Origin of the sequence: Streptomyces sp. NPDC020299 (assembly GCF_044387825.1) — a bacterium.
Classification (GTDB): Bacteria; Actinomycetota; Actinomycetes; order Streptomycetales; family Streptomycetaceae; genus Streptomyces.
The window spans coordinates 135,519-191,047 of record NZ_JBIRWL010000017.1 but is presented as its reverse complement, the minus strand read 5'-3'; the positions used below and the strand labels follow the sequence as shown (position 1 = coordinate 191,047).

The window sequence follows — 55,529 nt, the reverse complement described above, 5'->3', positions numbered from 1 at the left end:
GGCAGGATGGACAGCGCGAGCGGGGTGATCAGGGCGCCGCCGATGCCCATGAACGCGCGGGCGGCGATCACCCAGTTCACGTCCCCCGCCATCGTGCCGACCAGCGAGCCCGCGAGGAAGACGCCGAGGCCGGCGATCAGCATCCGGCGACGGCCGAAGCGGTCGCCGAGCAGTCCGGCGGGGAGCATCAGCGCCGCGAAGACGATGACGTACGCGTCCGCCATCCACTGCTGTTGGCCGGTGGTGGCGCCGAGCTGCTCCGCCATGCTCGGCAGCGCCACGTTGAGGATCGTCATGTCGAAGCCGAGCACCAGCATGCTCGCGACCAGGGCCCCGAGGGCCCACCAGCGGCGGGGGTCGCGCCGCGTCTCTTCGGTGTTCGTGACAGTAGCCATGAAATGAGAGTAGCTTTCAAATTATGGTTGCCGTCAATACCTAGTGAGTGTCAGGGCATAAAAATGGCCACGGCTCTCGCGAGCCGTGGCCTTGGTGTGGCGCGGGGGGTCAGCCGTGGGTGTAGGCGACCAGGGAGATGCCGACGTAGTGGACGACGAAGGCGGCGAGGGTCAGGGAGTGGAACACCTCGTGGAAGCCGAACCAGCGCGGTGACGGGTTGGGCCGCTTGATTCCGTAGATCACGCCGCCCGCGCTGTAGAGCAGGCCGCCGACGATCACCAGGACCAGGACGGCGATGCCCCCGGTGTGCAGGAAGTCGGGCAGGAAGAAGACGGCCGCCCAGCCCATCGCGATGTAGCAGGGGGTGTAGAGCCAGCGCGGGGCGCCGACCCAGAAGACACGGAAGACGATGCCCGCGGCAGCGGCCGCCCAGACGCTCCAGAGCAGCCACTGCCCCTTGCCGCCCGGCAGGAGCAGCAGCGTCAGCGGGGTGTAGGTGCCCGCGATGATCAGGAAGATGTTGGCGTGGTCGAGTCTGCGCAGGATGCCGTCCATGCGCGGGCTCCAGTCGCCCCGGTGGTACAGCGCGCTGACCCCGAACAGCAGGCAGGCGGTCAGTACGTAGATCCCGCAGGCGATCCGGCCGCGGGTGGAATCGGCGAGAGCGGTGAGTACCAGGCCCGCGATGAGCACGGCCGGAAACATACCCAGATGCAGCCAGCCGCGAAGCTTGGGCTTGACCGGGTGCGGCAGGGAGAGCGCGACGGGACCGCGGCCGGCGGCCGGCATGTCCGTGGGCGCGTCGGGGACGGACGCAGTCATGACCGGCATCGTATCTACGGAACCGTAAGTTACGGATGAGTCCCGGTCGATGACCGCCGGAGAGTGTCCATCCTCTCACGGGCGGCCAGGGGTCGCAGCGCAAAAAATCCCCCAGGCGAACTCAACGTGCACGCAAAGGATCCCGGAGTTATCCCGGAAGGGTGCGGCTAACCGTGGCGTTCCTCACGTCGCTCACTTGTGAGGCACTCTGGACAGATGCGCAGTAGCATCGGATGATCAAATGAGTGCGGTCGGCACCGGATGAGCGGCTACGAAGCGTCCGGGCCGCAGCCCCCACGGGGCCCAGAAGAAAAAAATCCCTCATTTAGGAGCAATCGTGGCGCGCGACATCGCGGCTCCCCCCGTCATCCCCACCAACCACCAGGAACTGATCTCGTGGGTGAACGAGATCGCCGAACTGACGCAGCCGGACAACGTGGTCTGGTGTGACGGATCCGAGGCCGAGTACCAGCGACTGAGCGAGGAGCTCGTCGCCAAGGGGACCTTCAGGAAACTCGACCCGGTCAAGCGCCCCCACTCCTACTACGCCGCCTCGGACCCGACCGATGTCGCCCGGGTCGAGGACCGGACCTTCATCTGCTCCGAGGAGGAGAAGGACGCGGGTCCGACCAACCACTGGAAGGCGCCCGCGGAGATGCGGGCCATCTTCCAGGGCGAGAATGGCCTGTTCCGCGGCTCGATGCGGGGCCGCACGATGTACGTCGTGCCGTTCTGCATGGGCCCGCTCGGCTCGCCGCTCTCCGCGCTCGGCGTGGAGATCACGGACTCGGCGTACGTCGCCGTCTCGATGCGCACGATGACGCGCATGGGACAGCAGGTCCTGGACGAACTCGGCGACGAGGGCTTCTTCGTCAAGGCCGTGCACACCCTCGGTGCCCCGCTGGAGCCCGGCCAGGAGGACGTGCCCTGGCCCTGCAACTCGACCAAGTACATCTCGCACTTCCCCGAGAGCCGCGAGATCTGGTCCTACGGCTCCGGGTACGGCGGCAACGCCCTGCTGGGCAAGAAGTGCTACGCCCTGCGCATCGCCTCCGTCATGGCGCGCGACGAGGGCTGGCTGGCCGAGCACATGCTGATCCTCAAGCTCACCCCGCCGCAGGGCGAGTCGAAGTACGTCGCCGCGGCCTTCCCCTCCGCCTGCGGCAAGACCAACCTCGCCATGCTGGAGCCGACGATCTCCGGCTGGACCGTGGAGACGATCGGCGACGACATCGCCTGGATGCGGTTCGGCGAGGACGGCCGGCTCTACGCGATCAACCCCGAGGCCGGTTTCTTCGGCGTGGCGCCCGGCACCGGTGAGCACACCAACGCCAACGCGATGAAGACGCTGTGGGGCAACGCGGTCTTCACCAATGTCGCGCTCACCGACGACGACGACATCTGGTGGGAGGGCATGACCGAGGAGCAGCCCGCCCATCTGACGGACTGGAAGGGCAACGACTGGACCCCGGCGTCCGACACTCCGGCCGCTCACCCCAACGCCCGCTTCACCGTCCCGGCCTCGCAGTGCCCGATCATCGCGCCGGAGTGGGAGGACCCGAAGGGCGTGCCGATCTCGGCGATCCTGTTCGGCGGCCGCCGGGCGTCGGCGGTGCCGCTGGTGACGGAGTCCTTCGACTGGAACCACGGCGTCTTCCTCGGCGCCAACGTGGCCTCCGAGAAGACCGCCGCCGCCGAGGGCAAGGTGGGCGAACTGCGCCGCGACCCGTTCGCGATGCTGCCCTTCTGCGGCTACAACATGGGCGACTACATGGCCCACTGGGTCGACGTGGCCAAGGACAAGGACCAGTCCAAGCTGCCGAAGATCTACTACGTCAACTGGTTCCGCAAGAACGACGAGGGCAAGTTCGTCTGGCCCGGCTTCGGTGAGAACAGCCGCGTCCTGAAGTGGATCGTGGAGCGCCTGGACGGCAAGGCGGCCGGCGTCGAGACCCCGATCGGCGTGCTGCCGGCCCGGGGCGCCCTCGACACGGACGGCCTCGACCTCGCCGACTCCGACCTCGACTTCCTGCTCACGGTCGACAAGGAGGTCTGGCGCGACGAGGCGAGCCTGATCCCCGACCACCTCAACACCTTCGGCGACCACACCCCGAAGGAGCTGTGGGACCAGTACCACGCCCTGGTGTCCCGCCTGGGCTGACAATTCGCTCCGCTGGGGGCCGGATTCGCAACAGGAGTGTTGTGGGCCCGGCCCTTCGGCGTGCGCGCGTTGGGTGGGGGTGGCAGTGGGCTTGGGGTTGCTCGCGGTCCGGCACCGCCGGAGACCGCCGCGGTGGCTGAGCGCCGTCGCGGCGGATTCGAAATCGCGGCGGGTTCGAAGTTGCGGCGGGGGGCGAGGTGGCGGGCGGTTCGAAGTTGCGGCGGGGGCGAGGTGGCGGCGATCTCAAAGGGGCGGCGGATGGCCGTGCTCGCGGCAGCCGGCTCGGTGGCGCTCTTGAACCAGCCGCACCCGTTGAACCCACCGCACCCGTTGAACCAGCCGCACCCCTTGATCCGCCGCAACGGAGCTCAGCCACGACGGCGTTGCCCGGCGGTCCGCACGTCGCTCGACCCACGACAGCAGACCCGGCCGCGCATGAACACACCGCCGGCCAGAAGCACCGCCGAAGCCAACGCAGTGCTGTGGCGCCCGGTCCGCGCGTCGCTGCGGGTGCACGCGGACCGGGGCCGTCGAGGGGACCCCGGGGGGGTCAGTGGGCGGCGGTGATCGATTCCTGGGGTGCCGCGTGGGCGTCCATGCGCTCGGCCGCGAGGATCGCCGCCGCCGTGTCGGCGCGGGAGGCCGCGACGACGAGGGCGCGGCCCGCGAGGGCGTGGGCCCGCTGGTGGAGCGCCGACGGCTCACCCGCGGGGGTCGTGGACGCGCGGAGCGGAGCGCGGCCGCCCCGCAGGCGCGACACCTGTGCGGACAGCTGTTCGGCCGCCGCGTCCAGGTCGGTCGAGGGGGCCAGCGCGCGCAGTTCGTCCGTGACGGCTAGGAGCGCCGCGAGGTGCCCGGCGAGCTGGATGTCCAGCTCCTCCTCGCGCGACCGGTGGGGGAAGTTCGAGGTGGTGCCGGCCATCGCGCGGTGGACCGACTTGGTGCGGATCGGCTCGTACATGGGAGATGGCCTCCTGTGCTCTGACAGGAAGCCATCCTAGCTTAGATTTCGTCTAAAGTTGGTTGTAGCCGTCGAGGAAGGTCCCGATCCGGGTCACCGCGTCCCGTAGATCGCCCACCGACGGCAGGGTCACCACCCGGAAATGGTCCGGTTCGGGCCAGTTGAAGCCGGTCCCCTGGACCACCATGATCTTCTCCTGGCGGAGCAGGTCCAGGACCATCCGCCGGTCGTCCTTGATCTTGAAGACCTGCGGATCCAGGCGCGGGAACAGGTACAGCGCCCCCCTGGGTCGTACGCACGTCACGCCCGGGATCTGGGTGAGCAGGTCGTAGGCGACGTCCACCTGCTCCTTCAGCCGCCCGCCCGGCAGCACCAGGTCCTTGATCGACTGCCGCCCGCTGAGGGCGGCCACCACCCCGTGCTGGCCCGGCATGTTCGCGCACAGGCGCATGTTGGCCAGGATGGTCAGGCCCTCGATGTAGGAGTCGGCGTGCGCGCGCGGGCCGGAGATCGACATCCAGCCCACCCGGTAACCGGCCACCCGGTAGGCCTTCGACATGCCGTTGAAGGTGAGGGTCATCAGGTCCGGGGCGACGGCCGCGGTCGGCGTGTGGGTCGCGCCGTCGTAGAGGATCTTGTCGTAGATCTCGTCCGAGCAGACCAGCAGATTGTGGCGGCGGGCGATGTCGGTCAGCCCGCGCAGCACCGTCTCGTCGTACACCGCGCCCGTCGGGTTGTTCGGGTTGATGATGACGATCGCCTTGGTGCGGTCGGTGACCTTGCGCTCCACGTCGGCGAGGTCGGGCATCCAGTCGGACTGCTCGTCGCAGCGGTAGTGGACCGCCGTGCCGCCGGAGAGGGAGACCGCCGCGGTCCACAGGGGGTAGTCCGGCGCCGGTACGAGGACCTCGTCGCCGTCGTCCAGCAGGCCCTGCATCGCCATCACGATCAGCTCGGAGACGCCGTTGCCGATGAAGACGTGCTCGACGTCCGTCTCGATGCCGATGGTCTGGTTGTGCATGACGACCGCGCGGCGGGCGGCCAGCAGGCCCTTGGCGTCGCCGTAGCCGTGGGCCGTGGAGACGTTGCGGAGGACGTCCTCGAGGATCTCGGGCGGGCACTCGAAGCCGAACGCGGCGGGGTTGCCGGTGTTCAGCTTCAGGATGCGGTGTCCCGCCGCCTCCAGCCGCATCGCCTCCTCGAGCACCGGGCCCCGGATCTCGTAACAGACGTTGGCGAGCTTCGTCGACTGGATCACCTGCATGTCTGGGAGCTTACGGCCCGGTAACGCCTGCCGGGTCGTGTTTTCCGACACGTGAGACGGGCGCTTTGCTCCGTTATCGCCGGTAGCTGTCCCAGAAACCCCATGCGTCTCTAGAATCCCGCGCCATGGCGAGCCCTACCGATCCCCGGCCGAACAGCGAGCACCCGCCGCCGCCGAACGTGTACCACCCGTCGGCCCCGGCGGCTCCGGCGTACGAGGAGTACGCCGACCCGGCCGCCGCCCACGGCTGGCAGAACGCGTACGACGAGACGCGCGAGCTGCCGGTGACCCTCGGCGAGGAGCCGCATCAGGGGCCGTACCAGGAGCCGTACCAGGGGCCGCCCCGGGAGTCGTTCCGCGAGGAGCCGCCCGCCGGTGCGCCGTCCGGGCACCGCCGTGCCGCGGGGCCGCGCCCCCGGAGGCGGCCGGCCGTCCGGCGCGGTCGCCGTACGGCGGTCACCGCCGGGGCGGTGGGTGTCGTGTCCCTGGCCGCCGTGATCGCCGGATTGTCGTCCTCGGGTTCGTCGGACGCGCCGCAGGGACGGCAGGGGCGTACGACGGCGACGGCCGGGGACGACACCACGGCACCCGGGAAGCCGGCGTCCCCGTCCGGCTCCTCCGGCTCCTCCGGCGCCGCGACGGCCGCCGCGCCCGAGCCGAGCGGACCGCCCGCGGCGGGGGCGGGGGCCACGGCCACCCGCGGCGCCGGGACCGCCACGCGGTCCGCGAACCCCGGCACCACGTCCGCCGCGCCATCGAGCACCCCGACGACCGCCTCGGCCACTGAGACGCCCACGGCCTCCGCCACGACGGGCACGTCCGGCCCCGGCAACTCCAGAGGGCACGGCCGGGGGAACACCAAGGGCCCCAAGTAGGGCTGTTTCGTGGCGGGTTGACCCTCACGCGACACGCGGCGCATTGCCTGCGGCTTATTGCCGTCCCCCCTCGTTCACATCAGAATGCACATGACAAGACGGGCGAGCGGCCGGAAGATCTCCGGTCGCTCACGTCTGCAGAGGGGACCCCCACATGAACAAGCCTCTCCTTGCCGCGCTCGCGACCCTGGTGATCACCGGGGCGGGCATGGCACCGGCGGCCGCCGCCACGGCCACCACCGAGAGCGCCGCCGCGACCAAGGCCGCGGCACCCACGGTCAAGGCAGTCAACTTCGCCGGCACCGTCTCGCTCAGCAACTGCTCCGGCTCGGTCGTCCGCCTCCCCAACTCCGCGGACAGCGACCCGGCGCTGGTCATGACCAACGGCCACTGCCTGGAGACCGGCTTCCCGGACCCCGGCGAGGTCATCGTCGGCCAGTCCTCCAGCCGCACCTTCGGCCTGCTCAACTCCTCGGCCACCCGGGTCGGCACGCTGCGCGCGAGCAAGGTCGTGTACTCGACGATGACCGACACCGACGTCACGCTCTACCAGCTGACCACCACGTACGCGCAGATCAAGAGCTCGTACGGGATCAGCGCGCTGACGCTCCAGGACACGCACCCGGTGGCCGGCACCGCCATCACGGTCGTCTCCGGCTACTGGAAGCGGACCTACGCCTGCAACGTCGACGGGTTCGTCTACCGCCTCAAGGAGGGCGACTGGACCTGGAAGGACTCGCTCCGCTACACCTCCGCCTGCCAGACCATCGGCGGCACCTCGGGCTCGCCGGTGATCGACAACTCCACCGGCAAGGTCGTCGCCGTCAACAACACCGGGAACGAGGACGGCGAGCGCTGCACCGAGAACAACCCGTGCGAGGTCGACGCCAACGGCACCGTGACGGTCCGCAAGGGCATCAACTACGCCGAGGAGACCTACAACATCCCGGCCTGCTTCACCACCGGCAACAAGCTCGACCTCACCCTCAGCGGCTGCACCCTGCCCAAGCCGTGACAAAGAGGTGACGGGCGGGCGGTCACCGGGGAGTCCGGCGGACCGCCCGTCCCGCCAGCGCATCCGTCCGGCGGCCGTCCTCGATCACGAACCGGCCGTCGACCAGGACGTACGGGATGCCGACGGGCAGCGCGCGCGGCTGCTCGAAGGTCGAACCCGCCGCGACCGTGGCCGGGTCGAACAGGACCAGGTCGGCGCGGTGTCCCTCGCGGACGAGCCCCCGGTCCGGCAGGCGCAGCCGGGCCGCGGGCCGCGCGGTGAGGTGGTGGACGCACTCCTCCAGCGACAGCACGCCCAACTCCCGTACATAGCGGCCGAGGTAGTGCGGAAAGGTGCCGTACGCCCGCGGATGCGGCTTGGCACCCTGGAGGATGCCGTCCGAGCCGCCGGTGTGCGTGCGGTGCCGCATGATCGCCCGGACGTTTTCCTCGTGGCCGACGTGCTGCAGGATCGTCGAGCCCAGCCGGTCCTCGACCAGCAGCCGCCGGACGGCGTCCCAGGGGGCCTCGCCCCGCAGCCGGGCCGACTCCAGGACCGTACGGCCCACATGACCGGCGAGGGCGGGGTCCGCCACGCCGGAGATCTCGATCGTGTCCCACTCGACGGGCACGCCGTGGCAGCCGTCCGAGCCGGTGACCTCCAGATCGTGCCGGATCCGCTCGGCCGTCGGCCCGTCCGCGAGCCGCGCCAGGACCGCCTCCGGGCCGCCCGCGCTCGCCCAGCTCGGCAGCAGCGCGGCCAGGGTCGTGCAGCCGGGCGTGTAGGGGTAGGTGTCGAGGCTGATGTCGGCCCCGGCGGCGAGCGCGTCGTCCAGAAGGGTCAGCAGATCCGCCGCGCGGCCCTTGTTCACGCCGAAGTTCATGGTGGCGTGGGCCAGATGGAGCGGGCAGCCCGCCTTCCGGCTCAGCTCCACCATCTCCGCGTACGCCTCCAGCGCGCCAGCCCCGTACGAGCGGTGGTGCGGGCAGTAGTAGCCGCCGTACGACCCCACCACCCGGCACAGCTCGGTGAGTTCGGCGTCGTCGGCGTACATGCCGGGCGTGTAGGTGAGCCCGGACGACATGCCGACCGCGCCATGCTCCATACCCTGCGCGACCAACTCCCGCATCCGGCCCAGCTCTTGAGGTGTCGCCGGGCGGTCCTCCCAGCCGACGACCAGCGCGCGGACCGTGCCCTGCGGGATCAGATAGGCCGCGTTCACGGCGATGCCCCGGTCCAGCCGGCCCAGGTACTCGCCCACCGAGCGCCAGTCGAAGTCGATGTCGTCGCCGTGCCCGTTCCAGCCGGTGATCGCCCGGCGCACCCCGTCGAGCGTACGGTCGTCGACCGGCGCGTACGACAGCCCGTCCTGGCCGATGACCTCCAGCGTCACGCCCTGCGCGGCCTTCGCGCTGTGGTCGGGGTCGCGCAGCAGGGCCAGGTCGCTGTGCGCGTGCATGTCGATGAAGCCGGGGGAGAGGACCAGGCCCTCCGCGTCCAGCTCCCGCATCGCGCGCGGACGCTGGCAGCCCGCCGCCGCTGCCTCCTTGACGATGGCGGTGATCCTGCCGTCGTCGATCACCACGTCCGCGCGGTACGACGGCGCACCGCTGCCGTCCACGACGTCGGCGTCCCGGATGACGAGGTCTTCCACGTCCGGCCTCCCTTGAAAGCCCTATTGAAAGCTCTATCGAAAGCTCTAGAAGAAGGTGCGGATGTAGTCGACGACCGTGCCGTCCGCCTGGGCCACCGGGATCAGCGGCCACTTGTCGAAGGACGTGCACGGGTGGGACAGCCCCATGCCCAGCCAGTCGCCCACCTCCAGGTCCGCCTCGGCGGTGGTGCCGATCCAGGCGTGCTGGTCGGACAGGGCGGTGACGGAGATGCCCGTGGCGGGCCGCTCGACACCGTCCCGGCGGACCACCTGGGCGAAGGGCAGGTCGAGGTCGTGGGCCGCGTCCCGCTTGCCCGCGTTCACGAAGGCCTGCTCTGCCGAGGGCCGGGACACCACCTGCGCCCACAGCCGGAACGCGGGCTCCAGGGCGCCCTCCTCCGGCACCCGGTTGAAGGGGGTGAGCTTGCGGTAGTGACCGTCGTCGTGCGAGACGTACGCGCCCGAGCGCAGCAGCTTCAGGACGGGCAGGGAGAGTGCCGGGACACCGGCGAAGACCTCGGCCACCGCGTCGAACCAGGCGCTGCCGCCCGCGCTCACCACGATCTCGTCGAGGCCGGCCCCCGCGAACCGCCCCGCCTTGTCGAAGTCGACGGCCAGCGCGACCAGCCGCCGCAGCCAGGCCGCCACCCGCTCCGGATCGGCCCCCGGCACCTCGCCCTCGTAACCGGCCACCCCGACCAGCCGCAGCGTGGGTACGGCGGCCACCGCGTCCGCGACCGCTGCGCACTCCGCCTCCGTACGCACCCCGGTCCGGGCACCCTCCCCGGCGGCCAGCTCGACCACCACGTCCACCGGGCGGGCGGCCCCCTTCAGCGCCGCGTCCATCAGCTCCACGCCGCGCACCGAGTCGACGTAACAGACGAACCGGAAGGACGGGTCGGCGTCCAGCTCGGCGGAGAACCGGCGCAGGGCCACCGCGTCGACCAGCTCATTGGCGAGGAACACCCGCTGGACCCCGAACGCCCGCGCCACCCGCACCTGGTGGGGCATCGCGAGCGTGATGCCCCATGCCCCGTGCTCGATCTGACGCTGGAACAGCTGGGGCGCCATGGACGTCTTGCCGTGCGGTGCGAACGCGAGGCCGTGGCGGGCCGCGTACGTCTCCATGAGCCTCAGGTTGTGCTCCAGGCGCTCCGCGGACAGGGCGAGGACGGGGGTCGCGAAACCGCCGGTGAAGAGATTGCGGCGCTGGGCGGCCAGCTCGCCGACGGTGAGGCCGTCGGCGTCCGGGGGGAGGCCCTTGAAACGGTGGTCGACGCGTTCCCCGGCCAGTCGGGCGAGCGCTTCGGTGCTCATAAGGCCTCCTGAAGTCGGGCGTTGCAATATCTGCAACGCTCGTTGCGTATGTCGCTTACCGCTGTCTAACATCTCGGCCACCCGGGGTCAACGGCGCCCGCCGACCCCGCCCGGACCGAGGAGCTACGACGATCGTGACCATCACCGGACCCCGCAAGGCCCCCGGCGTCGTGGACGTCGTCGCGCTCGGCGAGTCCATGGTCACCTTCCTGCCCACCCGGCCCGGCCGCCTCGCGGACGTACCGTCCTTCGACCGCGCGATCGGCGGCGCCGAGTCCAACGTGGCCTGCGTGCTGGCGTCCGCCGGTCACTCCGTACGGTGGGTCAGCCGGGTCGGCGCGGACGGCTTCGGCGACCACCTCCTCGAGACGATCGGCGGACACGGCGTCGACGTCACCGCAGTCCGCCGCGACCCCGCCAGGCCGACCGGCGTCTACTTCCGCACCGCCGGGGACCGGGGCACCGACGCCCACGAGGTGGCGTACTACCGGTCGGGTTCGGCCGCCTCCGCGATGTCGGCCGACACGCTCGACCTGGCCGCGGTGCGCGCCGGGCGCGTACTGCACCTGTCCGGGATCACCGCGGCGCTCTCCCCGAAGTGCCTGGCGCTGACGCGCGAACTGACCGCCCCTCGCCCAGACCGCCCGCTGATCTCCTTCGACGTCAACCACCGGCCCGGACTGTGGCGCGGCGCCGACGGCCCCCGGGTGTTGCTGGAACTGGCCCGCGCCGCCGACCTCGTCTTCGTCGGCGAGGACGAGGCGGAGGAGGTGTGGGGCATCAAGGGCGGCCCGGCCGCCATCCGCGACGCGCTCCCGGAACCGGAGGTCCTGGTGGTGAAGCAGGGCGCGCACGGGGCGACGGCGCTGCACACGGACGGCACCGCCGCCGTCCCGGCCCGCACCGCCGCCGTCCCGGCCCGCACCGCCTCCGTCCCGGCCCGCACCGCCTCCGTCCCGCCCCGCGCCACCTTCGTCCCGGCCCTCACCGTCGACGTCGTGGCGACCACCGGCGCCGGGGACGCCTTCGCCGCCGGCTTCCTCTCCGCCACCCTGCGCGGACTCCCCGTCCGTGACCGGCTCCGGCACGGCCACCTCATGGCCGCCGCCGCCCTCACCGTCCCCGGCGACCTCGCCACCCCGCCCTCCCGCGACCACGCCGACCGGCTGGCCGCCCTCGACGAGGAGGCGTGGGGGACACTTCGACTCGGCCCCGGCTGGACACACGCCGCCCACTGGGCCGACGAGGAGGGACGCACCCCATGAGCCAGACCGTCGACCGAGCGCTGAGCATCCTGCCGCTGCTCGCCGAGGGCCCCGCCGACCTCGGCCAGGTGGCCGACCGCCTGGGCGTGCACAAATCAACGGCCCTGCGCCTCCTGCGCACCCTCCACGAGCACGGCCTCGTCTACCGCCAGTCCGACCAGCGCTACCGCCTCGGCGCCCGCCTCTTCGCCCTCGCCCAGGAGGCGATGGAGAACCTCGACATCCGCGAGATCGCCCACCCCCACCTGGCCCGGCTGAACGAGAGCTGCGGGCACACCGTCCACCTCGCCGTGTACGAGGAGGGCGAGGTCCTCTACATCGACAAGGTGGAGAGCCGCTACCCCGTGCGCATGTACTCGCGGATCGGCAAGCCCGTGGCCATCACCGTCGCGGCCGTCGCCAAACTGCTCCTCGCCGACCTCCCCGAACCCGAGCGCCGCGCCCTCGCCGACAAGCTCGACTACCCCCTCTACACGGCCCGTTCCACTCCCAATGCCCCCACCTTCCTGCGGGAGTTGGAGAAGGTCCGCGAACAGGGCTGGGCCACCGACCTCGGCGGCCACGAGGAGTCCATCAACTGCGTCGCCGCACCCGTCCGGGGCGCCGACGGCCGGGTGGTCGCCGCCATGTCGGTCTCCGCGCCCAACGTCGTCGTCACCGCCGACGAACTCCTCACCCTGCTCCCGCTGGTGCGCCGTACGGCGGACGCCATCAGCGGCGAGTACTCCGGCAGAACCCCGATCAAGGAAACCAGCTGATGACCGAGAAGATCGCGCTCACTCCCAAGACCCACACCACCCCGCCCGCGAAGTTCTCCCACGGCGTCAGGAAGGGCAACATCCTCCAGGTCGCGGGCCAGGTCGGCTTCCTCCCGGCCGAGGAGGGCAAGCCGCCGACGCCCGCCGGCCCCACCCTGCGCGAGCAGACCCTCCAGACCCTCGCCAACGTCAAGGCGATCCTGGAGGAGGGCGGCGCGAGCTGGGACGACGTGATGATGGTCCGCGTCTACCTCACGGACACCGCCCACTTCGCCGAGATGAACGCGATCTACAACACCTACTTCGAGGAGCAGGGCCTCACCCAGCCGCCCGCCGCGCGCACCACGGTGTACGTCGGACTCCCCGCCGGGCTCCTCATCGAGATCGACGCGTTGGCCGTACTCGGCTGACGCCACCTCGCCTCCCGCACCCTCATAGGCCTCGCGGCGCGACGCCCCACCCCCCATCGCGCCGTGCCGCGATCCACCTGCCCGAAGGCTCCGTCTTCGCATACACGTCAACGACAGCACCCGCGCGCGGAGTGCGCTATAGGACGCAGCCGGATCGTGACCCAGGTGCTTCGGCATCGGCGAGCGGGACACGGTCAACTACACGTCGCTAAGGCGACGGGTTTGCACAACGGGCATCACTGGCTGTGATGCTGCGTTTGCGTCCAGAGCCGCCCCGCTGACGCGGTGCTGGGGCAGGGGCCGTTGACAGGGCCCCGCGTCTCCGCAACTCCCACGCGCGTGCGCGGATGTTGCGGGAGCCGTTCCGGTCCGCGTGCGCAACGACGCCGCAGGATCGGCACGCGAACCATGCCTGCGAGACCCGGTTCGCTCTGTCGATGTACCCGCATTCGGCGCAGGTGCGCGAGGTGTAGGCCGGATCGACATACACCACCGACACCCCCGCCTTGCGGGCCTTGTACGCGATGAACTGCCCCAGCTGGGCGAAGGCCCAGCTGGAGTGGGTGGCCCGCTGGGGCTTTCGAAGCCGTACCCGCTCGCGGATGCCCGTCAGATCCTCCAGGGCGATCCCGCGACCGGTGCGTTCTGCCACGGCCACCACATGCTTCGCGATCTTGTGATTGATGTCCTTCGCCCGCCGCGCCTCCTTGCGCCTGCGCTTCTTCAGCCGGCGTCTGGCGGACGGGGTGTTCTTCCCCTGCAGCTTGGAACGCAGTGTGCGCTCCCGGGCGCGGATGCGGTTGAGCTCTCGTCCGGCCATGACCTCGCCGTCCGAGGTGGTTGCGATATTGACGATGCCGAGGTCAATGCCGAGGAAGTCCACTGGATCCGTGTCCGCCGGTACTGCGGGGACCTCGCAGGTGGCCATCAGGAACCACATACCGTCCCGGCACAGCAGGTCCGACTCGCCCTTGCGGTGCAGCGCAAGCGTGGCCAGTTGTCCGGGGGAGGCGGTGAATGCCACGTCCTTCATCCGGCCGCCAGTCGTCCAGATCGAGACCCGCCGCTCGGCGATCTGCCAGGACAGCATCCGGTCGTCATACGGCTGCGCGCCGTACGCCCGGAAGACGATCGGCTTTCCCACAGCTCTCCGGTACCGCTCCGAGCCGGGCTTGCCCAGATTTCCCGCCCGCAGGTTCGCCTTCAGGGTGGCGTACGCGTCACAGGTCTTCTTGATCACATGCTGCGCGGCCTGTGCTCCCAGCCCCCAGCGTGCCTTGATCTCGCCGTAGGCGTGCTCGCGCAGCGCGAAGTTCCGCATCACGTCCTTCTCGAATGCCACGTCGCTGGCCCAGCTCGCCGCCTCGTTGCAGGCACGCAGGGTCGCCTCAAGTGTCGCCGCCTGCACGGGGGTCGGCAGCAGCTTTACCTGCACCACCAGCTTCATGGCCAGCAAAGCTACACAGACGTACGACAGGCCGCCGTACGTTCACCACGTCTCACCCGACCGGGTGAAGCCGCCCGTGTGCCTTGTTGTGTCCGACTGCCCCGGACACAACACCCAGGCCCAGCCCGGGAAGCGCCCCGACTGGTTTCGGCACAGCAAAGTCGTCCATACTGCCGCCGTGGAGCAGCGCATAGGTTCGAGCAGCCAGCCCCTGGAGGGCGCCGGATTCGACCCGGCCTTCATCCCCGGGCTCACCTCGCCCGCGGCGGAGGAGTCCGAGGACGTCAAGCCCGAGGACGCCAAGTCCGAGCAGGGCGAGGCGGCTACGGAGAAGCCGGCCGACGAGACGGCCCCCGCCGCGCGGGACGAGGACGAGGCGGAGAGAGCGGGGGAGGAAGAGGCAGCGGAAGAGGCCGCCGAGGGCCCCGTCTTCGAGGCCTCCGACCGCCGCGCCAGGATCGTGGCCGACCGGAAGGGCGTCCGCCTCACCCTCGACGAGGAGTCCTGCGAGTTCCGCTGGGACGAGATCGGCGCGGTCGAGACGGAGTCCCCCCGCTTCGGCAAGCGGTACACCATCACGGTGCACACTCCTGACCGCCGCTGGTACCCGATCGAGATCGAGGCGTCGGCCAGGAGCCGCTTCAAGGAGTGGGACGAGCAGATCGACGCGGTGCTGGACGCCTACTTCGAGGAGTAGCCGCTGGGCAGGCGGGCCCTAGCTGCAGTACTGGGCCTGCTTGCCGATGGACCGGTACATGCAGTCCGCGTTCTCCAGCAGCTGGTACACCGCGTCCTTGTTGCGTGAGGTCTCCCGCTCGATCACCTCGTCGGGCGGGTAGAACCCTCCGCCGGAACTGGACGTCGGGTACATCTCGAAGGTGTAGTCGAAGATCTTCTGGGTGCCCCAGAGGTAGTCGTCGATCGACCCGTCCGTGATGTAGAGGTCGCTGGACTGCTCCGCCGTGTAGCCGTTGCTGGCGGCCATCTTCTGCCCGACGGCCTTGAAGGCGGCGGCGTCGTCCGCCGTCATCCCGGTCGCCGTGTCGGAGTACGTGTACCCGAACGGCCACAGCACCAGCTCGCTGTACGTGTGGAAGTCGATGCCCGCCTTGATCTGCTGCTTCCCGCCGACGACCCGGCTGCGCACGAAGTCGGCGACCACCTTGACCTCGGGCGCCGACTCGGCGGCGGCACCCCGGTAGGTCTCGGACGAGGTCGACCCCGACGAGCCGCCGCAGCAGCCCCACTTGTAGTTCCAGTTGCGGTTGAGGTCGGTCCCGACGTACGAGGAGCCGGAGTTGGGTTGCCGGTTCTTCCGCCAGGACCGGTACGACCCGGTCGCGATGTCGTACTCGCCGCCGTCCGGGTTGAGATCCGGCACGATCCAGATCTCGCGGCTGTTCACGAGGTTCGTGGTGCGGGAGTCGCTCCCGTACCCGGCGCCCAGCTCGCGCAGCAGGTACAGCGCCATCTCCACGGTGAGGTGCTCGCGGGCGTGCTGATGGAAGGTCAGCAACACCTCGGGCTCGTCCTCGTCCGTGCCCACGTTGTCGCTCACCTTGATGGCGACGATGTCCCGCCCCTGGTACGACTTGCCGATCACCCGCTTGCTCATGATGCCCGGGTAGGCGGCCAGCCGCTGGTCGATCTCCGTGTTCATCTCGGCGTAGTTGTGGTACTTCGAGTCGGCGGTCGGGAAGTCGAACAGCCGCGCCCCGGACCGCTCCGGCGCGGCCCCCGACGGGGTGACGCTGTAACCGAGCCGGCGCAGCTCACGGATCTGGTCGGGCCGCCCGGAGACGACAACGGTCTCCTCATCGGCCTCGTCCACCGTGACGCCGGTGCGCTGGATGGCGGTACGGGTCACGGGTGTGGTGCTCTGGTGGATCTCGTACTGCCGGATGTCATCGCCGGAGGGGGCGACCTTCCGGACGCTGTCGGCGCTGGCATCGGTGGCCGTTGACCAGATGGGGGCGGCGAGGGCGAGGGCCAGCAGCGCGCCGAGCCCGGCGACACGTCTGCTGCCGCGCGCGCCGGAGCCACGGGTGCGAAGTCGCATGAACTCTCCTTGGGTCTCCAGGACTCCCGGGGTCGCCGGGAGGCGGGGAACGGAGCTGGGAGCGGGGGGTGTGCTTCAGTGCGACGTGCGGGTGGGGTGCGGGCCGGGGCGGCGTCTGCTGTGAGTCCGCTGTGCCGGTCGGCGCTCCATGGTCCAGCGATGTCATGGTCAGTTCAAGTAGTAGTAAAGGGGCCGACTGGAAATCGCCCGGGTGCGGTCTCCTGCGTCGGCGTCTACTGGACGAGGTTGGGCCGCCGCCGCTCGACGCGGTCGAGGTCGCCGTCGAGCAGATCGCGGTGACTGATGCCGAAGTCCCCGTTGTCCAGAAGCTGTCCGTCGCCGTAGTACCGGCCCACGACCGTGCCGGGAAGGAAGGCGCGCAGACTGTGCCGCATGCGCTCCGGATAGGCGACCGGGACGCCCCAGCCTTCCGGGGCCTGGTCGGTGGAGAACAGTACCCAGTGGTCCACGGGGACGTCGGCGTCGAGATCCGGCGCGCCTCCGGTGTGGCTGTCCAGCGCGGGCAGAGTCAACCGGTCCGGATCGTGCGGCGAGTACCAGACCAGCAGGGGCTTGGCCCGTTGCGCATCGGCGTTGTCGAAGCAGCAGACGGCGATGGTGTGGTCGGGGAAGTGCTCGGCGTAGAAGCGCAGGAGATCGGGGTCGAGCCGGGGCCGCCGATGTGGGGGCACGCGATGGAGCACGGTGGGTGTCAGGGTCGGGTCGGAGGCGAGCAGCACGGTGTAGACATCGTGCTCGAAGACCTGCACTGGTTCCGGACCCGCGCCCATCCACGCGATGCCGTCATCCTCGGCGTCCTTGGCTTCGACGGCGTCCACCATCCGGCTCAGGATGTCGTCGCTGCGTCCGGTGGAGACGAACTGCTGAGGCGTGACCTGCCGCGTGGGCAGGTGCAGCAGCATGGCGTTAGGCCCGTCCGCCAGGTTCTCGGCGGTGTTCTGGTACCCCATGACATGGATGAGACCGTGCGCCGGGTGGTGCAGCCGCCCGCAGTACAGGATGGTGCCGGAGAAGGCGGCGTCACCCGTCGAGACGCACATACCGGCCCGCCGCGGAGGTGCTCTTCTTCAGGCCCTCGACGAAGGGGGTGAAGGCGCCGGCCGGGAAGGTGAGGGTGGCTCCGGCCGGGGCCTTGGAGTCGCGGACGGCTGTATGGGTGTCCAGGTCCGCGATCTCGACGCAGGTGTTGCCATCGCCTCCGCCGGAGTACGACGACTTCCGCCAGCGGACGTCCTGGGTCATGCGGGTGCCCTCACAGTTCCTTCGTCATGCGGTGGATGAAGTCCCGTGACTCCACGGGCTGTAGTGCTGCCTTCCCCACCTTATTGAGCATGGCCCGGAAGCGTGCCACCTGAGATTCGGCATCGATGAAGGCTGTGCCGTGCGGAGCGTCGCGCAGCACCGTGTCCAACTGGGGGAGCGGGCCGCCCACGTACATCATCTCGATCCCCGCCCCGGCGAATCCCTCCTGAGACAACGGGATGACACGCACCGTGGCGCTCAGGGCCCGCCGCACCCCGCAGGGAGTGGTGTGTGGCTCGGGGCCTGGGACTCGGACCCCGAACCGCTGTGTGGTGCGAGCTGGAGACGGCGTGAGCGCTGCACCGGGTCCGCCACCAGCCGCCCGCCCCCCCCGGCCTCACGGTGTCGTCATCACCCCTTACGGCAATCCGTGCACATGCGCCCCCACCGCGCTCGACCACGCGTTCCCCGACGCCGCGTCCCAGTTCGTGGACCACGTCATCGCGCCCCGCAGCCCGGGGTAGGTCCTGGACGGCTTGAAGGAACCGCAGTTGGTGCCCCTGGCCAGGCAGTCCAGCGCGTTGTTCACGACCGACGGTGAGACGTACCCGCTGCCCGCCGCGCGGGACGAGGCCGGGAGGCCGAGCCCGACCTGGGACGGGGAGAGCCCGCCCTCCAACTGGATACAGGCCAGAGCGGTCAGGAAGTCCACCGAACCCTGTGAGTACACCTTGCCGTCGCAACCCAGCATGGAACCGCTGTTGTAGTACTGCATGTTGACGACCGTGAGGATGTCCTTCACGTTCAAGGCGGTCTGGAAGTAGGCGTTCGACGTCGACTGCATGTCGATCGTCTGCGGTGCCATCGTGATGACGAGCGACGAGCCCGCCTTCGCCGACAGGGCGCGCAGCGCCTGGCTCATGTACGTCGCGTTGAGGCCGTTCTCCAGATCGATGTCGACGCCGTCGAAGCCGTACGTCTGCATCAGGGAGTAGACGGAGTTGGCGAAGTTCGCCGCCGATGCCGAGTCGCTCACCGATACCGAGCCGTTCTGTCCGCCGACCGAGACGATGACCTTCTTCCCGGCCGCCTGCTTGGACCTGACGTCCGCCTTGAACTGGTCGACCGTATAGCCGCCCAGCCCGGAGGAGTCGAGGTTGAAGGTCACGGCGCCCGGAGTCGACGTGGCGTCGGCGAAGGCCACCGCGATGATGTCGTAGGAAGACGGGACGTCGGAGAGCTTCTGGACGGTGGCCCCGTTGTTGAAGTTCTGCCAGTAGCCCGTCACGGCGTGCTTCGGCAGCGAACCCCCGCCGCCTCCGCTCGTGCTCGTCGTCGCCGTCACCGCCGCGGATTTCGCCGACTCGCCGGCCGAGTTGGTGGCCGTGACCTGGAAGGAGTAGGAAGTGGCGGCCGACAGGCCGGTCACCGTCGCGGACGTTCCCGACGCCGACGCCACCTTCGTACCGCCCCGGTAGACGTTGTAGCCGGTCGCGTTCGACACGGCCGACCAGCCCAGCGACACCGACGAGGACGTCGTGCCCGTCACGTTCAGGCCGGTCGGGGCGGCCGGGACCGTCGGCGCCGGGTCGCCGCCCCCGCCGCCGTCCGGGCCGTACACCGAGATGTCGTCGGCGGAGTACGGCGCCTGGCCGTACCAGCCGTGCGTGTACACCGTGACCGACGTCGTCGACGCGCCCGTCGTGAACGTCGTCGACAGCTGCTTCCAGGACGCGGAGTCGGGGGTCCAGTTGGAGACGTCCGTGGTGCCCGTGCCCGTCACGCCCAGGTAGGCGTAGCCGCCCTGCACCCACCCGCTCAGGGTGTACGTGGAGTTCGGCTTCACCACCACCGTCTGGGTGCACTGGGCGTTGTCCTGCCCGGCCGGCGTCGCCTTGAGCGCGGCCGCGCCGGCGTGCACCGGTGCGGCGACCGTCGTGCCGCTGCTCGCGGAGCAGGTCCAGTTGGTCAGGCCGGATTCGAATCCGGCGTTCTTGACGTTGTTCACGTCCGCCGCGGACGCCGGGGTGGCGGCGAGGCCCGCCAGGGGGAGGGCGAGGGCGAGGGCGCCGGAGGCGGCCCAGCGCACACGTCTGCTGTGTCCTGTGTGGGGAGGCATGCGTTCCAAGTTGGTCCAGACCAATTGGGGTGTCAATAGGTCCAGACCAAAACGCCTGTCAGCGGTGCGAGCTGCAGACGGCGTGAGCGCTGCACCGGGTGGTCCGGGTACCTGGCTGTGCCTGGCCGGTCACCGGAACGGAATGTTGAGCGAGGGACTGCCGGGCTCGGACACCAGAATGCGATGGGCCCCGACCATGTCCTGGTACCAGACAAGATCCGGCCCTCGTGGTCCCGGGTGAGGGTGACCTGGTGGGGCAGCTCGCTGGATGTGCTGGTCTGCTCGCACAAGGTCGTGCCGTCCCAGGTGAACACCACCTGTTCGACGACGGTTGCGCCGTAGGCCGCCAGGCGGAGTTTCGCCCTACGGCGGTCGTCCGGCGCCCGTCTCCTCGCGGACCCAGCCATGCCGATCGCGCAACACCGTCAGAATGGATCAGCCACCTGACGGGTTTCTGGGGAGCCGGTCCGAGCGCCTCGCCACCGTGGTTGCGGTGTCAGGGCTCGTAGTCCTCGATGAGGCGGCTGACGACCTCGTACAGGATGCCCGCCCGCCGCTGGTCGTCCGATTGGTCGCGCAGGGCGCGTTCGGTCCGGCGGAGGGTGTGCCAGGCGGCCGGGTCTTGGTCCATCACCTCGTCGACGAGGGGCTCGGAGATCAGGGCGAGGCACTCGGCGAACCGGAGGCAGGTCGCAGGTGACGGCGGGGCGGGGTCCGGGCCGGCGAAGCCGGATGTGAGGTAGCGCGTGGGGTCGGTGAGGGCCCAGCCGGTCATCCGGCCGTCATGCACCAGGAGGGCCAGGTCCCGGGCGATGCCGATGCGCGCGTCCGGCACGGCATCGAGCAGGCCGGGATCGTGCAGGCACCTCAGTTCGGTGGCCTCGGGATCGCAGTGGAAGACGGTGGCCTGGGGCAGTTCGAAGGCCTGCACGGTGTCCGCCCGCAGCCCCGCCGGGTGGGCCGGAGGCCCGGTGGGCGGGGTGCGGGTCGGCGGAGCGGCGGACAGCGGGGGCACGAACAGGCTGAGGCCCGCCAACTCCCGGGTCTCCCGGTCGAAGCAGACGTCGTCGGTCTCCCCCCACAGCCACTGCGTGCTGCCGAAGGTGCTCCCCAGCAGCCGTTCGCGACCCACCATGTCCGCGTACCCGGCAACGGTGACAGCGGGAGTGGTGATGTCGAAGCGAGGCGTGTACGGAAGCGGAGCACCCGTCGTTTCCACGCTCACCTCATCGACGATCGAGAACCTCACCATGAACGTCGCCTCATTTGATCTGCTTGGCGGCCGGCATGGTGCCACCACTGCCGTCGGGAATCCTGCCGTTCACAATATCGTCGTGGGTGATCGGTGCCCCGGGGTCATCCACGTTTCCGCCCAGCGCCTTCACCCCGCTCTCCCCCTTGATCCCCGAGGGGCCGTAGCCCGTGATCACGTCACCCGCACCGGCTCCGGCGCCCTTCGTGACCACGATGTCCTCACCCTGCCGGAAGATCAGATTTCCGCGGCCCCCCTCGGAGAGGTAGACGGCGTCCGGGTTCTTCAGCACCTCGAGCACGCGGTCCTCGCCGAAGTGCGGATGGTAGTTGCTCGCCTTCCGCATCTTGCCGTCCTGCGCCTTCTCGACGATCTTGTCCGCGGCGTTCTGCGCCTTCTCGACGGGGCACTTCGGCGCCAGGCCGAGCGGGTCGCTCCACGTGTGCGGGTTGTGGACGTAGGTGGCGGGGTTGGGGGCGGGCGCCAATCCGAGGGGATCGGGGGTGAGGTAGCGGGCGGTTTCGGGGTCGTAGTGGCGGAAGTAGTTGTAGTGCAGGCCCGTTTCGGGGTCGTAGTACTGGCCCGGGAACCGTAGGGGCGTGTAGGCCGTGCTGTTGGCCGCCCATGCCGTCGTCCCCCACAGGGTGCTTCGGGTGCGCCAAGCGATGTCGCCCTGTTCGTCGATGAGTTCGTTCGGTGTGCCGATCAGGTCGGTGACGATGGCGAAGAAGCGGGAGTCGATCTCCTCCTGTGGGGCGTCGGCCGTGGTGATGCGTTCTGTTTGGGACAACGGGCGTAGGCCCTGGTGGTCCCAGGTGAGGGTGACCGGGTTGGGAAGGTCGGGGGACGTGGTGGTCTGTTCGCAGAGGGTGGTGCCGTCCCAGGTGAAGTCCACCCTCTCCAGGACCGTTTCGCCGTCCTCCGCCAGGCGGAGTTTCGCCGTGCGACGGCCCAAGGGGTCGTAGGTGTAGCGCCAGCGGGTGCCGTCGGGGGTCACCACTGAGGTCAGGTGGTCCTCGGTGTCCCATTCGTAGCGCCAGGTGTCCGGCTTCCTCGACAAACGGGTTTTCTGGCGGAGGGTGATGCGGCCCAGCGCGTCGTGTTCGTAGCGGACATGGCCGGCCTGGGTGATGCGGGTGCCCACATAGGAGCGCGGTCCCGTTGCCTCCCTGCCCGGGTGGTCCGACGGCCAGGACGCCTGGGTCTGGTTGCCTGCCTCGTCGTAGGCGTACCGCTCCGTCCACCCGGCCGCGTGCACCGCCGTCACCCGACCTGTCGCGTCCAGGTCGAAGCGACGGGAGCCGGACAGGTGGTCGTCTATCCCGGTCAAGTTGCCGTCGGCGCGGTACGTATACGTCCGGTGCTGGATGGTGCGGTCCCCGGCCCCCGTCACGGATTGGGTGGTCAGGCGGCCCAGGACGTCGAAGTTGTGCTGCAACGCGATCGTTCCGCCGATATGGCGAGTCAGCTCGCGGCCCGTCTCGTCGTACGTGAAGTCGATCGTTCGGCCCGACGCCACCATGCCCGTGCGGCGTCCGCAGGCGTCGTACGACCACGTCGTCCTGGCCCCCGTGGGCGTCGTACGGTCCGTCCGGCGGCCCAGTGCGTCGTACGTGTACGTCAGCGTCCGGCCGTCGACCGTCTCCGAGTGCAGCCGGCCGTGGCGGTCTCTCAGCAACATCAGTGTCGTACCGTCCGGGCCCGTCGCCTGCGCGAGCTGGTCGGTCAGGTCGTAGGCGTACGTCGTGATCTGGCCTGCCGTGTGCTTGCGGAGTACCTGGCCAAGTTCGTTGCGCTCGAAGGACACCGCCTCACCGAGCACGTTCCGCCGCCCAGCGAGGCGGCCGGCCGCGTCGTACTCGTACGTCAGCGTGCGGTCGTCGAAGTCCGTCTCCGTCACCAGGTGGCCGGCGGCGTCGTACTCGTACGTCCATGTCAGGCCCTGCGGGTTGGTGACCTTCGTCAGGCGCAGTTCCGTGTCGTGGGCGAACTCGTAGCGGACGCCGTCCGGGCCCGTCCGTGCCGCCAGCAGGTCGAAGTGGGTGTACTCGTAGCGGGAGACGCTGCCCAGAGGGTCGGTGTGGCTCGTGCAGTTGCCCTCGCCGTCGTACGTCCATGTCTGCGTCGTGCCGTCGGGGGCCGTGCGGCGGGTCAGGTGGCCCTCGGTCGACCATTCCAGTCGTGTCGTCGCGCCGGTCGGGTCCGTGATCGCGGTCGGGCGGCCGAGAGCGTTCCGTTCGTAACGGGTCATCGCGCCCAGCGGGTCCGTCACCTCGGTCGGAAGGCCCGCGCGGTCGCAGACGACCGTGGTCGTGTGGCCCAGCGGGTCGGTCACGGACCTCAGGTGGCCCGCCTCCGTGTAGGCGAAGCGTGTCGTGCCGGCCGCCGGGTCCGTCACCGATATGCGGTTGCCCCGCTCGTCGTACGTCTGGCGGATCACCGTGCCGTCGGCGTTCACCACCTTCACCGGCAGGCCCAGGGCGTTGTACTCCGCCCTCGTCTCGCGGCCGTCAGGGCGGACCACCCGCGTGAGGTTGCCCGTGTCGTCGTACTCGAACGTCGTCGTGTGGCCCAGCGGGTCCGTCGTGGAGAGCAGATGGTTGTAGCGGTCCCGGTGGTAGCGGGTTGTCGCGCCCAGGGGGTCGGTCTCAGCGACCACTTGCCATGCTTTGTTGACCAGGTAGCGGCGTGTGTGGCCTTCTCCCGTCGTCGCCGTCGTGGTCCGTAGGCCCGTCGCCGGGTCCGGGTCCTCGTACGTCAGGCGCAGGGTCATGTGGCCCGCCGCGCCGCCTTCCGCGACGCAGCGGTCCCGGTCGTCGTACTCGTAGGTGTAGCTGCGGTCGTTCGTGTCCGTCCAGGACGTGATCCGGCCCGCGTCGTCGTACGTGAAGCGAAGGGGGAGGCTGGAGGAGTTGATGACCTCCGTGAGGTTGCCGTCCGTGTAGGCGAAGCGTTTCAGCTCCTCGCCTGTGGTGGCCAGGTGGTACGCCGTGACGCGGCCCGACTCCGTGGTGATGCGGACACCCTGGCCGGCACTCGTGAAGACGCCCAGCGGAGTGCCCTCCGTGTCGTACTCGAACGTGATCCAGTTGCCGTTGCGGTCGTCCACCTGTTCCAGGACCGCCAGTTCGGCGCCGCGATCGGTGAAGTGCCAGGTGCGGTGGGTCCGGGGATCGGTGATCGTGTAGCCGTCGGCCACGCGGTCCAGGGGCCGGCGGGGGCCGTGGCTCGGCAGAGTCGGGACGCCAGGGGCCGGATGGGGGTATGACAGGAGCAGGCCGTCCTCCGCGACGAAGACGACCCCCTCCGCGTCGATCTCCAGCCGCTGGTCCAGGGTGGACGACCAGGAGGGGCCGAACCAGCGGCCGAGGTGGTAACCCGACTCCACCCGCCGGGTGAGGACGAGCGGCAGCGCGCCAGGGAGAACGACGTCCGTCTGCGGCAGGTACATCTTGCCGGTGGCGAGGTCGATCGGGTCGGTGCCCTTGCTCTCCACCGCTTCGCCCTCTCGGGAGGGCTGCTGCGGGTCCTCGTTCACTCGGTCCCGCGCTGAGGTTCCGGCGGCGTCCTCCGCCCCTGCCCGTGCCTCCCGTCGCGCCGCCGCTTCCGCCGCCTGGCGGGTCAGGCCCGCTTCTGCCGCGTCCCGGGCGAGGCCCGCCTCCATGCCGATGCCGTCGGTGCCGACCCACTGCGGCAGGAGGCGTCCGCCGAACTCGGACGGGTCCTTGCGGAACTCGTCCAACATGGTCTTCGCGGCTCGATCGGGGTGGGAGGCGGTGGAGGCCAGGCCGGACAGCGTCATGCTGACGTTCTGCATGTAGGCAGCCGGGTGGGTCAGGTTGTAGGGGTCCATCGGATTCAGACCGCGGGCGAAGTTCACCAGGCCGGCCGTGCCCTTGGCGACGCCTCCGACGAAGTGGGTGAGTTCGGTTCCGGCGGCCAGCGAGCCGTCGGTGAAGTCGTGGCCGAGGCGCTCCAGCGGCGGGGGCTCGGCCGGTGCGTGGGCGAGGGCGGCCTTGACCTTGGCCTGTGCTTCGGAGGCGGCGGTGTTGCGCTGCTTGCGGGCTTCGGCGAGTTTCTGGGCGGCGGCCTTGATGTCGGCCTTGCCGGGGTCGTGGAACGGCTCGGGCTTCGGGCCGGGGTCTTCGTTCGCCTTGATCTTCGCGTTGTAGGCGTCGGCCTTCTTGTTGTATGCATCGACCGCGCCCTCAGACGCCTTCACGCCCTGCTTGTAGAGCTCGACGGCCTCCTTCGCCTGCCCCTGCGCCCACTTGACGGTGTCCGCATACGCCTCCAGCGCACCCGCCGCCGTGTCGCACGCCTCCGCCGCCCGGGCCCACTTGGCCGGGTGCACGCCGAACTTCTCCCGGAACGCGTCACCGCCCTCGCCCTGCCAGCCGGAGGAGTCGACCTTCCTCAGCCCCGAACTCACCTTGTCGAAGGCGCCGTGGAAGTCCTTCAGGTGCTCGGCACTCTCGCGTATCTTGCCCGGATTGCCGTGGACCAGCTCGTCGGCCTCCTCGGTCTGGCCGAGCTGCTGCTCGCCCGGGGTGGCGCCCAGGTCGGAGGCGATCTCGTCGCCCCAGTCCTCCACACTGTCGGCCCAGTCGTGCGCACCGACGTAGTCGAGGCCCTCGCCCACCTTGTCGGTGGCCCAGTCGACACCCTCCCCGAGCTTCTCCTTGCCCTTGTCGTAGAGGTTCTCGGCGCCGCCCAGCAGCGAGTTGCTCAGGTCTCCGAGTCCCATCAGCCCTCGCCACCCTGCTCGGCGGCCTTGGCGCGGGCCTCGGGGGAGGGGCCGAAGGTGTCGTCCAGGTACTGGTCGTACTCCTGGTCCGAGAGGCCGAGCGCGCTGTGCAGGTTCTCCGGGTTGATGCCCATCGGCCCGGCGGTGCTGGAGGTCATCACATCCCGGCCCGCGTCCTTCCAGCCCTGCTCGCTGTTGGCCAGCGCCTGGTCGAAAGACTCCTTGCTGTAGTCGACGTCGCCGCCGAACGCACCGGACTTGGCGATATCGCCCCAGCCCATCTTCTCCACGTCCTCCTCGGAGGCGTACGGATTGCCGACAGCCGCGTTCTCGACGACCTTGAAGGTGCCCTTCACGTACTGGTCGGTCTCGTAGTACGTGCCCGCGGCCAGGCCTGTCTTGAGCGCGAAGGCGTTGCCCTCGTTGATCAGCGACCGCACGCCCCACTCCCAGCGCTCGCAGAACGACTTGAACTCGTCCGTCAGCCCCTCGTGGCCCAGTTCCAGCCCGGACAGGGCGATGCCGTCGAAACCGCGCCCGGCCCCGGCCTCCCCGACCATGCCGAGCTCTTTCAGCTCACCCAGTGCCTCGGTCAGGCCCTTGGCGATCAGGCCGAGCCCGTCTACCGTCAGGTCCTCGCCGCCGTCGCTCACTTGCCTTCCCCCGTCTCCACCTCGATGTCGACCGCCGCACTGTCCGGCACGATTCCGCGTACCGGCGGGAACAGCGCGCCCTCGCCCTCGCTGCCCACGTCCAGGGCCACCCCGCAGGGCACGCCCACGGCCGGAACCGCGGCATCCAGCAAGCGCGCTCCGAGCCACCGCTGGTACGCCCACTCCCGGTCGCCCTCGCCCTCGCCCCGCGCGAGCGCGAAGCGCGCCAGGGCGTGCTCGTTGGAGAAGGCGTAGATCCAGCGGACCCCGCCGAGGTCCGCGGTCAGAGGGGCGCCGTTCTCCGTGTCGAGGGGGACGAGAACGGCCGTGCGCCGGAACTCGCCCAGCAGGACCGCGAACTCGCGGCGCCTGCGCTCAACGGCGTCCACGGCATCGGTGAAGGGTGCCGCAAGCCCGGGCGGAGCGGTGCCCTCGGACGTCTCCGTCCCGGTCGTGCCCCGCTGGTCGGTGCGGGCCAGGTCCACGTAGTCGAACAGCCGGGACCTGGGTATGCGTGCCGTCGCGCCGGCGTCACCCCCGTGTTCAGCCATGTGCCCGATCATCACACCGGTGCTTCGTCGGCGGCAACGAAGTACATGCCCCGCCGTCCGGATACGGCCGCGCCGCCGATCGCGCACGACAGCGCCCCGAACGATGGGACCGGGGCCTCATGTCAGACCCGCGGTCCGCTGGATGCTCAACCTGTGCCGGTTTGGCATAAGTTGCACGGCAGCAGTTCCTGCCCAGCTGTTCAAAGCCTGTTCTCCGGTCACAACGGCGTGGTTACAGTGCTCACGTAGTCACGCAATGAAGTCGTCCCCAGCAGGGCAGTAACACAGCCCGGGCCGACTGGTGTGAAGAGCGGGGAGCTGCGCGTGCCAACTGCCATTGCCGTGACCAGCGCCGACATGGCGCTGCCGCCGCAGGACGAGCGGACCGTGCCCGCGGTCGTGCTGCGGGACCTCGACCAGCGGCCGCTCGAGGACGCCCTGGCCGAACTCCAGATGCTCGTCGAGCAGCACGGGCACGTCATCGTCGTGTCGTCGCAGTCCGTCCCCGAAGGGGTGACCCGGCGGCTGCACACCCTGCGCTCCCTCATGGAGAGCGACCGCATCGCCCTCTTCCGCCCCGAGCTGCCGCCCCTCGGAGTCGCCGTCCTCGCACGCCAGTTGCGGCAGCTCGCGTCCTGCGACCTCAGCCCGGGCGTGCTCGCCTCCGCCGGCCGGCTGCTCATCCACTACATCCACGCCGGCGCGGTCCTCGGCTCGGTCACCAAGCTGGACCGCGTACCGGTCGGCCTGAAGGCGCACGCGAAGTCCTGGGTGCCAGGCAGCCAGTTCGCGGTGGTCGCCCACCCCGAACCGCAGCTCGTCCGGCTCGGGCCCGACGCGGCCCTGACCGGCCCGGAGTTCAGCACCCAGCTGCTGGTCGCCAAGGGGCAGCTCCAGTCCGAGTGGGTCGGGGGAGCCCTGGCCAAGTCCTGGGGTGTGCACGGCCTGCGCGAGACCGCGCTGCCCGCCGAGTCCCCGGCCTGGTGGGGGACCGGGAAGGTGGTCGAGTTCTGCAGCCATCTCGCCGACCTGTCGGTGCTCTACCAACTGGTCACCTCGGTCCGGCGCGGCACCTGCCACTGGTGCGGCGTCGACGTCATCGGCGACCGCTGCGTCTTCTGCTCCGCCACCCCGCCTGTCTACGAGCCACCCGCGCCACGTGCACTGGAACAGCGAACACCCGCCTGACGGCACACCACCGCACACCGTTCTCCGCTTGTCCCGACCCCGCTCGACCGATTCCCCCAATGAGGTTGCACGGTTCATGAACTCCCGTCAGCGCCGCGGCGTGATACTCCTGATCCTGTCGGTCCTGTGCGCCCTCGGCGCCTTCGCCGGCGTGCTCTCCGTCATCGACGACGTGAAGTCCAAGGTGGGCCCCGAGGTCACCGCGTACCGGATCCGGTCCGAGGTATCGCCCTACACCGCCTTGAACGCCGGGCAGTTCGAGAAGATCAAGATGCCCAAGCGGTGGCTGTCCTCCAACGCGGTCACCAGCCTCCGCGACATCCAGGGCAAGATCGCCGTCACCACCCTGCACCAGGGCTCCCTCCTCCAGACCGACATGATCGTCGACCAGCCCGCGCTCCAGGCGGGCCAGCAGGAGGTCGCCATCATGATCGACGCGGCCACCGGAGTCGCCGGCAAGATCACCCCCGGCTCCCGGGTCAACGTCTACGCCACCTTCCAGGGCAAGAAGCAGGGCGACCCCGACCAGTCGAAGATCATCGTGACCAACGCCCGGGTTCTCGACGTCGGCCAGATCACCGCCCTGGAGCCCGACAACAAGAACCAGCAGCAGCCCACCGACGCCGTCCCGATCACCTTCGCCCTGTCCACCGTCGACGCCCAGCGCATCACGTACGCCGAGTCGTTCGCGCAGCGGGTCCGGCTCGCCCTGGTGGCCCCCGGCAGCGAGACCACCGTCCCCGACAAGGACCGCACGTACGAACTCGCGACGGACAAGTGAGAGGCGCCCCGCATGCCCACCAGGATTCTCCCGGCGGTCGGTGACGCGGACGCGGTCCGGTCCCTCACCACCCTGCTCAGCCAACTCCCGGACGCCGAACCGGTGCCGCCGGTGACCGACTCCACCCAGCTCGTCGACACCCTGGCCCGGCTCGCCGCCGAGTCCGTGGACGAACTGCCCGAGGTCGTCGTCGTACACGAACGCATCGGCCCGGTCCCGGCCCTGGAGCTGGTCCGCGAAGTCGCCCTGCGCTTCCCCGCCGTCGGCGTCATCCTCGTCACCTCCGACGCCGGCCCCGCCCTGTTCGCCGCCGCCATGGACTCCGGCGCCCGCGGCCTGGTCACCCTCCCGCTCGGCTACGAGGAACTGGCGATGCGGGTCCAGGCCGTCGCCCAGTGGTCCGTCGGCGTACGACGCCACCTCGGCCACGGCTCCGACGTGTTCGCCGGTGTCGGCGGCACCGTCGTCACCGTCAGCGGCGCCAAGGGCGGCACGGGGGCCACCCTCACGGCCGTCCAGATCGCCCTCGCCGCCCAGGCCTCCGGCCGCTCCACCGCCCTGGTCGACCTGGACCTCCAGACCGGCGACATCGCCTCCTACCTGGACATCCAGTTCCGCCGCTCGGTCGTCGACCTGGCGGCCATCACCGACATCTCCCAGCGTGTCCTCGCCGACGCCGTCTTCCGCCACGACACGGGCCTCGCCCTGCTGCTCGCCCCCGGCGAGGGCGAACGCGGCGAGGAGGTCACCGACCGCGCCGCCCGCCAGATCGTCAGCGCCCTGCGCTCCCGCTACGAGGTCGTCGTCGTCGACTGCGGCGCCCAGCTCAGCGGCGCCGGCGCGGCCGTCGTGGAGATGGCGGACACGGCCCTGCTGGTCACCACCCCGGACGTGGTCGCCGTCCGCGCCGCCAAGCGCACGGTGCGGATGTGGGACCGGCTCCAGATCCGCAAGGCCGAGGAGACCACGGTCGTCGTCAACCGCCACACCCGCGGTACGGAGATCCAGCCGCCCCTCATCCAGCGCATCACCGGCACCGCGCTGGCCCGCACGGCGGTCCCCGCGGCCTTCAAGGAACTCCAGGCCGCCGTGGACGCCGGGCGGATCCACGAACTCGACAGCCGGAGCACCGTCAAACAGGCACTGTGGGCCCTCGCGGGGGAGCTGGGGCTGGTCAAGGCCGCCGAGACGGGCCACCGTGGCCGGGCACGGGGGGACCGCGGGTCCGGGGGCTTCCGGCGGCGGAGGGAGGCGGGCGGGTGAGACGGAGGGCGCGCGTACGCGGGGCGGGCGACCGGGGGCAGGTCAGCATCGAGTTGCTCGGCATGACCCCGCTGATCGTGCTGACGCTGGTGCTGATGTGGCAGTGCGTGCTGACGGGGTACGCCTACACGCTCGCCGGGAATGCTGCGGACGAGGGGGTGCGGGCGGGGACGGCGGCGGCGCCGGGGGCAGCGCGTGAGGCCGCGTGTGAGCAGGCGGGGCTGAAGGACCTGTCGGCCGCGTGGAGGGCGGGTGCTGAAGTGAGCTGCAGTACCGACGGCGGCTACGTGAAGGCCGATGTCGCTCTGCAGGTGCCCGTCCTCTTCCCCGGCAGCATCGATTTCCCCGTCACCGTGCGCGGCCACGCCGGGGCAGTGGAGGAGGTGAAGGACTGGGATGTCGGACAACCGTGAACGGCGCCGCGACCGGGGCCAGGTCGCCATCGAGTACCTCGGGTTCATCCCGATCCTCATCCTCGTGGCCATGGCCGGCATCCAGATCGGGGTGGTCGCCTACGCCGCCCAGCAGGCGGGCACGGCGGCCCGGGCGGGGGCCCGGGCGGCGTCGCTGCGGCAGGACGCCGACCAGGCGTGCAAGGCCGCGGTCAGCGGCTTCCTCGCCGACGGGACGAGTTGCCCGGATCCGGCGTACGGCGACAAGGAGGTCACCGTCACCGCCACCGTCCACATCCCCAAGGTCCTCTGGGACTTCGGCAACGCCACCAAGACCGCCACCATGCCGCTCGACCACTGAGCCAAGGAGCACGCGAACCATGAGTCTCCGCGCACGCATCAACACCCCCGAGGAGCAGGGCAGCCGGGGTGAGGACGGCCATCTGGTCGCCTCCTACCGGGCCAAGCTCCTGGAGGAGATCGACCTCGCGGAGATGAGCTCGCTGGCCGCCGCCGAACGCCGGGCGCGCCTCGAGCGGGTGCTCGGGCACATCATCAGCCGCGAGGGCCCGGTCCTGTCCACGGTGGAGCGCGGCCAGCTGATCCGCCGGGTGGTGGACGAGGCACTCGGCCTCGGCATCCTCGAACCCCTCCTCGAGGACGCGTCGATCACCGAGATCATGGTCAACGGCCCGGACGCGATCTTCGTGGAACGCGGCGGCCGGGTCGAGCAGTTGCCGATCCGCTTCGTCTCGCAGGACCAGCTGATGCAGACGATCGAGCGGATCGTGTCGACGGTCAACCGGCGCGTCGACGAGTCGAACCCGATGGTCGATGCCCGTCTCCCCTCCGGCGAGCGCGTGAACGTCATCATCCCGCCGCTGTCGCTGACCGGCCCCACCCTCACCATCCGACGCTTCCCGCGCTCCTTCACGCTCCAGGAGCTGATCGGCCTGGGCTCGCTGGACGAGCACATGGTGTTCCTGCTGGCCGGCCTGGTGCAGGCGAAGTTCAACATCATCGTCTCCGGCGCCACCGGCACGGGGAAGACCACCCTGCTCAACGCGCTCTCCGGCCTGATCCCGGCGCACGAGCGCATCATCACCATCGAGGACTCGGCCGAACTCCAGCTCCAGCAGTCGCACGTGGTCCGCCTGGAGTCCCGCCCGCCGAACGTCGAGGGCAAGGGCCAGGTCACCATCCGCGACCTGGTCCGCAACTCCCTGCGGATGCGCCCCGACCGGATCGTGGTCGGTGAGGTCCGCGGCGGCGAATCCCTCGACATGCTCCAGGCGATGTCCACCGGCCACGACGGCTCCCTCGCCACCGTGCACGCCAACAGCGCCGAGGACGCCCTCACCCGCCTGCAGACCCTCGCCTCCATGTCCGACGTCGAGGTCCCCTTCGTGGCGCTGCACGACCAGATCAACAGCGCCGTCGACGTCATCGTCCAGCTCACCCGCTTCGCCGACGGCGCCCGCCGCATCACCGAGATCGCCGTGCTGGACAGCCACGGCGGCGAACCGTACCGCCTGGCCACCGTCGCCCGCTTCGACGCCCAGCCGATGACCCACGACGGCCGGGTCTACGGCACCTTCCACTACTTCCCGCTGCCCCGCCGCACCGCCGACCGCCTCTACATGGCGAGCCAGCCGATACCCCAGGCCTTCGGCGTCGCCCACACGCTGGACCAGCTCACCACCCGAGAAGCCAGGTAGGCCACCCCCATGGATCTCCACTCCCTAGTCAGCCTCACCACCGGCGTCACCCTGCTGACCTGCGTCCTGGCCGTGCTGGGCCTGCACACCTACGCGGCCGGCCGGGCCCAGCGGGCGGAGCTGGTGGACCGGCTGACGTACACCGGCCAGGTCGCGGGCACCGGCCGCCGACGCCGCTTCCGCACCCTGGACCGGCGGCTGCGCGGCACCGCACCGGGCCGGAAGCTGGAACTGCGGCTGGCAGCGACCGGCCTGGACGTCACCCCGGGCGAGTTCTTCGCGTACATGCTCGCCACGGTGGCCGCGCTCTGGCTGATCGGACAGGCGACCCTGGCCCCCTTCTTCGGTCCGCTCGCCGGACTGCTGGGCGTGTGGGCGGCCTGGCAGTTCCTCAACTGGCAGCGCCAGAAACGCATCGAGCGCTTCATCAACCAACTCCCCGAACTCGCCCGCATCCTGGCCAACGCCACCCAGGCCGGCCTCGCCCTGCGCACCGCCATCGGCATGGCCGCGGAGGAACTGGAGGCCCCGGCGGGCGAGGAACTCGCCAAGGTCGCCGATCAGTTGGCGGTCGGCCACTCCATGGACGACGCCCTCGGCGAACTCGCCGACCGCCTCCCCTCCCGCGAACTCGTCGTCCTGGTCACCACCCTGGTCCTGTCCAACAGGGCGGGCGGACAGGTGGTCAGCGCCCTGCGCAACCTCACCGAGACCCTCGAGGAACGCAAGGAGACCCGCCGCGAGATCCGCACCCAGCTCTCCCAGGTGACCATGACCTCGTACGCCGTCCCCGTCCTCGGCATCGGCGCCCTGTTCCTGATGAACGGCGTCAAGGACGGCGCCCTGGACCGCATGACCGGCTCACCGGTCGGCCAGGCCTGCGTGCTCATCGCCTTCGCGCTCTACGCGATCGGCTTCGTCCTGATCCGCCGCATGAGCCGAATCGACGTCTGAGGGGATGACCGACGGCATGGGCCTCCTCCTCGCACTCCTCATGGGCCTGAGCGTCCTGGGCGCCTTCATCGGCATCCGCATGTACCGCGCGGACGCCAAACTCCCCGGCGACCTCGCGCTGGCCCTGGAGGTGGGCGCCACCCGCACCGGCGCCGCCAACTCCCTCATCGACCGCATGGGCATGCGCTACGCGCCCGCCGTGCTCCGCCTGATGGGCCCCAAGCAGGTCGCCAGGTACCGCCGCAAGATCGACCTCGCGGGCAACCCCGGCGGCCTCACCATCGACCGCTACGCGGCCCGCCGGGCGGTGTACGGCGCACTCGGCGGCGTGGGCTTCCTGGTCTTCCTCCTTCGCGGCCAGTGGTTCGTCGCCCTGCTCCTCCTCGCCTTCGGCGCGTTCTGGACGGAGGTCGGCATCTGGTCGGCGATCCGCATCCGCAAGGACGTCATCGAGCGGACTCTGCCCGACTTCCTCGACGTGCTCGCCGTCGTGGTCAGCGCGGGCCTCGGCTTCCGCCAGGCCCTGGACCGAGTGGCCTCCCGGTACGAGGGTCCCTGGGCGGACGAACTGCGCATCACCCTGCGCCAGATGGACCTGGGCATGAGCCGCCGCGAGGCCTTCAGGGAACTCCGCCGCCGCAACGACTCCGAGCAGGTCGCCATGTTCGTGACGGCACTCCAGCAGGGCGAGGAACTCGGCGCCCCCATCGTCGACACCCTGGTCGCCCTCGCCAAGGACATGCGCCGCACGGACGCCCAGAACGCCCGCCGCAAGGCCGCCCGCGCGGTACCCCGGGCCACCCTGATGATCACCACCTTCATGGTCCCGGCCACCATGCTCCTCCTCGCCTCCGGCCTGATCCTCGGCTCCGGCGTGGACTTCAGCTCGATCACCGGGAAATAGAGGGGGTGGGGGCGATGGCGATGGCGACGACGAGGTGGCGAGTGGGACCGGTCCGACGCCGGCGAGCAGCCGACAGCGACGAACACCCACCGCAGCCCCCCGCCCCCGAGAAGCTCCAACTCCGCGCCCTGCAAGCCATGTGCCGCCAGGTGTTCGGCTTCCGCCTGGCCATGATCGCCCTGGCCGCCCCCGCCGCCCTGGTCAACGCCGCCCCCGGCATCGGCGTCCGCCTGGTGGGCGCGGCGGTGGTCGTCACCTTCATGGCGTCGTACGTCCTGTTCAGGGACTGGGAACGCTTCGGCCCCCTGCTGCTCCGCCACCCCACCCTCCTGGCAGCGGACACCCTCATGGGCTCCCTGCTCCTGATCTCGGCCGGCCCGGACACGACCCTCGCGTACGTCAGCGTCTGCACCCCCCTCCTCGCCGGCCTGGTCTACAGCTGGCGGGGAGCCGCCTGCTTCGCCTCCCTCCAGTCCCTGATCCTGCTCCTGGTCCACGCCACGCTGAAGGGTCGACAGCAGGCCGACCTGGCCGAGTCCTTCCTCTTCCCCGGCCTCTGCGTCATCACGGGCGCCGTGGGCTCGACCCTCCGCAACCTGATGCTCCGCTTCGGCACGGCCACCCAGGCCCTGACGACGATCCAGGCCCGCCTGGCGGTCACGGAGGCGGTGAACGCCGAACGCGCCCGCCTCGCCCGCGAGATGCACGACTCGGTGACCAAGACCCTCTACGGCGTGGCCCTGGCCGCGGACGGCCTGGCGGCCTCGGCGTCCGCCGACCGCAAGGACCCCGCCGTCCTCCGCGAACAGGCGGAACTGGTGGCCCGCTCGGCCCGCCGGGCGGCCGCGGAGGCCAGGGAACTCCTCACGGACCTCCGCCGGGAGGGCGACCCGGCACACGGTACGGATGTCCTGACGGAACTCGCGTCCCGAACCCATGACTTCACCTCCCGCACGAGCATCCCGACGACGTACCGCACCGCGACGGCCCACGAACTTCCCCCGATCCCCGCGGCGGTGGCCCGCCAACTCCTCACGATCGCCGAGGAGGCGATGGAGAACGCCCACCGCCACGGCGCTCCCACCCACGTGGAGGTCACCGTCGACCTCTGTGACGACCTCCTCCGCCTGACCGTCTACGACGACGGCAGCGGCCTCCCGCCCGGCACCACCCTCGACCAGCTCCGCCGCACGGGCCACTTCGGCGTGATCGGCATGGCCGAACGGGCTGAGTCGGTGGGCGCCGGCTTCCGCATCGGCCAAGGCGACCACTCCCAGGGCACGGAGGTCCGCGTGGAACTCCCGCTGGCAGCCCTGACCCCCGTACCACCCGCATGAGAGGAGGCACCCGATGCCACCGAGTCCCGACCCGAACCCGACCCCACCGCTCCGTATCGTGGTGGCCGACGACAACCCGGTGGTCCGGGCGGGCCTGACCGCCCTCCTCTCCGGCCGGGAGGACACCACGGTGGTCGCCGAGGCCGCCAACGGCCACGAGGCCTGCGACGCGGCCCGCCGACACCGCCCCGACGTCGTCCTCCTGGACGTCCGCATGCCCGAACTGGACGGCCTCGCCGCCCTGCCCCACCTCGTCCCGCTGGCCCCGGTCATCATGCTCACCTACAGCCACGAGTCGGAGACGATCCGGGAGGCGGTACGGCTGGGGGCGAGCGGCTATCTGGTCCACGGCGAGTTCACCGTGGAGGAACTGGTCACGGCGGTACGGGACATCAGGACGGGGCGGGAGCACTTCACGGCGACTGCGGCGGGGGTGCTAGCCGCTCGGCGCTTGCCTCTACGGCACGCGACTGCACACGTTGCTGCGCAACTAGCCGCTATCCCAAGTCAAATCACTCCCCAAAACCTTTCGCAAGTGCAATCATATGTGGGACAGTCAACTAGGTCGCGGTTCCGGCTGAGCACGAGGGAGGCGGAGATCATGGACCTCATCGCAACCGGCATGAACAACCAGCAGATCGCCGCCGCCTGCTTCATCAGCGAGAAGACCGTCAAGAACCACATCAACCGAATCTTCGCCAAACTCCACAGCACGAGCCGCTCCCAGGCGGCCGCGAAGTGGCTGGGGGTGGCCTGAGAGATGATTAGGGATTGGGCCCTGGGGCCCTGTGACAGACGTGGCGTTCAGCCGTACGGTGCCCGGGTCGGTAGCGGACCCGGAGGGGAACACCATGAGCGACCTGATGCTGAAGACGGCCGTGGCGACCAAGGTTCGCGTCAACGGCTGGAAGAACACGACCGCGGAGGCCATGCGGCGCCGGGCGGGCGACGGGGGGCAGACGGCGGTCGAGTACCTGGGGATCATCGCTGTGGTGGTGGCGATCGTGTTGGCGATCACGGGCACGGACATCGGCAAGGCGATCCTCGACAAGATCAAGGCGAAGATCCTCGAAATCACCTGACGCGTTCATACAAGTACGGCGATACAGGGCAGGCCTTCCCCATCTACATCACGGTGGTGGCGGGTCTGCTCTTTCTCGCGTTCGCCTACCTTGCGGTGGGACAAGCGGCGGTGAACCGGAATGGCGCCCAGACGGCCGCGGACGCGGCGGCTCTGGCGGCGGCCCAGAACGCGCGGGACCAGTTTGCGGCCAAGTGGGTGGAGGACGTGCTCGACCCGACCAAGTGGCAACGGGACCTGCATGGGGAGGTGGAGATCGATCCTACTCTCCCACGCTTGCGGGCCGACCAGCTCGCCGGGCACAACGACGCTGCTGTAACCCTTTACGGCGCTCCCGACCCGTTGACCTATGAGGTCGATGCCAAGACGAACAAGCGTGTTGGAGACTCCGTCGTTCCTGGCACGGCGAACTTGCAGTCAACAGCACACGCGAAGGCCGTGATAGAGCCCCTGTGCAAGCCGCCAGATGATGAGGCTCAGAGCGATGCACCGACACTGCTGACCTGCAAGGACGGGCAGACCTGGAAGCCGGACCCTGACGATCTCACGAGTTTGCCAAAGCCCGAGGATCTCTTCGACGTCCACCTGGCCGCCTAACATGCGAACGACGATTAAGAAGGAAGCAGAGCGATGAGCGTTCGGTTGACTGCGAGGACTCGCAGGGGCGTGGTCGCATTGACCGTTGCGGCCGGGCTGGCTATCGGTGTTGCAGGCTGCGGTGGCGGTGGCAGTGAGGACAAGAAGCCGCAGGCGTCCGCCTCCGCCTCCAAGCATGGCGGATCTAAGCCCAGTGCTCAGGAGGGTCAGTCGGAAGATCCGTTGGCCGAGCTTCGTGGGCCTGACGGTCTGACGCTCAAGCTCACGTCGGCTGAGCGCGACGCCGGCGGCTTCGTCACGGTCAACGCACAACTCAAGAACGACGGCAACAAGGACGCGGTGCTTTCGTCGCAGCTCACCGGCAACGAGACCGAAATCATGAAGAACGGTCAATCCTTCGGCGGAGCCACGCTCGTGGACTCCAAAGGCAGGAAGCGCTATTACGTGCTCCGGGACACAGATGGACGTCCCCTCACCACAGCTGGTGTTCAGTCGGTCAAGGCAGGTGACACGGTCCCCATCTTCATGCAATTCCCGGCGCCTCCAACCAGCACAACCGAGGTCACCTTCCAACTGCCGACGTTCTCCTCTGCCACCATCCAGATCTCCGGGTGAGGCCCCCGTGACCACAACCCGCCACCGCCTCCCCGTCGCCGTATCCACGGCCGCCCTCCTCCTGCTCGGCACCACGACCGCGCAGGCCGACGACGCCGACCCCAGCGTCCCCCCAGGCACCGAACCCTCCGCCTCCGCCCCCGTGAAGATCGACCCCACCGACCCGGATCTCAAGCTCCCCGAGGGTGCCACCCTCGCCGATCCCAAGGTGCTGGACATCAAGTCGGTCGTCGAGGACCAGAGCGGAGACGAACGCCGTGAGGACACCAACGCGGACGTGAAGTTCGCCCTACAGGCGGAGGTGCTGTTCAGCAAGGACAGCGCCAAGCTGAGCGGCGAGTCGAAGGCCCGTATCGACGCGATCGCGGAGGAGATCAAGAAGCAGAACGCGACGCAGGTCAGGGTCTTCGGCTTCACGGACAACCTGGGTTCGTCGGCCCACGGCGATGTCCTGTCCCGGCAACGCGCCAACGCCGTCCAGGCGGTCCTGGACCAGGACCTGAACGACTCGAACATCACCTTCGAGGTGCGGGGCTACGGCGAGCAGTACCCCATCGCGGACAACTCGACGGAGGAGGGCCGCAGAAAGAACCGCCGGGTCGAGGTCACGTTCCCGCGCACGGGGAGCTGACCGGGCGATCGCCTACAGCAGGTGGTCGGCCTTGCCGGCCTTGATCTCCAGGATGAGGGCGCGGAGTGCTTCGTGGGTGTCGGTGACGTAGCGCTCCTCCTGGCCGGCGACGGCGATGTAGGCGTTGCCTTGGGCGTCGGTGCCCATGCGGAAGCAGTTGTTTCCCTCGCCGCAGAAGGGGTCGTCCCAGGTGATGTCGGTCATGCTGGCTCCCTCTTGACTCTTGGGCGGTAACCCGGACGGGACTACAGCAGGTGGTCGGCCTTGCCGGCCTTGATTTCGAGGATGAGGGTGCGGAGTGCTTCGTGGGTGTCGGTGACGTAGCGCTCCTCCTGGCCGGCGACGGCGATGTAGGCGTTGCCTTGGGTGTCGGTGCCCATGCGGAAGCAGTTGTTGCCTTCGGCGCAGTAAGGGTCTTCCCAGGTGATCTCGGCCATGGTGGCCGCCTCCTCAGAGTTCGCGGATGATGGCGTGGATGAAGTCACGTGAGGCTTGCGGGTCGAGAGACCTGGTGTTCCACCAGTCCATGTGAGCACGGTACTTGGCGAGTTGGGCGTCGGCATGGGTGAACTCTCCCCCATGGGCTGAATCCAGTTGGACGGTGTCCAGTTGGGGCACTACTCCGCTCGCGTAGAGCACAGCGTGGCCCGCTCCTGGGAAGGCACCCGCCTCAACAGGCAGAACACGTACGTCGACGTTCACGTGATCGGACATTTCGCACACGTGCTGGAGTTGTTCACGGGTCGTTCGCAGCCCTCCGAACTGCATGCGCAGCGCCCACTCGTGGACGTAGGCGACGTATTCGACCGGCGTCGAGCGCTCCAGCACCTGCTGCCGCTGAAGGCGGTGCGCCACCCGCATTTCGAGCTCGGACTTGGGCAATGGTGGTAGGGCGGAGGCGAAGACGGCGCGGGCGTACCCGCTCAGCTGTAGCAGGCCGGGCACGTGCACGGTCTGGAGAGTTTGTAGCCGCGTGGCGAACCATTCCAGCTCGGCGACGTCCAGCAAGCCTTGGGGCAAGGTGCCTCGGTATTGCTCCCACCAGTGCCGTTCGTGGGAGTCCGCCAGTGCGACCAGGCCCTCGATGTAGGCCTGGTCCCCGCAGTCGTAGTTGCTGGCGAGTATCCGGATGCGTTCGGGTGAGCTGGCTCGGATCCCGGCCTCCATGTTGGACACCTTCGTGCGGTCCAAACCGAGCAGGCCAGCGGCGTACTCGGTGGTCCTGCCCGCGGCGAGCCGCATCTTCCGCAGCTCGGCGCCCAGACGCCGCTGACGCTCAGTCGGTGTGGGCCGTGTCGGCATCGGCACCTTCCTTCCCGATCGATCGAGTTCAGTCTGCCTGCGTGCGGAGCAGCGGCCAACACGATAGTGGCAATAATCCCGAATGAGTGGCACGTGTGCCACGTCGATCTCTACAGTCGGTGACAGGTTGAATACGGCCCGGCGCCCCCGGAAGCGCATCGCGCGAGCCTGCCCGAAAACCTCCTCCCCTGGGAGAGGTGGGCCCGCGCCAGGGAGACAGGCCACCGATCGAGGCGTCAATCCAAGTCGACGACAAAGGAGTCGTGCCATGCCCGCATACGTGACGACCTGCCTCCCCCCGCCCTCCACGGACCGACCCCCGACGCCCCCCACCCCCGAAACCCTCGCCTACAGCCTCACCCTCCCGGCCGCCCCGCAGACCCCCGCGATCGCCAGGACGGCGGTACGGACGATCCTCCAGGTGCACGACCTAGGCGACCTGACGGACCCCGCCGTACAAGTGGTGAGCGAACTGACCGCGTGCGCCTGCCGATTCACACCGTCCGCCGAAATCTACGTATCCGTGCGCTACCGCGACGCCGCCCTCCGCGTGATCCTCTATGACGGCCATCCCCGCCACACGCACCCCCGCCTCGCCGCCGCCTGCGACACCCGCCGTCGAGCGGCACTGCGGGTGCTCGCCTGCGTGGTCAGGGCCTGCGAGGGCGACTGGGGCTTCGGCGAGGCACGCGAACCGGGCGGCGGCACGCGTATGTGGGCGGTTCTGCCCCGAACGACAGCGCGCGCCTACCTGAGGAGCTGACCCTCGACCACCACAGCCACCCGCACCCCCGCCCGCCCCCCACCCCTCCATCGCCCCCGCCTCCGCCTCCAGTACGTGCCGAGTGTGGAGCCGGGGGGAGGTCCAGGTGGCCGGGGCGGTCGAGCTTGGTGACGCACATCCCCGTCTTCCAGCAGCCGTCGAGGTGCGGCTCACCCGATGCGGTGAAGGCTAGCGGTGTCCCCTCCGGGAAGATAAGCTGGAGCTTAAGTTCTCCCTATGTGGGAGATCGCGTTGCTGGAGCCTGTGGAGACCTGGTTTCTCAAACTGTGCGAAGACGATCCGGAGAGCGCCAACCGCATCACAGACGCGTTGGATTTCCTGGCGCAGGAAGGGCCGAACCTCGGGCGGCCGATGGTCGACCGGATCCACGGCAGCCGATTGCACAACCTCAAGGAGCTGCGTCCAGGTTCGAGCGGGCACGCGGAGATACGCATGCTTTTTGTAATCGACCCTGAGCGCGAGGCGATCATTCTCGTGGCGGGTGACAAGTCCGGCCGTTGGTCCGACTGGTACCGCGACAGCATCCCCGTCGCCGAACTGAGATACGCAGACTTCCTGGCAGAGCGTGAACGCGGAGGTGCGCAGTGAAGGGACGTTCGTGGTCCGAGGTCCGCGCGGAGGCGTTGTCGCGCCATCCGGAGTTGGCCACGGCTGAGGCCGAGGAGCAGCGCACTGCCATCCGGGAAGAGAGCAAGGCCCGCATCCGGGGGCATGAATTGGCCGAGCTGCGCCGGAAGGCAGGGCTGACGCAGCGGGACATGGCGGCCAAACTCAAGGTCAGTCAGGCGCGCGTCTCGCAGATCGAGCACGGTCAGATCGACAGTCTGGAAATGCTGCGCGCCTATGCGGCCGTGCTGGGTGGGCGGATCACGGTGCGTCTGGAGTGGGACGAGTCCTCGGTGCAGGTGGCCTGACACCTCATCGCCCCGTGAACTCCACCTGCGGATTCACAGTCCGGGCCTGTCCCATGCCAGTCGCCGACAGGTCAGTCACCCTCGACTTCGACAACCATCCGCACCCCCACCCGCACCCCCCACCCCTCCATCGCCCCCGCCTCCGCCTCCAGCACATGCCGGGCACGGAGCCGGGGCAGGCCCAGGCGGCCGGGGGGCATGGTGCGTACGGCGATGACGTGGAGCCGGCGGTCGAGGTAGGCGACGTCGATGGGCATGCGCATGCGGAAGGTGTGTACGCCGCTGGCCGGTGACAGCAGGATCGCCCCGTCCAGGGAGTCCCGGCCCAGGAGGCCCTTCGTGCGGGCGCGGTATGAGGTCGCGATCTCCAGGGGGATGCCGGGGGAGGCCGAGCCGCCGTCGCCCTCGCCGTCGCCGAGGACCGTGAGCGTGCCCCGTCCGTCCCGCCACCGTGCCATGCAAGTGACCGTACCCGGAAACCAGTTGTGAGCCACGGCCTCGGCGGATACGAAGGTGGCATGACTGCACTCGGTGTCGTATTCCGTCCCCAACTGCCCCCGGAACGCCTTCGTGACGTGGCGCGGCTCGTGGACAGCTCAGGGCTCGAGGAACTCTGGCTGTGGGAGGACTGCTTCCGGGAGGGCGGGATCTCCACGGCCGCCGCCGCGCTCGCGTGGACCGAGCGGGTGCGGGTCGGGGTCGGGCTGCTGCCCGTGCCGCTGCGGAACGTGGCCATCACCGCGATGGAGGCGGCCGCGCTGCACCGGATGTTCCCGGGGCGGGCGATCCTCGGCGTCGGCCACGGCGTGCAGGACTGGATGGGCCAGGTCGGCGCCCGGGCCGAGTCCCCGCTGACCTTGCTGAGGGAGCATCTCCATGCGCTGCGGGCCCTGTTGAAGGGGGAGCGGCTCACCGTCGACGGCCGGTACGTGAAGCTCGACGACGTCGCCCTCGACTGGCCGCCGGACGGGGCCGTCGAGGTCCTCGCCGGTGCCACCGGGCCCCGTACGCTGCGGCTGTCCGGCGAGGCCGCCGACGGCACGATCCTCACCGCCGCCACACCGCCGGACGGCGTACGCCGGGCACGCCGGCTCATCGAGGAGGGGCGGGAGAAGGCGGGGCGGGCCGGGCCGCACAAGGTTGTTGTCTATCTCCTCACGGCGACCGGGCCCGACGCCGCCGACCGTCTCCGGGCCGAACTCGTCGCCGAGGGGCTGGAATCCGTCCCGGAGCTGGGGGTCGCCGGAGACGCGACGGCCGTCGCCGACGCCGTACGCCTGCTCGCGGACGCGGGAGCCGACACGGTGATCCTCCAGCCGACGGGAGACGAGCCCGATCCCGAGGGATTCGTACGGTTCACCGCCGAGGAGGTCCGGCCCCTCCTGTCCTAGTCCCCTAGGGCTGGTAGCCGCCGAGTAGCAAATCGGGTTGTTCGGGCATGACGGGATGGATCGCCGTGGCGTTCATCTCCCATCTCCCCGGAGTTTCCACATCGTTATCCCTGGCGACTCGTATGCGCATCGCGGCTCACGTAAGTTCAGACCAAGGTAATTCGCGCAAGCAAAGTCGCGCGGGCGGTACCGCGCAGTGGAGGGGGCTGCGCGGTGCCGTGATCCGGTCGGCGGGTGCGTCAAGCGGGCGTTCGCGACCGGGTCGCCCATCGGAGGGACGCGGGGTTCGGCCGGTCGGGTGGCGGCCGAGGGGGTGCAGATCCTCTTGATCTCTCCACATACGGCCTGTTTGCCTGGGAATCTGCTGCGTTTCAGCCAGACGAACCCCTTGAATGAAGCATTCCGTACGCACCACCGCGTCGCCGGACGACTCCGGAGAGTAGTTGTCCGGCGCCGATGCACGCATTCGCCCTTACGAAGGGTTATGGTGGAAACCCCCCCTCGGGCCGGTCCGTCTCCCCCCCACGGACCGGCCCGTTTTTTTCGGCCCCGCGCGTTCCGCAGGGGCCGGCACCCAGCCGACCGCCTCGGGCCCGGAATCCCCCGCCAAAGCCCCGCAGGAGTAGGCTTCGCCCGCGGGGACCGCCACACCGGAGGGGCTGACAATCACGTGAACCTGCGCGACAGGCTGCGCGGCCTGCTGGTCAGGCTGTACGCACGCCGGGTGGAAGGCCACCTGGACCACGCTCAGGTGCCCAAGCACATCGGCGTCATCATGGACGGCAACCGCCGGTGGGCGAAGGCCGCCGGCTCCAGCACCGTCCACGGACACCGGGCCGGTGCCGAGAAGATCGAGGAGTTCCTCGGCTGGTGCACCGAGACGGACGTCGAGGTCGTCACCCTCTGGCTGCTGTCCACGGACAACCTCGACCGGCCCAAGGACGAGCTCGTCCCGCTCCTCGGCATCATCGAGGACGTCGTGCGCACCCTCGCCTCCGACGGCCGCTGGCGGGTGCACCACGTCGGCACGCCCGACATCCTGCCGTCCCAGATGCAGACGGCGCTGAAGGAGGCCGAGGAGGCCACCGCGCACGTCGGCGACGGGATAACGGTCAACGTCGCCATCGGCTACGGCGGCCGCCAGGAGATCGCCGACGCGGTCCGCTCGATGCTCCACGACGCCCACGGCAAGGGGGTCTCCATGGCGGACCTCGCCGAGTCCGTCGACGTCGACATGATCGGCCGTCACCTCTACACCCGCGCCCAGCCCGACCCCGACCTGGTGATCCGCACCAGCGGCGAACAGCGGCTGTCCGGATTCATGCTGTGGCAGACGGCCCACTCGGAGTACTACTTCTGTGAGGTCTTCTGGCCGGCCTTCCGCAAGGTCGACTTCCTGCGCGCCCTGCGCGACTACGCCGCACGTCACCGGCGTTACGGCGGCTGATCGGCGGGTACCCGCTCCCAGGACGTACCCCTGGGGGAAAGAGCCGCGTATACCCCATTTCGGGCGGGTGTAACAAGGAGTTCATCGGCGCGCCGTCTCATGCATTTGCATGGCGCCGCTTGTTCGAGGGCATAAGCCAAGCAGGTCGACACCCGAACCACGGGCGTCGCATCTCAGTGGACGGCACGGGGCCGTCCGCCCGGGAGGCCCTTTGCACCAGCCCGACCGTGCGGTCTCTGCACGGAAGCAGCCGCGGAGGACCGGTTCTCGGCCCGCCGCGCGCGGGGCCGACCACCGGCCCGACTGGTTTCCGCCCACCCGGCCCAGTCTCCTTCTCGTCGCTCCCCGACCTCATCCGAGGGGGTACGTCCTTCCGTGGTGACCAGCACAAAGCGCCACAAGCCCGACCGGCGCACCTATGTTCTCGACACCAGCGTCCTGCTGGCCGACCCGAACGCCCTGACCCGCTTCGAGGAGCACGAGGTAGTGCTCCCCATCGTCGTGGTGACGGAACTGGAGGCCAAGCGGCACCATCCCGAACTCGGCTACTTCGCCCGGCAGGCCCTGCGCCTGCTCGACGACTACCGGGTGAAGCATGGTCGCCTCGACGCCCCCATCCCGATCGGGGAACTCGGCGGAACCGTCCGTGTCGAGCTCAACCACTCGGACCCCAGTGTGCTGCCCAGCGGCTACCGCCTGGGGGACAACGACTCCCGCATCCTCGCGGTCGCTCGCAACCTGCAGGCCGAGGGGTACGACGTCACCGTCGTGTCGAAGGACCTGCCGCTCAGGATCAAGGCGTCGTCCGTGGGTCTCCTCGCCGAGGAGTACCGGGCCGAACTCGCCATCACGGACTCCTCCGGCTGGACCGGGATGTCCGAACTGACCCTGCCCGCCGAACAGGTGGACGTCCTCTTCGAGGAAGGCCACGTGTATGTGCCGGAGGCCTCCGACCTCCCGGTGCACACCGGCCTGATGATCCAGTCGGAGCGCGGCAAGGCGCTCGGCAGGGTCACCGCCGAGGGGAACATCCGGCTGGTGCGCGGCGACCGGGAGGTGTTCGGCATCAAGGGCCGCAGCGCCGAACAGCGGATCGCGCTCGACCTGCTCCTCGACCCGGACGTCGGCATCGTCTCGATGGGCGGCCGGGCCGGCACCGGCAAGTCGGCGCTGGCGCTGTGCGCGGGCCTGGAGGCGGTCCTGGAGCGCCGACAGCACCAGAAGGTGATGGTCTTCCGTCCGCTGTACGCGGTCGGCGGGCAGGAGCTCGGCTATCTGCCGGGCTCCGAGGCGGAGAAGATGAGCCCCTGGGCCCAGGCGGTCTTCGACACCCTCTCCGCGGTCACCAGTCGCGAGGTTATCGAGGAGGTCACCGCGCGCGGGATGCTGGAGGTCCTGCCGCTCACCCACATCCGTGGCCGTTCACTCCACGACGCGTTCGTGATCGTGGACGAGGCGCAGTCGCTGGAACGGAATGTTCTGCTGACCGTTCTGTCCCGGATCGGCGCCAACTCGCGGGTCGTTCTGACCCATGACGTGGCGCAAAGGGACAATTTGCGAGTCGGTCGCTACGACGGTGTGGTCGCGGTGGTGGAGAAACTGAAGGGGCATCCGCTCTTCGCACATGTCACGCTGACGCGGTCCGAGAGGTCCCAGATCGCCGCACTTGTGACCGAAATGCTCGAGGACGGTCACATCTGACCCGGGTGACCAATTAGGGCGGTTCGGCAGTCAGTTGGCGCCGTCCGGCAAAAGGCGTAGAGCCTAGCCGGGCGGCGCCGTCGTGTGTGGGGGTTTCGCGAAATCCCCAGGGCCAAACCGGATGTGAGCTTTCACACGCAACTCGGAATTGCCACCCGCCGTCCGGTTACGGCAGAGTCTCACTCCTGTCAGGCCCCGCATACGACACACCTGTACCCCCAGCGGTACGGAACCACTTGAGCACAGCCTTCAACTCCATAACGAAGGTCGTATGCCGCCCGAGCACCACACGGCTCTCCTCCGGGAGTCGCCCTCCGGGCCCGCGCCTCCCGTGACCCCGCAGTTGGGAGGCCAGCGTCAAGGGCACGATTGCGTCCGCCAGGGTCACCGAAGCGGACGATGCTGGAAGGAAACCGTGTGAGCCGGATTTCGGTCCGGGGATTCGCAGTGGCCTCGGCCACCGCGGTCACCGCCGTGGGAAGCGTCGTCGGAGTTGCCTCGGGCAGCGTCGCGCAGAACAACGACGCCGAGCCGACGGCTGCCGACACCACGCTCCTCGCGGACATCCCCGCGGGACAGCAGGCCCAGGTGCAGACCGCGTCCCTGACGCAGCAGGCGGACACCGCGGCCATCGCCGCGGACACGAGCGCCAAGAAGGACGCGGAGGAAGCCGCCCGCAAGGCGGCCGCCGACACCGCGATCCAGAAGAAGGCCGACGCCGAGAAGGCCGCCCAGGCCGCGAAGGACCGCGCCAAGGCGAAGGAAGCGGCCAGCCGCGACGCCGTCCGTACCGAGTCCGCCAGCGGTGGCAGCAGCAGCTTCCCCGTGCAGAGCTCCTACACCGTCGCGCAGGTCCAGGCGATGGCGCGTCAGATCGTGGGAGCCGGGCAGTTCCAGTGCTTCAGCAACATCGTGGACCACGAGTCCACCTGGAACTACAAGGCGGTCAACCCTTCCTCCGGCGCCTACGGTCTCGTGCAGGCCCTGCCCGGCTCGAAGATGGCCTCCGAGGGCGCCGACTGGCAGACCAACCCGGCCACGCAGATCAAGTGGGGCCTGAAGTACATGAACGTGCGCTACGGCAGTCCCTGTGACGCCTGGTCGTACTGGCAGGCCAACGGCAACTACTGACCGTCCGGCCGCCGCTCTCAACCTCGCACAGCCCCTCCCCGTCCTACGGGGAGGGGCTGTTGCCCTGTACGGTCGGACCGGAACGACTCCAGGGGGGGGAGTGGTGGAAAGCACCCGGGGACACGAGGAACACGAGGGACACGGGGGGCCTGGGGGAAAAGGACGGATCATGTCACGAGTGCCAGGACTGCTCGGCAAGCTCGGCGCCGGTCTCACCGAGATGAGCGAGCGCCTGGACGAGCGCCGTGCCGAGGTGGAGCGCGAGACCGGCCCGGAGTCCCCGGACACCCCGCCTGAGCCCGCCGCCTCCAGTCCCGTCGCCTCCAGTCCCGTCGCCGACGAGATCCCCGCATCCCCCGCACCGCCCGCCCGCAGGGCCGCACCCTCGGCCGGCCCCCGCCCCGACCCCACCGAGGCCGTGCCCTGGGGGGTGCGGGTGGCGGCCGAAGCCGGGTGGCGGCTGCTGGTCCTCGCCGGAACCCTCTGGGTCCTGATGCGGGTCATCAGCGCGATCCAGCTGGTGGTGTTCGCCTTCGTCATCGCCCTGCTGGTGACCGCGCTGCTGCAGCCGACGGTCGCCCGGCTCACCCGCCGCGGAGTGCCGCGCGGGCCGGCCACCGCGCTCACCGCCATCAGCGGGTTCGTCGTCATAGGGCTGATGGGCTGGTTCGTGACCTGGCAGGTCATCGAGAACATCGACACGCTCTCCAATCAGATCCAGTCCGGTATCGACGACCTGCGCGACTGGCTGCTGAAGAGCCCGTTCCACGTCACGGACAAGCAGATCAACCAGATCGCGAAGAACCTCCGCGAGGCGATCGGCGCCAACGCCGACCAGATCACGTCCGCGGGCCTGGAGGGCGTCCAGGTCATCATCGAGGCCCTCACCGGCATCCTGCTGGTGTTCTTCTCGACCCTGTTCCTCCTCTACGACGGCAAGCGCATCTGGGAGTGGTTCCTGAAGCTGGTGCCCGCCGCGGCCCGCCCCGGCGTGGCCGGCGCCGGTCCGCGCGCCTGGCGCACCCTGACCGCCTATGTGCGCGGCACGGTCCTGGTCGCCCTGATCGACGCGGTCTTCATCGGCATCGGCATCTACTTCCTCAACGTGCCGATGGCCGTCCCGCTGGCCGTCTTCATCTTCCTGTTCTCGTTCATCCCGCTCGTCGGCGCCGTCGCCTCCGGCGCGCTCGCGGTGGTGGTGGCGCTGGTGACCCAGGGCGTCTTCACGGCCGTCATGACCCTGGCGGTCGTGCTCGCGGTCCAGCAGATCGAGGGCCACATCCTGCAGCCGTTCATCCTCGGCCGCGCGGTCCGCGTCCACCCGCTGGCCGTCGTCCTCACGGTCGCGGCCGGCGGCATGGTGGCCGGCATCGGCGGCGCGGTGGTGGCCGTACCGCTGGTGGCGGTGACGAACACGGTGGTGGGGTATCTGCGCGCGTACTCGGCGGAAGCGGCCGCGAACCAGAGCGAGCCGTCAGCCGTAGAGGGCGGCCATGGAGGCGAGTAGCAGCACGGCCGAGGCCGCGACAGCAGGAATCCGGTAACGGCTCCACGCGGCGAGGGCGAACGAGCACGACCAGGCCCCGCCCATGAGGGCGACGGCCCACCAGCCGGCCGTCGCGTGTGCGGCCGCGAGGGGGATCGGCGCGAGCACGAGCGTCGGCGGGATGACGGCGAGCCGTGGCCGGACGCCCAGCCTCTTGTACACGACGAGCAGCACGATCAGGGACGCCGTGAACAGGAGCGGGACGGCTGTCAGACCCCATCCGGTGAAGCAGAGGCTGTCGGTTGTCCGGCAGATCCGGTCGCTGCGCTGCTCGGCCCATGACAGGTAGGCAGCGGAACCGGCGGCCAGAACCGCTCCTGTGACGGCGGCTCCCAGCACCCGCGGCAGGACAGGTTGTGGTTCCGCGGGCTGTGGTTCCGTGCTGGGGGTGCTCATGTCCTGCAGCCTTCCGTATCCGACGGCCGGGGGCCTGAGTAGGGATACTCAGGCCGCCCTGCACATCAGGCGTGAGCCGCGGTGCCGTGGATTGGCCCCCGCGGTCGGTGACCGGGCCGTAGCGCACGCACGACGGCCCCCGCCCATCGCATGGGCAGGGGCCGTGATGTTCCGGAGCGGTTCTACTCGGCCGCCTCGGCCAGCACCGCCTCCGCGTCGAGGGTCACGCCGACGGCCTGGACCACGGACGCGATCTTGAAGGCCTCCTGGATGACCTCGCGGTCGATGCCGGCCTTGCGGAGCACCTGCTCGTGCGAGTCGAGGCACATGCCGCAGCCGTTGATGGCGGAGACCGCGAAGGACCACAGCTCGAAGTCGACCTTGTCGACGCCGGGGTTGCCGATGACGTTCATCCGCAGACCCGCCCGCAGGGTGCCGTACTCGTGGTCCGACAGCAGGTGACGGGTGCGGTAGAAGACGTTGTTCATCGCCATGACGGCGGCGGCCGACTTCGCGGCCGTGTACGCCTCCGGCGTCAGGTTCGCCTTCGCCTCGGGCTCCAGCTCGCGCAGCACGATCGGGGAGCGGGAGGCGATCGCCGTCGCCAGCACCGTGCCCCACAGCTGCTGCGCCGGCAGCTCGGAGTTGCCGATGACCGAGCCCAGGTTGAGCTTCAGGTCCTTGGCGTAGTCCGGTACCCGGGACTTGAGGGAGTCGAGCGACATCTCAGATCACTCCCCGGCCAGCAGCTTGACCGGGTCGAGCGTCTCGTCGCCCTTGCTCCAGTTGCACGGGCAGAGCTCGTCCGTCTGCAGCGCGTCCAGGACCCGCAGGACCTCCTTGGGGTTACGGCCGACCGAGCCCGCCGTGACCATGGAGAACTGGATCTCGTTGTTCTGGTCGACGATGAAGACGGCGCGCTTGGCGAAGCCGTCCTCGCCCTCGATGCCGAGGTCCCGCATCAGCTCGTGCTTGGAGTCGGCCAGCATCGGGAACGGCAGGTCGCGCAGGTCGTCGTGGTCCTTGCGCCAGGCGTGGTGGACGAACTCGGAGTCACCGGAGAAGCCGAGGATCTGGGCGTCACGGTCGGCGAACTCGTCGTTCAGCTTGCCGAAGGCCGCGATCTCGGTCGGGCACACGAAGGTGAAGTCCTTGGGCCACGCAAAGATGATCTTCCACTTGCCCTCGTAGGTCTTGTGGTTGATCGTGTCGAACTCCGCGCCCTTCTCCAGCGAGACGCAGGCGGTCAGTTCGAACTCGGGGAACTTGTCACCGACAGTGAGCACACGCTCTCCTTGCAGCGAAGAAACACCCGGATTGCGGGCGTTTCCCATGGGTTGGACTTCCTCGATGTTGGCACAGGGTGCATTGATCCGGGAAATAGCTACACTCGGTCGGGTTGATCGGAGGTAGCTATCAGTGGGTATCGGTGAGCATCAGTGAGCATGAGTAGCAGCAAACGGCGCCAGCCCAGCCTGTCCCAGCTGCGCGCGTTCGCCGCCGTCGCCGAACACCTGCACTTCCGGGACGCGGCGGCCGCCATCGGCATGAGCCAGCCCGCGCTGTCCGGGGCGGTGTCCTCCCTGGAGGAGACCCTCGGGGTCACGCTCCTCGAGCGTACGACCCGCAAGGTGCTGCTCTCGCCCGCCGGTGAGCGGCTGGCCGTACGGGCGAAGGCGGTACTGGACGAGGTCGGGGCGCTGCTGGAGGAGGCCGAGGCGGTCCGGGCGCCCTTCACGGGCGTGCTGCGGCTGGGAGTCATCCCCACCGTCGCGCCCTACCTGCTGCCCACCGTGCTCAACCTGGTCCACGGCCGCTACCCGCACCTCGACCTCCAGGTGCACGAGGAGCAGACCGCCAGCCTCATCGAGGGGCTGACCAGCGGGCGCCTCGACCTGCTGCTGCTCGCCGTCCCGCTCGGGGTCCCCGGAGTCGTCGAACTCCCCCTATTCGACGAGGACTTCGTGCTCGTCACGCCGCTCGGCCACCGGCTCGGCGGCCGCGAGGGAATCCCGCGCGAGGCCCTGAAGGAGCTCAACCTGCTGCTCCTGGACGAGGGTCACTGCCTGCGCGACCAGGCGCTCGACATCTGCCGGGAGGCCGGACGGGAGGACGCCCCGGTCACCACCACGGCGGCGGGCCTGTCCACCCTGGTCCAGCTCGTCGCCGGCGGACTCGGCTGCACCCTGCTCCCGCGCACCGCCATCGAGGTCGAGACGAGCCGCAGCGACCAGCTCCTCACCGGCTGCTTCGCCGACCCCGCGCCCTGTCGCCGCATCGCCCTCGCCATGCGCGCCGGCGCGGCCCGCGGCGCGGAGTACCAGGAGCTCGCGGCCGCACTGCGCGAGGCGATGCGGCCGCTGCCCGTACGGGTCCTGGGCGGGGACGGCTAGTACCCACTCCGCCGATACGCCCCCCCGTACGTCACTCCGTCAGTACGTCACTCCGTCCGCAGCCCCTCCGGCCGCATCAGCCGCAGCAGCGGCGGCAGGCTGAGCAGGGTCACGGTGAGGACCACCGCCGCGCCCACGCCGGTCATCGACAGGACGCTCGCCCAGTCGACGCGCACCGGTGTGGCCGTCATGCGGAGCAGCACCGCGCCCAGGGTCAGGCCCACCGTGGAGGCGAGGAGCAGGCCCAGGGCGATCGGGACGGCCGTCTGCCACAGCACCGACAGGCTCAGCGTGCGGCGCCGGGTGCCGAAGGCGACCAGGGCGGACAGCAGCTTCCTGCGCTCGCGCAACTGCTCCAGCTGCGACACCAGCAGGCTCGCGCCGATCAGCGCCAGCACACAGGCGGCGCCGACGAGCAGTCCGGTGCGGATGGAAGTGAACTGCTTCGTCTGCTCGTTGGCCGACCACTCCATGGCTTCCGCCATCGGCGAGAGCTCCGCCGCCGTGTTGCGCGCGTACTCCTTCACGTCCGGCACGGACTCGTCCAGCGACAGGTAGACGCTCCCGTACAGCGTCCCCGCCGCCCGCGCGGGCACGGCGCCGGGAGTCATCAGGAAGCCACCGCGCCGCACGTTCGTGGGGTCCTTGACGGACCGGGCCTGCTTGATGCTCGGGGGCACGGTCCAGGAGGCCTCGGCGCCCCGATCGCCGGGGTAGGTCGGGTCGAGGTACAGCTTCCGGCCGGCACGCGCGAGTTTCGGCGTGTCGGTGTCGTTCTCGCCGCCCCGGAGGATGAAGACGTCGCCGTCCCGGCAGGAGGGCAGGGTGGCCACCTCGCGCAGGGCGGCGCAGCCGCCGACGGTGAGCTGGCTGGAGGTCTCCGGATTCTTGCGCGTGGTCGCGAGTTCGCCGGAGGCCAGGGCGGTGGCCTTGAGCACGCCCTTGGTGTTTGAGAACTTCTCGCCCGCCGCGGTCAGTTGCATCCCGCTGGGCACGGACACCTCCATCTGCGCCCGCGACACGTCGTTCTTCGACTGCTTGGTGTAGTCGCTGTCCACCCCGGAGAACAGCATCTGCAGGGCGATCGCCCCGGCCACCGCGACCGCGATGCCGTTGACCAGGCGCGCGGCCGTGCCGCTGCTCATCTGCAGCCGCCGTACGGCGAGTTGCCAGGCGACACCGCCGGAGCCGAGCCGGGCGACGACCGTCTCCACCACCCACGGCAGCAGCGCGGTGACACCGATCAGCAGCAGGAGGACACCACCGGCGACCAGGTACTGGTTGAAGTCCCCGTGGCTGCGGCCCTTCCCGATCATCGGGTAGAGCATCCCGAGCCCGGCCAGCGGCAGCAGCAGCCGCCACCACAGGCGCCGGCGCGCCGGCCGTGCCGTACGGATCACGCCCAGCGGCTCGATGACCACCCCGCGCATCGCGAACAGCGTGACCGCCACGGCCGCCGCCGGGACCGCGACCGCGACCAGCACGGCGAGCAGCGGGGAGGGGTCGAGGTAGCTGGGGAAGACGCTGACGTCCATGAGCTCGACCGAGCCCGCCGCCTGACGGCCGATCAGGAAGAAGACCGTGCCGAGGACCAGGCCGAGCAGCGAGCCCGCGAGGGCCTCGCCCGCCGCGATCCGGCGGGTCATCCGGCTGTCGGAGCCGACCAGCCGCAGCGCCGCCAGCCTGCGGTCGCGCCGCTCGCCGCCGAACCGTACGGCCGCGGCGATGAACACGGCGACCGGCGTCAGCAGCACGATGAAGACCACGAGGGTGAGCAGGACCAGCACCGGGTCCGTCTCGTCCGGCGACGGGTTCGGGTCGCCGTAGTGGTTGATGCGGGCGATCTGGGAGTGATTGATCTTCGCCGCGAGGCCCTTGACGCCGGCGTAGTAGGTGAGTTCCTGCGAGCCGACCAGCCCGGGCTCCCCGATGGTCCCGGCGATCCGGTACGGCAGCCGCTGCCGCAGCAGCTTCCCGCTGTCGGAGGCGAGCAGCGACTTCAGTGCCGGGGAGACCACCATCTCGCCGGTCGCCGGGTACCGCTCCACGCCCGGCGGCAGCGGTGCGTGCGGTCCCTCGGGCTCCACCAGGCGCCCGCGGAGTTCGCTGCTGCGGAACGTGGAGTCGATGTCGGCGATGACGAGGGTGTCGTCCGCCTTGGGCAGCGTCTTCGAGCCGTACGTGTAGTCCAGCCGCGCCTCCTCGCGGTCGTGCCGCGCCGACAGCGCGTTCGGCACCGCCGTGGTCAGCAGCAGCAGCGCCACGCCGAGCCCGACGCCGACGCCGGTCAGCAGCATCCGTACCCAGCCCTCGCGTCCGCCGGCGACGGCGAACCGGACCCCCATGGCCAGATCCCTGGTCCTCCCCCACGCTCGGCTTCGCTCGCGCGGGAGGTGCCCCCTCCTGAGGCTCATATGGCCCGCTCCATGTCCCTGGACTTGCCGTCCCGTACGACGATCTCGCGGTCGGAGTAGGCGGCCACCCGGGCCTCGTGCGTGACGAGCACGACGGCCGCGTTGGTCGACCGGGCCGCTTCCGTCAGCAGCTCCATCACGCGCTCGCCGTTGAGCGAGTCGAGCGCGCCGGTCGGCTCGTCGGCGAACAGCACCCGGGGGCTGGTGACGAGCGACCGTGCCACGGCGACGCGCTGGCCCTGACCGCCGGAGACCTCGCCGGGCCGCTTGCCCTTGAGGCCGTCGACCTCCAGGCGCTCCATCCAGCCGAGCGCGGTCCGCTCGGCCTGCTTGCGGGGCGTGCCGTTCAGCCGCAGCGGCAGGGCGACGTTCTCCACGCAGGTCAGCTCGGGCACCAGTTGGCCGAACTGGAACACGAACCCGAACTCGGTGCGCCTGAGCGCACTGCGCTGGGCGTCGCTCATCGTGGCGAGTTCCCGCCCGTCGTAGGTGATCGAGCCCGAGTCGGGCGGCACGATGCCCGCGAGGCAGTGCAGCAGCGTGGACTTGCCGGACCCGGAGGGGCCCATGATGGCGACGACCTCGCCGGGGTGGATGGAGAACTCGGCGCCGTCCAGCGCGAGGGTGGGCCCGTAGGCCTTGCGGAGGTCCTCTGCGGCGAGCAGGGAACCGGGGGGAGGAGTCATCGGGCAACCGCCTCACGGAGCTTGTCGAGGCGCGCGGCGGTCAGTTCCAGCCAGCGCAGATCGGCCTCGAGATGGAACAGGGCATGGTCACAGATCAACTGGTCCGCCAGATCGCCCTTGCGCTTGCGGTCGGTCAGGATCCGCATGCTGCGCAGGTGCTCGGCGCGCTGGGAGTCGAGGATGTCGGTCGCGTTCCGGTGGGTCAGCAGCGCGAGGACGACCTTGGTGTACAGGACCGACTGGAGGTACGGCTCCGGCTTCTCCGGCGTCGCCAGCCACCGCTGTACGTCGATGACGCCGGCCTCGGTGATCGCGTACCGCTTGCGCTCGGGGCCGCCGCCGGCCTCGATCCCGTCGACCTCGACGAGGCCGTTCTTCAGCAGCCGGGACATCGTCGAGTAGACCTGGCCGTAGTGCAGCGGCCGGTCGTGACCGAATTTCTCGTCGAAGGCCCGCTTCAGGTCGTAACCATGCCGCGGGCCGGACTCCAGGAGCCCCAGAAGGGTGTGACCGATGGACATGTCCAGCACAATACACACGGTGTATACGTTCCATGTATACGTGGAGTGTGTACCCCGTGGCACGCGGTACGCCCATGCAGGTGGGGCCCGTTTGTCACGGTTCTGCTACTGCGACCCGCCCCTGGCGCCCGCCGCAGCCCGGGCCCAGCGGGCCGGCGCCTCGTAGACCGGCGGGACCGGCCGCGGTGGCGCCTGCGTGCGCTGCCTCGTCCGACGCCGGGGCGGGCCTCGAAGGGACGGTTCTGCCACGCGGCGGTGCCGCCGGGCTGTCGTCCCGGCCCAGCGGGCCGGTGCCGCGTACACCGGCGGGCCGGCCGCAGTGGCGCGTGCGTGCGCTGCCGCGCCAGACGCCAGGCGGCCCGAGGGGGCGGTTCTGCCGCGCGGCGGTGCCGCCGGGCTGTCGTCCCGGCCCAGCGGGCCGGTGCCGCGTACACCGGCGGGCCGGCCGCAGTGGCGCGTGCGTGCGCTGCCGCG

56 protein-coding genes (1 of these 56 only partly in view) are annotated in these 55,529 nt (G+C 69.9%); 30 read left to right on the top strand and 26 right to left on the bottom strand.

Features of this window, described 5'->3' with window-relative positions; translation table 11 throughout:
- Both ACH45E_RS35235 and ACH45E_RS35230 read right to left on the bottom strand, forming a co-directional pair.
- A protein-coding gene (locus tag ACH45E_RS35235) for an MFS transporter (protein ID WP_399042199.1) crosses the window boundary here: on the bottom strand, positions 1-395 show its beginning. The gene continues 1,435 nt to the left of window position 1, outside the view; only the first 395 of its 1,830 coding nucleotides appear in the window; its start codon is at positions 393-395; its stop codon lies off the left edge, out of view.
- Between the two features lie 109 nt (positions 396-504).
- Positions 505-1,218, bottom strand: a complete 714-nt coding sequence (locus ACH45E_RS35230) for a hemolysin III family protein (protein WP_361447495.1) — start codon at positions 1,216-1,218, stop codon at positions 505-507.
- Positions 1,219-1,555: 337 nt separating this feature from the next.
- Between ACH45E_RS35230 and ACH45E_RS35225 the strand changes: the two genes are divergently transcribed.
- Entirely contained in the window at positions 1,556-3,379 is a 1,824-nt protein-coding gene (locus ACH45E_RS35225; RefSeq protein ID WP_361447496.1) for a phosphoenolpyruvate carboxykinase (GTP), read from the top strand.
- A gap of 550 nt (positions 3,380-3,929) precedes the next feature.
- Here the strand turns inward: ACH45E_RS35225 and ACH45E_RS35220 are convergent.
- Both ACH45E_RS35220 and ACH45E_RS35215 read right to left on the bottom strand, forming a co-directional pair.
- Positions 3,930-4,340, bottom strand: coding sequence for a hypothetical protein (locus tag ACH45E_RS35220; RefSeq protein ID WP_361447498.1), 411 nt, complete (start codon positions 4,338-4,340; stop codon positions 3,930-3,932).
- A gap of 52 nt (positions 4,341-4,392) precedes the next feature.
- Positions 4,393-5,604: a pyridoxal phosphate-dependent aminotransferase gene (locus tag ACH45E_RS35215; RefSeq protein WP_361447500.1), complete on the bottom strand. Its 1,212-nt coding sequence runs from the start codon at positions 5,602-5,604 to the stop codon at positions 4,393-4,395.
- A 125-nt stretch (positions 5,605-5,729) separates the two neighbouring features.
- Here ACH45E_RS35215 and ACH45E_RS35210 point away from each other — a divergent pair, with 125 nt between their 5' ends.
- Together ACH45E_RS35210 and ACH45E_RS35205 are read left to right on the top strand one after the other, a co-directional pair.
- Positions 5,730-6,479, top strand: a complete 750-nt coding sequence (locus tag ACH45E_RS35210; RefSeq protein WP_361447502.1) for a hypothetical protein — start codon at positions 5,730-5,732, stop codon at positions 6,477-6,479.
- Between the two features lie 154 nt (positions 6,480-6,633).
- The gene (locus ACH45E_RS35205) at positions 6,634-7,494 is read left to right on the top strand and encodes a serine protease (protein WP_361447504.1); all 861 of its coding nucleotides are present in this window, start codon (positions 6,634-6,636) and stop codon (positions 7,492-7,494) included.
- A gap of 22 nt (positions 7,495-7,516) precedes the next feature.
- Here the strand turns inward: ACH45E_RS35205 and ACH45E_RS35200 are convergent, their stop codons facing one another.
- Together ACH45E_RS35200 and ACH45E_RS35195 are read right to left on the bottom strand one after the other, a co-directional pair.
- Positions 7,517-9,127, bottom strand: coding sequence for a D-aminoacylase (locus ACH45E_RS35200; RefSeq protein WP_361447506.1), 1,611 nt, complete (start codon positions 9,125-9,127; stop codon positions 7,517-7,519).
- A gap of 45 nt (positions 9,128-9,172) precedes the next feature.
- A complete protein-coding gene (locus ACH45E_RS35195; RefSeq protein WP_361447508.1) occupies positions 9,173-10,444 on the bottom strand; it encodes an amino acid deaminase in 1,272 nt (423 codons plus the stop codon).
- A gap of 134 nt (positions 10,445-10,578) precedes the next feature.
- Here ACH45E_RS35195 and ACH45E_RS35190 point away from each other — a divergent pair, with 134 nt between their 5' ends.
- Genes ACH45E_RS35190 through ACH45E_RS35180 form a run of 3 tightly spaced genes read left to right on the top strand, consistent with a single transcriptional unit; the run spans position 10,579 to position 12,877 of the window.
- A complete protein-coding gene (locus ACH45E_RS35190) occupies positions 10,579-11,709 on the top strand; it encodes a sugar kinase (protein ID WP_361447510.1) in 1,131 nt (376 codons plus the stop codon).
- Positions 11,706-12,467: an IclR family transcriptional regulator gene (locus tag ACH45E_RS35185; RefSeq protein WP_361447512.1), complete on the top strand. Its 762-nt coding sequence runs from the start codon at positions 11,706-11,708 to the stop codon at positions 12,465-12,467. Before ACH45E_RS35190 ends, ACH45E_RS35185 begins: the two co-directional genes overlap by 4 nt.
- Positions 12,467-12,877 carry a RidA family protein gene (locus ACH45E_RS35180; RefSeq protein ID WP_361447514.1) on the top strand — a complete coding sequence of 137 codons (411 nt, stop codon included), beginning with the start codon at positions 12,467-12,469 and terminating at the stop codon, positions 12,875-12,877. The genes ACH45E_RS35185 and ACH45E_RS35180 overlap by 1 nt, the downstream gene beginning before the upstream one ends.
- Before the next feature lie 208 nt (positions 12,878-13,085).
- Here ACH45E_RS35180 and ACH45E_RS35175 read toward each other — a convergent pair whose 3' ends face one another.
- Positions 13,086-14,324, bottom strand: coding sequence for a transposase (locus tag ACH45E_RS35175; RefSeq protein WP_361447516.1), 1,239 nt, complete (start codon positions 14,322-14,324; stop codon positions 13,086-13,088).
- Between the two features lie 178 nt (positions 14,325-14,502).
- Here ACH45E_RS35175 and ACH45E_RS35170 point away from each other — a divergent pair, with 178 nt between their 5' ends.
- Positions 14,503-15,021, top strand: a complete 519-nt coding sequence (locus tag ACH45E_RS35170; RefSeq protein WP_361447518.1) for a hypothetical protein — start codon at positions 14,503-14,505, stop codon at positions 15,019-15,021.
- 18 nt (positions 15,022-15,039) lie between these two features.
- Here ACH45E_RS35170 and ACH45E_RS35165 read toward each other — a convergent pair whose 3' ends face one another.
- The 9 genes from ACH45E_RS35165 to ACH45E_RS35125 form a co-directional block, all read right to left on the bottom strand.
- Entirely contained in the window at positions 15,040-16,383 is a 1,344-nt protein-coding gene (locus ACH45E_RS35165) for a M14 family metallopeptidase (RefSeq protein ID WP_361447520.1), read from the bottom strand.
- Positions 16,384-16,616: 233 nt separating this feature from the next.
- Positions 16,617-17,444 carry a hypothetical protein gene (locus ACH45E_RS35160; protein WP_361447522.1) on the bottom strand — a complete coding sequence of 276 codons (828 nt, stop codon included), beginning with the start codon at positions 17,442-17,444 and terminating at the stop codon, positions 16,617-16,619.
- Complete coding sequence (locus ACH45E_RS35155) at positions 17,425-17,646, bottom strand: DUF397 domain-containing protein (protein ID WP_361447524.1); 222 nt, start codon at positions 17,644-17,646, stop codon at positions 17,425-17,427. The genes ACH45E_RS35160 and ACH45E_RS35155 overlap by 20 nt, the downstream gene beginning before the upstream one ends.
- 10 nt (positions 17,647-17,656) lie before the next feature.
- On the bottom strand, positions 17,657-17,896 hold the full coding sequence (locus tag ACH45E_RS35150) for a Scr1 family TA system antitoxin-like transcriptional regulator (protein WP_399042193.1): 240 nt from the start codon (positions 17,894-17,896) through the stop codon (positions 17,657-17,659).
- Positions 17,897-18,064: 168 nt separating this feature from the next.
- Positions 18,065-19,765 carry a glycosyl hydrolase family 18 protein gene (locus ACH45E_RS35145; protein WP_361447528.1) on the bottom strand — a complete coding sequence of 567 codons (1,701 nt, stop codon included), beginning with the start codon at positions 19,763-19,765 and terminating at the stop codon, positions 18,065-18,067.
- A gap of 496 nt (positions 19,766-20,261) precedes the next feature.
- Complete coding sequence (locus tag ACH45E_RS35140) at positions 20,262-21,017, bottom strand: hypothetical protein (protein WP_361447530.1); 756 nt, start codon at positions 21,015-21,017, stop codon at positions 20,262-20,264.
- A gap of 10 nt (positions 21,018-21,027) precedes the next feature.
- Complete coding sequence (locus ACH45E_RS35135) at positions 21,028-25,764, bottom strand: putative T7SS-secreted protein (protein WP_361447532.1); 4,737 nt, start codon at positions 25,762-25,764, stop codon at positions 21,028-21,030.
- The gene (locus ACH45E_RS35130; protein WP_361447534.1) at positions 25,764-26,417 is read right to left on the bottom strand and encodes a hypothetical protein; all 654 of its coding nucleotides are present in this window, start codon (positions 26,415-26,417) and stop codon (positions 25,764-25,766) included. Before ACH45E_RS35130 ends, ACH45E_RS35135 begins: the two co-directional genes overlap by 1 nt.
- Entirely contained in the window at positions 26,414-26,968 is a 555-nt protein-coding gene (locus tag ACH45E_RS35125) for a hypothetical protein (protein ID WP_361447536.1), read from the bottom strand. Before ACH45E_RS35125 ends, ACH45E_RS35130 begins: the two co-directional genes overlap by 4 nt.
- A gap of 357 nt (positions 26,969-27,325) precedes the next feature.
- On the opposite strand from ACH45E_RS35125, the gene ACH45E_RS35120 reads away from it, so the two are divergent.
- The 14 genes from ACH45E_RS35120 to ACH45E_RS35055 all read left to right on the top strand — a co-directional run bounded on the left by ACH45E_RS35120 (position 27,326) and on the right by ACH45E_RS35055 (position 38,429).
- Positions 27,326-28,156 carry a hypothetical protein gene (locus ACH45E_RS35120; protein WP_361447797.1) on the top strand — a complete coding sequence of 277 codons (831 nt, stop codon included), beginning with the start codon at positions 27,326-27,328 and terminating at the stop codon, positions 28,154-28,156.
- 76 nt (positions 28,157-28,232) lie between these two features.
- The gene (gene cpaB / locus ACH45E_RS35115; RefSeq protein WP_361447538.1) at positions 28,233-28,937 is read left to right on the top strand and encodes a Flp pilus assembly protein CpaB; all 705 of its coding nucleotides are present in this window, start codon (positions 28,233-28,235) and stop codon (positions 28,935-28,937) included.
- 12 nt (positions 28,938-28,949) lie between these two features.
- On the top strand, positions 28,950-30,200 hold the full coding sequence (locus ACH45E_RS35110) for an AAA family ATPase (RefSeq protein ID WP_361447540.1): 1,251 nt from the start codon (positions 28,950-28,952) through the stop codon (positions 30,198-30,200).
- 62 nt (positions 30,201-30,262) lie between these two features.
- Positions 30,263-30,613, top strand: a complete 351-nt coding sequence (locus tag ACH45E_RS35105; RefSeq protein ID WP_361447542.1) for a pilus assembly protein — start codon at positions 30,263-30,265, stop codon at positions 30,611-30,613.
- Positions 30,597-30,953: a TadE/TadG family type IV pilus assembly protein gene (locus ACH45E_RS35100; protein WP_361447544.1), complete on the top strand. Its 357-nt coding sequence runs from the start codon at positions 30,597-30,599 to the stop codon at positions 30,951-30,953. The genes ACH45E_RS35105 and ACH45E_RS35100 overlap by 17 nt, the downstream gene beginning before the upstream one ends.
- 19 nt (positions 30,954-30,972) lie before the next feature.
- Positions 30,973-32,310 (top strand): CpaF family protein, encoded by a 1,338-nt coding sequence (locus tag ACH45E_RS35095; protein WP_361447546.1) that lies wholly within the window; start codon positions 30,973-30,975, stop codon positions 32,308-32,310.
- Positions 32,311-32,319: 9 nt separating this feature from the next.
- Complete coding sequence (locus tag ACH45E_RS35090; RefSeq protein WP_361447548.1) at positions 32,320-33,264, top strand: type II secretion system F family protein; 945 nt, start codon at positions 32,320-32,322, stop codon at positions 33,262-33,264.
- A 16-nt stretch (positions 33,265-33,280) separates the two neighbouring features.
- On the top strand, positions 33,281-34,168 hold the full coding sequence (locus ACH45E_RS35085; RefSeq protein ID WP_361447800.1) for a DUF5936 domain-containing protein: 888 nt from the start codon (positions 33,281-33,283) through the stop codon (positions 34,166-34,168).
- A gap of 14 nt (positions 34,169-34,182) precedes the next feature.
- A complete protein-coding gene (locus ACH45E_RS35080) occupies positions 34,183-35,505 on the top strand; it encodes a sensor histidine kinase (protein WP_399042187.1) in 1,323 nt (440 codons plus the stop codon).
- Between the two features lie 13 nt (positions 35,506-35,518).
- Positions 35,519-36,262 (top strand): response regulator transcription factor, encoded by a 744-nt coding sequence (locus ACH45E_RS35075; protein ID WP_361447552.1) that lies wholly within the window; start codon positions 35,519-35,521, stop codon positions 36,260-36,262.
- Positions 36,263-36,356: 94 nt separating this feature from the next.
- Positions 36,357-36,587, top strand: a complete 231-nt coding sequence (locus tag ACH45E_RS35070) for a hypothetical protein (RefSeq protein ID WP_361447554.1) — start codon at positions 36,357-36,359, stop codon at positions 36,585-36,587.
- The gene (locus ACH45E_RS35065) at positions 36,584-37,183 is read left to right on the top strand and encodes a pilus assembly protein TadG-related protein (RefSeq protein WP_361447803.1); all 600 of its coding nucleotides are present in this window, start codon (positions 36,584-36,586) and stop codon (positions 37,181-37,183) included. Before ACH45E_RS35070 ends, ACH45E_RS35065 begins: the two co-directional genes overlap by 4 nt.
- 33 nt (positions 37,184-37,216) lie before the next feature.
- Positions 37,217-37,798 carry a hypothetical protein gene (locus tag ACH45E_RS35060; protein ID WP_361447556.1) on the top strand — a complete coding sequence of 194 codons (582 nt, stop codon included), beginning with the start codon at positions 37,217-37,219 and terminating at the stop codon, positions 37,796-37,798.
- A 7-nt stretch (positions 37,799-37,805) separates the two neighbouring features.
- Positions 37,806-38,429 (top strand): OmpA family protein, encoded by a 624-nt coding sequence (locus ACH45E_RS35055; protein ID WP_361447558.1) that lies wholly within the window; start codon positions 37,806-37,808, stop codon positions 38,427-38,429.
- 12 nt (positions 38,430-38,441) lie between these two features.
- Here the strand turns inward: ACH45E_RS35055 and ACH45E_RS35050 are convergent, their stop codons facing one another.
- From ACH45E_RS35050 to ACH45E_RS35040, 3 genes are read right to left on the bottom strand one after another with little or no spacing between them, the layout of a single operon-like run.
- Positions 38,442-38,633 (bottom strand): hypothetical protein, encoded by a 192-nt coding sequence (locus tag ACH45E_RS35050; RefSeq protein ID WP_361447560.1) that lies wholly within the window; start codon positions 38,631-38,633, stop codon positions 38,442-38,444.
- Positions 38,634-38,674: 41 nt separating this feature from the next.
- On the bottom strand, positions 38,675-38,866 hold the full coding sequence (locus ACH45E_RS35045; RefSeq protein ID WP_361447562.1) for a hypothetical protein: 192 nt from the start codon (positions 38,864-38,866) through the stop codon (positions 38,675-38,677).
- A gap of 13 nt (positions 38,867-38,879) precedes the next feature.
- A complete protein-coding gene (locus ACH45E_RS35040; protein ID WP_361447564.1) occupies positions 38,880-39,731 on the bottom strand; it encodes a helix-turn-helix transcriptional regulator in 852 nt (283 codons plus the stop codon).
- A 268-nt stretch (positions 39,732-39,999) separates the two neighbouring features.
- On the opposite strand from ACH45E_RS35040, the gene ACH45E_RS35035 reads away from it, so the two are divergent.
- The 3 genes from ACH45E_RS35035 to ACH45E_RS35025 all read left to right on the top strand — a co-directional run bounded on the left by ACH45E_RS35035 (position 40,000) and on the right by ACH45E_RS35025 (position 41,429).
- Entirely contained in the window at positions 40,000-40,494 is a 495-nt protein-coding gene (locus ACH45E_RS35035; RefSeq protein WP_361447566.1) for an ATP-binding protein, read from the top strand.
- A 237-nt stretch (positions 40,495-40,731) separates the two neighbouring features.
- Positions 40,732-41,103, top strand: a complete 372-nt coding sequence (locus ACH45E_RS35030; RefSeq protein WP_361447568.1) for a type II toxin-antitoxin system RelE/ParE family toxin — start codon at positions 40,732-40,734, stop codon at positions 41,101-41,103.
- A complete protein-coding gene (locus ACH45E_RS35025) occupies positions 41,100-41,429 on the top strand; it encodes a helix-turn-helix transcriptional regulator (protein ID WP_361447570.1) in 330 nt (109 codons plus the stop codon). Before ACH45E_RS35030 ends, ACH45E_RS35025 begins: the two co-directional genes overlap by 4 nt.
- A 71-nt stretch (positions 41,430-41,500) precedes the next feature.
- Here the strand turns inward: ACH45E_RS35025 and ACH45E_RS35020 are convergent, their stop codons facing one another.
- On the bottom strand, positions 41,501-41,887 hold the full coding sequence (locus ACH45E_RS35020; RefSeq protein ID WP_361447572.1) for a DUF192 domain-containing protein: 387 nt from the start codon (positions 41,885-41,887) through the stop codon (positions 41,501-41,503).
- A gap of 60 nt (positions 41,888-41,947) precedes the next feature.
- Between ACH45E_RS35020 and ACH45E_RS35015 the strand changes: the two genes are divergently transcribed.
- The 5 genes from ACH45E_RS35015 (at position 41,948) to ACH45E_RS34995 (ending at position 48,606) form a co-directional block, all read left to right on the top strand.
- Entirely contained in the window at positions 41,948-42,820 is an 873-nt protein-coding gene (locus tag ACH45E_RS35015) for an LLM class flavin-dependent oxidoreductase (RefSeq protein WP_361447574.1), read from the top strand.
- A 670-nt stretch (positions 42,821-43,490) separates the two neighbouring features.
- Positions 43,491-44,267 carry an isoprenyl transferase gene (locus ACH45E_RS35010; protein WP_361447576.1) on the top strand — a complete coding sequence of 259 codons (777 nt, stop codon included), beginning with the start codon at positions 43,491-43,493 and terminating at the stop codon, positions 44,265-44,267.
- A gap of 375 nt (positions 44,268-44,642) precedes the next feature.
- Positions 44,643-45,968, top strand: a complete 1,326-nt coding sequence (locus ACH45E_RS35005) for a PhoH family protein (protein ID WP_361447578.1) — start codon at positions 44,643-44,645, stop codon at positions 45,966-45,968.
- Positions 45,969-46,385: 417 nt separating this feature from the next.
- A complete protein-coding gene (locus ACH45E_RS35000) occupies positions 46,386-47,099 on the top strand; it encodes a transglycosylase SLT domain-containing protein (RefSeq protein ID WP_361447580.1) in 714 nt (237 codons plus the stop codon).
- A 169-nt stretch (positions 47,100-47,268) separates the two neighbouring features.
- Positions 47,269-48,606, top strand: coding sequence for an AI-2E family transporter (locus ACH45E_RS34995; RefSeq protein ID WP_361447582.1), 1,338 nt, complete (start codon positions 47,269-47,271; stop codon positions 48,604-48,606).
- Here the strand turns inward: ACH45E_RS34995 and ACH45E_RS34990 are convergent.
- From ACH45E_RS34990 to ACH45E_RS34980, 3 genes are all read right to left on the bottom strand, one after another.
- Positions 48,574-49,041 (bottom strand): hypothetical protein, encoded by a 468-nt coding sequence (locus ACH45E_RS34990; protein ID WP_361447584.1) that lies wholly within the window; start codon positions 49,039-49,041, stop codon positions 48,574-48,576. The two genes, ACH45E_RS34995 and ACH45E_RS34990, sit on opposite strands and share 33 nt — an antisense overlap.
- 182 nt (positions 49,042-49,223) lie before the next feature.
- On the bottom strand, positions 49,224-49,766 hold the full coding sequence (locus ACH45E_RS34985) for an alkyl hydroperoxide reductase (protein ID WP_361447586.1): 543 nt from the start codon (positions 49,764-49,766) through the stop codon (positions 49,224-49,226).
- A gap of 6 nt (positions 49,767-49,772) precedes the next feature.
- A complete protein-coding gene (locus ACH45E_RS34980; protein WP_361447588.1) occupies positions 49,773-50,327 on the bottom strand; it encodes a peroxiredoxin in 555 nt (184 codons plus the stop codon).
- Positions 50,328-50,486: 159 nt separating this feature from the next.
- Here ACH45E_RS34980 and ACH45E_RS34975 point away from each other — a divergent pair, with 159 nt between their 5' ends.
- On the top strand, positions 50,487-51,434 hold the full coding sequence (locus ACH45E_RS34975; RefSeq protein ID WP_361447590.1) for a LysR substrate-binding domain-containing protein: 948 nt from the start codon (positions 50,487-50,489) through the stop codon (positions 51,432-51,434).
- Between the two features lie 47 nt (positions 51,435-51,481).
- Here the strand turns inward: ACH45E_RS34975 and ACH45E_RS34970 are convergent, their stop codons facing one another.
- The 3 genes from ACH45E_RS34970 to ACH45E_RS34960 form a co-directional block, all read right to left on the bottom strand.
- On the bottom strand, positions 51,482-53,779 hold the full coding sequence (locus tag ACH45E_RS34970) for an FtsX-like permease family protein (RefSeq protein ID WP_361447592.1): 2,298 nt from the start codon (positions 53,777-53,779) through the stop codon (positions 51,482-51,484).
- 65 nt (positions 53,780-53,844) lie between these two features.
- Entirely contained in the window at positions 53,845-54,534 is a 690-nt protein-coding gene (locus ACH45E_RS34965; RefSeq protein WP_361447594.1) for an ABC transporter ATP-binding protein, read from the bottom strand.
- Positions 54,531-55,055, bottom strand: a complete 525-nt coding sequence (locus ACH45E_RS34960; RefSeq protein WP_361447596.1) for a PadR family transcriptional regulator — start codon at positions 55,053-55,055, stop codon at positions 54,531-54,533. Before ACH45E_RS34960 ends, ACH45E_RS34965 begins: the two co-directional genes overlap by 4 nt.
- Between the last annotated feature and the right edge of the window lie 474 nt (positions 55,056-55,529).

Excerpts from the sequence above, each read along its gene's own strand:
- ACH45E_RS35230 (WP_361447495.1), bottom strand. The coding sequence starts at position 1,218 with ATGACTGCGTCCGTCCCCGACGCGCCCACGGACATGCCGGCCGCCGGC.
- ACH45E_RS35220 (WP_361447498.1), bottom strand. The coding sequence starts at position 4,340 with ATGTACGAGCCGATCCGCACCAAGTCGGTCCACCGCGCGATGGCCGGC.
- ACH45E_RS35215 (WP_361447500.1), bottom strand. The coding sequence starts at position 5,604 with ATGCAGGTGATCCAGTCGACGAAGCTCGCCAACGTCTGTTACGAGATC.
- ACH45E_RS35210 (WP_361447502.1), top strand. The coding sequence starts at position 5,730 with ATGGCGAGCCCTACCGATCCCCGGCCGAACAGCGAGCACCCGCCGCCG.
- ACH45E_RS35205 (WP_361447504.1), top strand. The coding sequence starts at position 6,634 with ATGAACAAGCCTCTCCTTGCCGCGCTCGCGACCCTGGTGATCACCGGG.
- ACH45E_RS35195 (WP_361447508.1), bottom strand. The coding sequence starts at position 10,444 with ATGAGCACCGAAGCGCTCGCCCGACTGGCCGGGGAACGCGTCGACCAC.
- ACH45E_RS35185 (WP_361447512.1), top strand. The coding sequence starts at position 11,706 with ATGAGCCAGACCGTCGACCGAGCGCTGAGCATCCTGCCGCTGCTCGCC.
- ACH45E_RS35180 (WP_361447514.1), top strand. The coding sequence starts at position 12,467 with ATGACCGAGAAGATCGCGCTCACTCCCAAGACCCACACCACCCCGCCC.
- ACH45E_RS35175 (WP_361447516.1), bottom strand. The coding sequence starts at position 14,324 with ATGAAGCTGGTGGTGCAGGTAAAGCTGCTGCCGACCCCCGTGCAGGCG.
- ACH45E_RS35165 (WP_361447520.1), bottom strand. The coding sequence starts at position 16,383 with ATGCGACTTCGCACCCGTGGCTCCGGCGCGCGCGGCAGCAGACGTGTC.
- ACH45E_RS35160 (WP_361447522.1), bottom strand. The coding sequence starts at position 17,444 with ATGTGCGTCTCGACGGGTGACGCCGCCTTCTCCGGCACCATCCTGTAC.
- ACH45E_RS35155 (WP_361447524.1), bottom strand. The coding sequence starts at position 17,646 with ATGACCCAGGACGTCCGCTGGCGGAAGTCGTCGTACTCCGGCGGAGGC.
- ACH45E_RS35145 (WP_361447528.1), bottom strand. The coding sequence starts at position 19,765 with ATGCCTCCCCACACAGGACACAGCAGACGTGTGCGCTGGGCCGCCTCC.
- ACH45E_RS35140 (WP_361447530.1), bottom strand. The coding sequence starts at position 21,017 with ATGGTGAGGTTCTCGATCGTCGATGAGGTGAGCGTGGAAACGACGGGT.
- ACH45E_RS35135 (WP_361447532.1), bottom strand. The coding sequence starts at position 25,764 with ATGGGACTCGGAGACCTGAGCAACTCGCTGCTGGGCGGCGCCGAGAAC.
- ACH45E_RS35125 (WP_361447536.1), bottom strand. The coding sequence starts at position 26,968 with ATGGCTGAACACGGGGGTGACGCCGGCGCGACGGCACGCATACCCAGG.
- ACH45E_RS35120 (WP_361447797.1), top strand. The coding sequence starts at position 27,326 with ATGGCGCTGCCGCCGCAGGACGAGCGGACCGTGCCCGCGGTCGTGCTG.
- cpaB (WP_361447538.1), top strand. The coding sequence starts at position 28,233 with ATGAACTCCCGTCAGCGCCGCGGCGTGATACTCCTGATCCTGTCGGTC.
- ACH45E_RS35110 (WP_361447540.1), top strand. The coding sequence starts at position 28,950 with ATGCCCACCAGGATTCTCCCGGCGGTCGGTGACGCGGACGCGGTCCGG.
- ACH45E_RS35105 (WP_361447542.1), top strand. The coding sequence starts at position 30,263 with ATGACCCCGCTGATCGTGCTGACGCTGGTGCTGATGTGGCAGTGCGTG.
- ACH45E_RS35100 (WP_361447544.1), top strand. The coding sequence starts at position 30,597 with ATGTCGGACAACCGTGAACGGCGCCGCGACCGGGGCCAGGTCGCCATC.
- ACH45E_RS35095 (WP_361447546.1), top strand. The coding sequence starts at position 30,973 with ATGAGTCTCCGCGCACGCATCAACACCCCCGAGGAGCAGGGCAGCCGG.
- ACH45E_RS35090 (WP_361447548.1), top strand. The coding sequence starts at position 32,320 with ATGGATCTCCACTCCCTAGTCAGCCTCACCACCGGCGTCACCCTGCTG.
- ACH45E_RS35085 (WP_361447800.1), top strand. The coding sequence starts at position 33,281 with ATGGGCCTCCTCCTCGCACTCCTCATGGGCCTGAGCGTCCTGGGCGCC.
- ACH45E_RS35080 (WP_399042187.1), top strand. The coding sequence starts at position 34,183 with ATGGCGATGGCGACGACGAGGTGGCGAGTGGGACCGGTCCGACGCCGG.
- ACH45E_RS35075 (WP_361447552.1), top strand. The coding sequence starts at position 35,519 with ATGCCACCGAGTCCCGACCCGAACCCGACCCCACCGCTCCGTATCGTG.
- ACH45E_RS35070 (WP_361447554.1), top strand. The coding sequence starts at position 36,357 with ATGAGCGACCTGATGCTGAAGACGGCCGTGGCGACCAAGGTTCGCGTC.
- ACH45E_RS35060 (WP_361447556.1), top strand. The coding sequence starts at position 37,217 with ATGAGCGTTCGGTTGACTGCGAGGACTCGCAGGGGCGTGGTCGCATTG.
- ACH45E_RS35050 (WP_361447560.1), bottom strand. The coding sequence starts at position 38,633 with ATGACCGACATCACCTGGGACGACCCCTTCTGCGGCGAGGGAAACAAC.
- ACH45E_RS35045 (WP_361447562.1), bottom strand. The coding sequence starts at position 38,866 with ATGGCCGAGATCACCTGGGAAGACCCTTACTGCGCCGAAGGCAACAAC.
- ACH45E_RS35040 (WP_361447564.1), bottom strand. The coding sequence starts at position 39,731 with ATGCCGACACGGCCCACACCGACTGAGCGTCAGCGGCGTCTGGGCGCC.
- ACH45E_RS35035 (WP_361447566.1), top strand. The coding sequence starts at position 40,000 with ATGCCCGCATACGTGACGACCTGCCTCCCCCCGCCCTCCACGGACCGA.
- ACH45E_RS35030 (WP_361447568.1), top strand. The coding sequence starts at position 40,732 with ATGTGGGAGATCGCGTTGCTGGAGCCTGTGGAGACCTGGTTTCTCAAA.
- ACH45E_RS35020 (WP_361447572.1), bottom strand. The coding sequence starts at position 41,887 with ATGGCACGGTGGCGGGACGGACGGGGCACGCTCACGGTCCTCGGCGAC.
- ACH45E_RS35015 (WP_361447574.1), top strand. The coding sequence starts at position 41,948 with ATGACTGCACTCGGTGTCGTATTCCGTCCCCAACTGCCCCCGGAACGC.
- ACH45E_RS34995 (WP_361447582.1), top strand. The coding sequence starts at position 47,269 with ATGTCACGAGTGCCAGGACTGCTCGGCAAGCTCGGCGCCGGTCTCACC.
- ACH45E_RS34990 (WP_361447584.1), bottom strand. The coding sequence starts at position 49,041 with ATGAGCACCCCCAGCACGGAACCACAGCCCGCGGAACCACAACCTGTC.
- ACH45E_RS34985 (WP_361447586.1), bottom strand. The coding sequence starts at position 49,766 with ATGTCGCTCGACTCCCTCAAGTCCCGGGTACCGGACTACGCCAAGGAC.
- ACH45E_RS34975 (WP_361447590.1), top strand. The coding sequence starts at position 50,487 with ATGAGTAGCAGCAAACGGCGCCAGCCCAGCCTGTCCCAGCTGCGCGCG.
- ACH45E_RS34970 (WP_361447592.1), bottom strand. The coding sequence starts at position 53,779 with ATGGGGGTCCGGTTCGCCGTCGCCGGCGGACGCGAGGGCTGGGTACGG.
- ACH45E_RS34965 (WP_361447594.1), bottom strand. The coding sequence starts at position 54,534 with ATGACTCCTCCCCCCGGTTCCCTGCTCGCCGCAGAGGACCTCCGCAAG.
- ACH45E_RS34960 (WP_361447596.1), bottom strand. The coding sequence starts at position 55,055 with ATGTCCATCGGTCACACCCTTCTGGGGCTCCTGGAGTCCGGCCCGCGG.